The organism is Pseudomonas sp. SORGH_AS_0199 (assembly GCF_031453735.1).
GTDB lineage: Bacteria > Pseudomonadota > Gammaproteobacteria > Pseudomonadales > Pseudomonadaceae > Chryseomonas > Chryseomonas aestiva.
In genome coordinates, this window is sequence record NZ_JAVJAE010000001.1 from 2,378,272 (window position 1) to 2,433,745 (window position 55,474).

Below are 55,474 nucleotides of genomic sequence, written 5' to 3' on the forward strand. Positions count from 1 at the left end.
TGGTGATCCGCGCCCAGGGCGCCGAGGTGCTCTGGGCCGCCGAGCAATGCCTGCGTTCGGGTTGCTTTGGCGCGGTGCTCTGCTGGCCCGAGCGCGCCGATGATCGCCAGTTGCGCCGCTTGCAGGTCGCCGCGGAGAGCGGTCGTACCCTGGCCTTCGCCCTGCGTCCGGCCGCTGCCCTGGACAATCCCTCGCCAGCGGCCTTGCGTCTGGAACTCCGGGCCCCCCTGGAACGGCTGCACATCCGCAAATGCCGGGGCGGGCAACCCGGCGTGCTCGATCTGGCCGGCGGCGCTTGAGCTTGCCATGCGCTGGGCCTGCATCCTCTTTCCGCAGCTGGCGCTGGATGCCGTGCTGCGCCGTCATCCGCAGCCGGAGCAGCCGCTGGTGCTGCTCTCCGGACCACCGCACCGGCGGCTGCTGCAGGCGGTCAATCCGGCCGCCCGAGCGCTGGGACTGCGCCCGGGCCTGACCCTGGCCGCCGCCCAGGCGCTGACCCGCGACTTCGAGCAGCAGGAGCACGATCCGGCGCTCATCGAGACGGCCGAGACGCTGCTGGCGGCCTGGGGCTATGGCTTCAGTTCCCAGGTCAGCCGCCACTACCCCCGGGCGCTGCTGCTGGAGGTGCAGTCCAGTCTGCCGCTGCTGGGGCCGTGGCCGCGGCTGGAACGGCGCCTGCGCCAGGAGCTCCAGGGCCTGGGTTTTCGCCATCGGCTGGCCCTGGCGCCCAATCCGGTGGCGGCGCGGGTGCTGACCAATGTCGCCGATGGTCTGGCCGCCTCCACCGAGGAGCTGCCGCGTCTGCTCGATCGACTCCCGGTGGAGCGGGCCGGTTTCGCTCCCCAGCAGGCCCAGGCGCTGGCACGCATGGGCATCCGCCGCCTGGCGCAGCTCAAGGCCCTGCCCAGGGTCGCCCTGGCCCGCCGCTTCACTCCGGAGCTCCTGCAGCAGCTGGATCTGCTGGGTGGCAGCCGCAGCCTGGCGCTGGAATTCTATCGACCCCCCGACCGTTTCGTGACGCGGGTGGAGCTCAATTTCGAGGTGGAATCCCACCAGGCCCTGCTGTTCCCGCTGCGCCGCCTTACCGCCGACCTGGCCGCCTGGCTGGCCAGTCGCGACCGTGGCGTGCAGCGCTTCCTGCTCTGGCTGGAGCATCGCCAGGGTCCGGCCACCGCCCTCACCATCGGCCTGCTGGCGCCCGAGCGCGATGCCGCCCTGCTATTCGAATTCGCCCGAGGTCGTCTTGAACAGCTGCAGGTGGTGGCGCCGGTACTGGCGCTGCGCCTGGAAAGCGAGGAATTGCCGCTCTTCGTGCCGGAGCGCCATGGCCTGTTCGACGAACGCCCGGCCCAGGCCGTGGGCTGGGAAGTATTGCGCGAGCGCCTGCGTGCCCGGCTGGGCGAAGCAGCGGTACTCGGTCTTGGCATCCAGGCGGATCACCGTCCCGAGCGCGCCCTGGTCTGGCGCCCGGAACGACGCCTGGAGACCGCGCTGCCCGGTCTGCGTCCGGGTTGGCTGCTGAGCGAACCGCGTCCCCTCGACGGTCAGCCACGCCGCGTCCTCGCGGGCCCTGAACGCATCGAAAGTGGCTGGTGGGACGGGGGCGACCAGCGCCGCGACTACTATCGCATCGAGGTGGCCGACGGACGCCAGGCCTGGGCCTTTCGCCGCTATGGCGAGGAGACGCCCTGGTGGATCCAGGGCTGGTTCGCATGAGCGGCTATGCCGAGCTGCATTGCCTGTCGAATTTCAGTTTCCAGCGCGGTGCCTCCAGCGCCCTGGAGTTGTTCGAGCGCGCCAGGGCGCTGGGCTACGCGGCGCTGGCCATCACCGACGAAGGCACCCTGAGCGGCATCGTTCGTGCCTGGCAGGCGGCGCGCCAGGTCGGGCTGCCACTCATCGTCGGCAGCGAGCTGACCCTCGACGACGGCCTGCGCCTGGTGCTGCTGGTGGAGGATCTGCCGGGTTACGAGACCCTCTGCGCCCTGATCACCCGGGCGCGCCGTCGTGCGCCCAAGGGCCGCTACCAGCTTGCTCGCGCGGATCTGCAACCGCCACTGCCCGGGCTGCTGGCGATCTGGTTGCCGGGAGAAGGACCCGTGGCCGAGGAGGGCGCCTGGCTCAAGCAGGTATTCGCCGAGCGCCTCTGGCTTGGCGTCGAATTGCTGCGCGGCGCCGACGATACCGCCCGACTCCTGCAGTTGCAGGCACTGGGCACCCAACTGGGCGTGCCGGCAGTGGCCTGTGGCGACGTGCACATGCACACCCGCGGGCGCCGGGCCCTGCAGGATGTGCTCACCGGCATCCGCCATCACCTGCCGGTGGCCGAAGCCGGCTATCGCCTGCATCCCAACGGCGAGCGCCATCTGCGCCCGCTGGCGGTGCTCGAAAGCCTCTATCCCGCGGCGCTGCGCGCCGAGACCCTGAGGATCGCCGCCCGCTGCCGCTTCGATCTGGGCGAGTTGCGCTATCGCTATCCCCAGGAGGTGATACCCGCCGGCGCGACGGCCGGTGCCTGGCTGGCCGAGCTGACCCGCCGTGGCCTGGCCTGGCGCTGGCCGGAAGGCGCTCCGGAAAGGGTCACCGACCAGGTGGCCCGGGAGCTGGCGCTGATCGCCGAAAAGGGCTACGAGAACTACTTCCTCACCGTGCACGACATCGTCGACTACGCCCGCCGCCAGCACATCCTCTGCCAGGGCCGCGGCTCGGCGGCCAACTCGGTGGTTTGCTATGTGCTGGGCATCACCGAGCTGAATCCGCTCACCGGCAATCTGCTGTTCGAGCGCTTCATCTCCCGTGAGCGCGACGAGCCGCCCGACATCGACGTCGACTTCGAGCACGAGCGGCGCGAAGAGGTCATCCAGTACGTCTTTCGCCGCTATGGGCGCGAGCGGGCCGCGCTCACCGCGGTGGTCAGCACCTATCACGCCGCCGGCGCCTTGCGCGATGTCGGCAAGGCCCTGGGCCTGCCGGGCGACCAGCTCGACGCCCTGTCCGGGTGCGCCGGGCGCTGGACCGACAAGATCCCCGGTCCGCAGCGTCTGCGCGAAGCGGGTTTCGACCCGGACAGCCCGCTGCTGCAGCGAGTGCTCATCCTCGCCGGCCAGTTGATCGGCTTTCCCCGGCATCTCTCCCAGCATCCCGGTGGCTTCGTCATTTCCGCAGCGCCCCTGGCGACGCTGGTGCCGGTGGAAAACGCCGCCATGCCCGAACGCACCCTGATCCAGTGGGACAAGGACGACCTCGATGCCGTGGGCCTGCTCAAGGTCGATATCCTCGCCCTGGGCATGCTCAGCGCCCTGCGCCGCTGCTTCGACCTGGTCGCCGGCTGGCGTGGCCAGCGCTGGACCCTGGCCAGCCTGCCCCAGGAAGACCCGCCCACCTATGCCATGATCTCCCGCGCCGATACGGTGGGGGTGTTCCAGATCGAATCCCGCGCCCAGATGGCCATGCTGCCGCGCCTCAGGCCGCAAACCCTCTACGACCTGGTGATCGAGGTGGCCATCGTCCGTCCCGGCCCCATCCAGGGCGACATGGTGCATCCCTATCTGCGCCGCCGGAACGGGGAAGAGGAGGCCGACTATCCCCATGACGAATTGCGTCCAGCCCTGGAGCGCACCCTGGGAGTGCCGCTGTTCCAGGAACAGGTGATGCAGATCGCCATGGTCGCCGCCCAGTACACGCCCGGCGAAGCCGATCAGTTGCGCCGCTCCATGGCTGCCTGGAAGCGCCACGGCGGCCTCGAACCCCATCGCCAACGGCTGCACAGCCGCATGGTCGAGCGCGGCTATCGCCCGGAATTCGCCGCGCGCCTCTTCGAGCAGATCAAGGGCTTCGGCAGCTACGGCTTTCCCGAGTCCCATGCCGCCAGCTTCGCCCTGCTGACCTATGCCAGCTCCTGGCTCAAGTGCCACGAGCCGGCCGCCTTCGCCTGTGCCCTGGTCAACAGCTGGCCGATGGGTTTCTACAGTCCGGATCAGGTGTTGCAGGACGCCCGGCGCCACGGCATCGAGGTGCGCGCGGTGACCGTGCAGGCCAGCGACTGGGATTGCCGGCTGGAGGCGAGTGCCGGCCATCAGCCGGCGATCCGCCTGGGCCTGCGCCTGGTGCAGGGGCTGGCGGAAGCGGCTGGCCAGCGCCTGGTAGCGGCACGGGGTACGCAGCCCTTTCGCGACGTCGAGGACCTCTGTCGCCGGGCCGAGCTGGATGCCCGGGCGCGCGGACAGCTGGCCGAGGCCGGTGCCCTGGCGGAGCTGGCCGGGGATCGCCATCAGGCACGCTGGGCCATGGCCGGGGTGGAGCGCCAGCTGCCGCTGTTCGAATCGGCGGACAGCGCCCTGGAGGAACGCCCGGCCTTGCCCGCGCCCAGCGTCGCGGAGGACGTGCATGCCGACTACCGCATGCTGGGCACCACCCTGGGACCCCATCCGTTGAGCCTGTTGCGCGGCGAACTCCAGGCACGACGCTGCCGGGATTTCCGTGAGCTGGACGAGATCAGACCCGGTGCCCTGGTGCGGGTGGCCGGACTGGTGCGCGGACGACAGCGACCGGGCACGGCCAGCGGGGTGATCTTCGTGACCCTGGAAGACGAGCACGGCATGCTCAATGTGGTGGTCTGGCGCGCGGTGGGCGAACAGCAGCGGCGACCGTTGTTGCAGGCACGATTGCTACAGGTCGAGGGGCATCTGGAACGGGAAGCGGGGGTGCAGCACCTGATCGCCGGTCGCTTGACCGACCTGAGTCCTTTGCTCGACGAACTCATGGTGTCGAGTCGGGATTTCCACTAGGGCTTGAGGGAGAGGTGAGGCGGGGGAGAGGCTGGTGGAGCGGGGGACTGTCTTCCGAAGCGCTCTGAAGCGCCCGGAAGACAAGAATCGACCAACGCAGTCTTAGCTGACGGCGTCTTTGAGGCCTTTGCCGGGCTTGAAGCCGGGCAGCTTGGCAGCGGCGATCTTGATGGTGGCACCGGTCTGCGGGTTGCGGCCTTCGCGAGCAGCGCGCTCTTTTACTGCGAAAGTTCCGAAACCGACCAGGCTGACGCTGTCGCCTTGCTTCAGGGCGTCGGTCACCGCAGTGGTGAAGGCGTCCAGGGCTTTGGCAGCGGTGGCCTTGGGCAGGTCGGCAGACGCGGCAATGGCGTCGATCAGCTCAGCTTTATTCATGTAAAAACTCCATGTGTGAGTATTGGCCAGGCAGTATAGCGGCAGCTTTGCCTTGCGTAGAGCCTTTGTGAGCCTCTACGTGGCCGGTTGAAGCAGCCTTGTTGTTCGGCGCTACAGGATACGCATAGCGGGCGAAAGAACGATAGGGTATTCGATCTGGCAGGGGCGTGAAAACCTGATCCGCACTGCATTTTCCACGCTTCACAGCCCAACCGTCGCCTTTTTGGGCAGCGGCAATGGCCGTTTGGTTTCCTCTAGGCTACGCGGTCGGGCGAGATATGCGGTTGCAACGGTGGCGTCAGGGGCGGCAGGCCATAGGCCGCACGGGCGGCATCGCAGTGCGGATTGGCTTCGCCATGCTCCCAGGCGGCGGTGAACTCGCGGCAGGTGCTGGAACGGTTTTCATAGACGGTGCAGCGCGTGCCGCAGCCCACCTCGCCAAGCAGGGCCGCACAGCGTACCGGCTTCTGCTCGGTGCCCTGCATGGCCACCAGGTGCGGGCTGATCGCGACGGTCAGGTAGTCGGGCACCAGGCCGCCTGCCGACTGGCATTCGCCCCAATAGAAAGACACGCGAAAATGGGCGCAGCAGGCGCCACAGCTGAGGCAGGGATTCTCGGTCGACATGGACGACAGCCATCGCAGGAACCGGCAGGGCCGGCGGGACAGGCACGGATTCTAGGCAAGCCCCGTGAGGCTGCGAAGCCCCCTCCAACGACCGTTCGGCGGCGACCTACGGCAGTCTTTTCAGGTGCTCGGGTGTGACCAGATGTCGCTGCAGCCAGGCAATGAACAGCCGCACCTTGGCCGGCACCAGGCGCCGATGGGGATAGAGGGCGTGGATGGCGATGGCCTGGGTGTACCAGGGGGCGAACAGTCGCTCCAGGCGACCCGCCGCCAGGTCATCGCCCACCAGGAAATCCGGCTGGCGAATGATGCCGTGGCCGTCCAGCGCCGCCTGGTGGAGGACGTTGCCATTGTTGGCGCGCAGTGGCCCGCTGACCTTGACCTGCAGGCGCTCCCCCTCACGCTGGAATTCCCAGAGATCGCCATCGCTGGCGTAGCTGTAGAGCAGGCAACGATGCTCACGCAAGGCGGTGGGATGCTCGGGGCGACCATGGCGCTGCAAATAGGCGGGTGCGGCACAGATGAACAGCTCGACCGCTCCCAGGGGCTGCGCCACCAGACTGGAGTCGCTGAGGTCGCCGATGCGCACGGCCAGATCGAAGCCTTCCTCGACCAGGCGCACCTGGCGATCGCTCAGCTCCAGATCGATGGCGACCTCGGGATATTCATGCAGGAAGCTACTCACCAGCGGCGCCAGGTGACGTACGCCAAAGGTGAGGGGCGCACTGACCCTGAGCCGCCCCTGGGGCCGCTCGTGGCCTTCCTGCAGGCGCTGCTCGAGGGCCTCCAGATCACCGAGCAGCGGGACCAGTCCTTCATGCAGCGTACGCCCGGCCTCGGTCAGGCTCAGGGTGCGGGTGGTGCGTTGCAGCAGCCGAGTGCCGTAGTGGCGCTCCAGGGCCGCCAGGTGCTTGGTAAGCGCCGAGCGCGACAGCTCCAGCCGCTCCGCTGCGGCGGTCAGGCTGCCCAGTTCGACGATCTTGATGAAGGCCTGCAGGGCTCTCAGAGTGTCCAAGGATTGTTTCCATAGCGTGCACAGTTCATTCCCAGGGTGCGCCTTTATTCGCGTGCTGGAAACAGGACAATAGCGTCATCCTTCCTCCGTTCGAGAATCAGCATGACCGACCGTACTGCATCCTATGCCCCACTGTTGCTGCGCCTGGCCCTGGGCGCCATGTTCCTGGCCCACGGCCTGACCAAGCTGCTGGTGTTCACCCTGCCGGGCACGGCGGCTTTCTTCGCCTCGGTGGGCTTTCCCGGCTGGCTGGCCTATCCGGTCACCTTCTTCGAGCTGGGCGCGGGCGTACTCCTGATCCTCGGCGCCTGGGTGCGTCCGGTCGCGGCAGTCGCCGCCGTCCAACTGTTCGCGGCCGCGACGGTCCATTTCGGCAACGGCTGGTCCTTCTCCAATCCCCATGGCGGCTGGGAATATCCGGTCTTTCTCGCCGTGACCGCCGCCGCCCTGGCACTGCTGGGCGCTGGCCAGCTCTCCTGGGATGCCCGCAAGCGTTCCTGAACCCTGCTCAGAGGTCGCCACCATGTCGCTTCCCACCCTGTTCGTTTCTCACGGTTCGCCCATGGAGGCGCTCGACGCCGGCGCGGCGGGAACGGCCTGGCGCGACCTGGGACGGTCGCTGCCGACCCCGGCCGCCATCGTTGTGGTCTCGGCGCACTTCGATACCCGGGTTCCGCTGTTCGGCAGCGCCAAGCGGCCGGCTACCGTCCATGACTTCTATGGCTTTCCCGAGGCCCTCTACCAACTGGACTATCCCGCGCCTGGCGCTCCGGCCCTGGCCGAGCAGCTGGCGCGGGGGCTACGTGACCAGGGCTGGGAGGCCGAAACCGGCGAGCAGGGGCTGGATCATGGCGCCTGGGTGCCGCTGCGCTATCTCTATCCCGACGCTCGGATCCCCGTGGTGCCGCTGTCGATGAGCGCTGCCCGCGGACCGGACTACCACTATGCCCTGGGCCAGGCGCTGGCCAGGGTGCTACCGGCGGACACCCTGCTGATCGGCTCGGGCAGCCTGACCCACAACCTCGGTGATTTCCGCCGTGGCGGCGCCGACTCCCCCAGCTATGTGCGGGACTTCCAGCAATGGATGCAGACCCGCCTGCGCGAGCGGGACCTGGACGCCTTGCTCGATTACCGACGTCAGGCGCCGCAGGCCCGCCAGGCCCATCCCACCGACGAGCACCTGTTGCCGCTGTTCGTCGCCCTGGGCGCGGCCGACCCCGAGGGCACCTTCAGCGTCCATCACGACGGCATCGCCCATCGCATCCTGGCCATGGATCTCTACGGCTTTTCCCGTCACTAGCCGTTCGCCAACAAAAAGCCCGGAGCGGTAACGCATCCGGGCTTTTTGCTAACGGCAGTGTGACGTTCGATCAGCCGAACAGCTTGGGACCATAGCCCCACATCAGAACCGTGGTAGCCATCAGCACCTCCAGCACCAGCACCCCGATGGCCAGGGTGGAACCGGACATGATGAAGCCTTCCCGCTGGTCGATATTGAGGAAGGAGGGGATGCCCGTATAGAGCAGGTAGGCCGAATAGGCCAGGCCGACGATCCCGGCGATGGCGCACAGCCACACCAGCGGATAGAAGCCCACCAGACCGCTCAGCAGCATGGGCGTGGCCACGTAGCCGGCGAAGAGGATGCAGCGGTTGGCACTGGGTCGATCCGGATAGCGCCGCGCCAGCCAGTGGATCACATGTCCCATGGCCACGACGGCCGCCATGATCAGCGCATAGCTGATGACCGCCAGTACCACCGCCGTGGGTATGTCCAGCACATGGGCTTCACCGCCGCCGAAGCGCCAGCCGAAGGTGGTGGTCCCTACCAGGGAAGCGACGACGGGAATGGCCGCCAGGAAGGCGACATGATGGGCGAAGAAGTGTCCGACCGTTTCCCCTTCGCGACGGATCTGTTGCCACTCGCGATCGGGATGGGCCAGCAGGCCCCAGACATGATTGATCATGATCCTGCTCCTCAAACCCGCTGTGGTCGCCGCAAGCGGGCCTCTATGGATGGCGAACGCTGGGTACAACGCGACTGGCGACTACCTTAGGAGTATAGAAGAGGTCTGGAATGCGTCATGCGAGCCGACGAAGGGCAGCTTGCCTGCAGACGAAGCGACCAATGGTGCACAGAGCACCAGGCTGGTGCGTTTCCTGGCCTCTGCTGTCCGGCCAGCGCCCGGAAGGCAATACTTGACCACTTGGACAGGAAATTGCTTGTTCAGGGTATCTGTTACCGCCAAACGAGGCCTGTCATGCCATCTCTCGACATCATCATCGCCGGCGCCGGCATGGGCGGTCTAACCGCCGCCCTGGCGTTGCAGCAGGCCGGGCACCGGGTCCGCCTGTTCGAGCGCGCGCAGGATCTCGCCCCCATCGGTGCGGCCATTTCCATCTGGCCCAACGGCGTCAAGGTACTCGAACACCTGGGGCTCGGGTCCGCTATCGCCGCGGTCAGCGGTGACATGCAGACCATGAGCTACCGGGACCACGAGGGACGGTTGCTTACCCAGTTCAGCCTGCTGCCTCTTTATACGGCCGTGGGCCGGCCAGCACGTCCCATCGCCCGTGCCCACCTGCAGCGACTGCTGCTGGAAGCCGTGGGCGCCGAGCGGGTGACCCTGGGTGTCGGTTGCGACGGCTTCGAGCAGGATGCGACCGGGGTGACCGTGCTCCTTGGCGACGGTCGGCGCGAACGGGCCGATCTGCTGATCGCCGCCGATGGCACCCACTCGCGCCTGCGGGAGCGGGTGGTGGGCCAGGCCATCACCCGTGAGTATTGCGGCTACGTGAACTGGAACGGGCGGGTGAGGATCGCGCCGGAGCTGGCCGAGGCCCACGACTGGGCGCAATTCGTCGGGGCGCACCAGCGGGTTTCCCTGATGCCCATGGGCGGCGGCGAATTCTATTTCTTTTTCGACGTACCCCTGCCCAAGGGCACACCCAACGACCGCGGCCGTTACCGCGCGGAGCTGGCCGAGCACTTCGCCGGCTGGGCGCCGCCGGTGCAGCGCCTCATCGAACGACTGGATCCCCAGGGTGTGGCCCGCGTGGAGATCCACGATACCCGGCCATTGCCGACCCTGGTGCAGGGACGGGTGGCGCTCCTGGGCGATTCCGCCCATGCCATGGCCCCGGACCTGGGGCAGGGCGGTTGCCAGGCCATGGAGGATGCCTGGGTGCTGGCGCGCTGCCTGGACGCCGAGACCGATCCGCGCGCGGCCCTGCAGGCCTACGAGCAGGCCCGGCTGGAACGGGTCGCCGGCATCGTCGAGCGGGCGCGCAAGCGCTGCGAGATCACCCACGGCTACGATCCTCTGGCTACTCAGGCCTGGTACGCCGAGCTGGCCCGGGAAACCGGCGAGACGGTGATCGCCGGCCTGCGCAAGACCGCCGAGGGCGGTCCGCTGTGAAATAGCCCTGGCCCGCGGGGACGAATGGCAGTGCCGGGGGTCGAAAGGCCCACGTCCTCGTCGGAGAGTTAGCCCATGCGCCTGCGTCTCGCCCTGACCCTTGCCAGCCTTGCCATCACCCCGCTGGTCTTTGCCGCCGACGGCGGCTGTCCCTATCCGCAGACGGTGAAATTCGCCGGCCCCAACTGGGAGAGCGGCATGTTCACCACCGAGGTGCTGCGCCTGCTGGTGGAGAAGGGCTATGGCTGCCAGACCGACAGCGTGCCGGGCAATACCGTGACCCTGGAAAACGCCCTGGCGCAAAACGACATCCAGGTCACGGGCGAGCAGTGGGCCGGGCGCAGTCCGGCCTGGCGCGCGGCGGAAAAGGCCGGCAAGGTCTTTGCCGTCGGCGAGACGGTCAAGGGCGCTACCGAGGGCTGGTGGGTACCGGAATACCTGGTCAAGGGTGATCCCGCGCGGGGCATCCAGGCCAAGGCGCCGGACCTGAAGAGCGTCGCCGATCTGCCGCGCTACAAGGAGTTGTTCCGCGATCCGGAAGAGCCCGGCAAGGGTCGCTTCCTCAACTGCCCGACCGGCTGGACCTGCGAGATCGTCAACAGCCAGAAGCTCAAGGCCTACAAGCTGACCGACAGCTACACCAACTTCCGCACCGGTACCGGCCCCGCACTGGATGCGGCCATCGCTACCGCCATGCGTCGTGGCGAGCCGGTGCTCTTCTACTATTGGTCGCCGACCCCGCTGATGGGCCGCTACAAGCTGGTCCAGCTGGAAGAACCGCCGTTCAGCCAGAAGGCCTGGGATACCCTGTCGGATCCGAAGAATCCCGATCCGCTGCCGTCACGCTCCCTGCCGGCCAAGATCACCATCGGCGTCTCCCGCGACCTGCACGACAAGGCGCCGGCCCTGGTGGCGCTGTTCGAGAAGGTCGAATTCCCCCTCGACCAGTTCAACGGCATCCTCGCCGGCATGGCCGAGAAACGCGAAGACGCCCAGGTCGTGGCCAAGCGTTTCCTCAAGGAGCATCCGGAGGTCTGGACGTCCTGGCTGCCGGCGGAAAACGCCGAGCGGGTAAAGGCGGCGCTCTAGGCGCCTTGATTAGGGGATAATGGCGGTTTCCCGTGCTGGAGCCGCCCATGACCGTCGCCGCCCTCACCATGTACGTCGAGCCTGCCGAGGTGCGCGACGCCTATCGCCAGCTGGCCGAGGCCGTGGCGCTGCGCCTGGGCGAGACGCTCGACCCTGCGCCCGAGGAGCTGCCGGCGCTCTGGACGCATCCCGCGCTGCTGCTGGCCCAGACCTGCGGCTATCCCTGGGCGACCCGCCTGCGCGGCCAGGTGCGCCTGGTCGCGGCGCCGCGTTATCGCTTCGAGGGTTGCCAGGCGGCCGAGCACTGCGCCTTCATCCTGGTGCCCGAGACGCTGGAGGCGACCAGCCTGGCCGATCTGCGCGGCAAGCGTGTCGCCCTCAACGGCCTGGATTCCAATACCGGCATGAATCTGCTGCGCCACGCCGTGGCGCCCCTGGCCGAGCGTGCCCGCTTCTTCGGCGAGATGATCGTCAGCGAAAGCCACGCCAACAGCCTGGCGCTATTGCAGCAGGGGCACGCCGATGTGGCCGCGGTGGATGCCGTGACCTATGGCTATCTGCAACGCGCCCAGCCCGCGCGGGTCGCCGGTCTGCGCCTGCTGCAACGCACGCGTACCAGCCCGGCACTGCCCTTCATCACCGCCGCCAGTCGTTCGGACGCGGAAGTGCAGGCCTTACGCACGGCCCTGAACGACAGCCTGGCCGCCGATCCTGCGTTGGCCGACATCCTTGCCCTCGACGGTGTCACGGCCGTGGAAGAGGCGACTTATCTACCCCTGCTGGATTGGCGCCGGGAGGCGGTGGAGCAGGGTTACCCAGTGATTGCCTAGGTTGGGTTGAGACGGCTTTACCGTCGAAGCCCAACACGGGGGCTTGGCCCTGTTGGGCTTCGCTGCGCTACGGGTCCCGACCCTGGCGTAGGTTGGGTTGAGACAGCTTTATCGTCGAAGCCCAACATCGAGGAGCTCGGCCTAGGTCCTGTTGAGCTTCGCCGTGCTCAGCGCAGCCTACGCCCGCTCACCCTCCTGCAACCGCTTTAACTCCACTAGATCATGGCTGCAGAACAGCGTCAGCCCCAGGTCCTGGCGCAGGGAAAGTTCGCGCAGGCGCGCCTGGTTGTCCAGGCGGCTGGCGCGGTCGGCTTCCATCAGGCGCTGGTAGAACCTCAGGCCCGGTGTGCAGTGACGTTCGGGCTGGCGCATCTCGTCGCGATAGAAATAGGCGTCGCCGGCGTGCAGCAACCAGCCTCCGTCGTGCTGGATGGCAATACCGGCATGACCCGGGGTATGGCCGGGCAGCGGGATCATCAGAATCTCCGGCGGCAGCCCAGGCAGGTCACGCACGCTGGCGAAGCCATTCCACCACTCGCCCTGGGGTTCATGGAAATGCCAGTGGCGAATGCCTTGCCACTGTGCCGGACGGTAGCGGCGTCGACCGATGAAGCCATGGCGCTGCCGCTGCGCATCCCACTCGCGCTGCAGGACATGGACCTGGGCCTGGGGAAAATCGTCCAGGCCGCCGGCGTGGTCGAAATCCAGATGGGTCAGCACGATATGGCGGACGTCGCCCGGACGAAAACCCAGGCGGCGGAGCTGCGCCAGGGCGCTGAGTTCGGGATCGTACTGGATGCGATTCATCAGCCGGAAGAACGGACTCAGCCGCCGGCCGCGTTCCCTGAGATCGGCTTCGCCAAAGCCGGTATCCACCAGCACCAGGCCGTCCCGGTCGGTTTCCACCAGCAGGCAATGACAGGCGAGGTGGGCGGCAAGGCCATGGCTGAAACCGTCGTACAGTGCCCCGCCCAGGGGGCACATGCAGCCGCAGTTGAGGTGATGGATACGCATGATCGGCTCCGCGAGGGTGACCTCCGGTAGAAGAGGCGAGCGCGTGCAAAGTTCGAGCGCAGCGGTCGTCCGCGCGAGTGTCATTGCGGCGAGGGAGAGGTCGACGGGTCTGGGTGGCGCCGCTTGATCGACCAGAACACGACGCTGTGTTCAGCGCCCGCGAGCCTCACAGGGGCGGCCCCAGGGGCTCTGGCTGAACCCTGAGCCCGCGGCGCTGACCAAGGTAGGATCGCCAGCGGAACGGCTCTGCCGCCCTGGCCCTCCCAGTGCAGACGGAGTCACCCATGCCCACAGCCTTTCCCCGCCGTTCCCTCCTGGCCGCCGGCCTCTCCCTTGGCCTGCTCGCCGCCGGCACCGCCCAGGCCGACAGCTGGTGCGCCAGCAAGCCGGTGAAGTTCGCCGGGGTGAACTGGGAGAGCGGCATGCTGCTCTCCGAATTGATGGGCTTCGTCCTGCAGCACGGCTATGACTGCAAGGTGGACAGCATCCCCGGCAACTCCATCACCCTGGAGCAGGCCCTGGGCAACAACGACATCCAGGTGTTCGCCGAGGAGTGGATAGGCCGCAGCGAGGCCTGGAACAAGGCCGCCGCCGCTGGCAAGGTGGTCGGCGTGGGCGCTCCTATAGAAGGTGCCACCGAAGGCTGGTACGTGCCACGCTATCTGGTGGAAGGCGAGGGCGCCAAGGCCCCCAACCTGAAGAGCATCGCCGACCTGGGTCAGTACGCCGAGCTGTTCCGTGATCCGGAAGAACCGGGCAAGGGCCGCTTCTACAATTGCCCGGCCGGCTGGACCTGCGAACTGGAAAACACCCAGATGCTGCAGAGCTACGGCCTGAGCGACAAATACACCAACTTTCGCCCGGGTACTGGACCGGCGCTGGATGCGGCCATCGTCTCGGCCACCCGGCGCAAGCAGCCGATCCTGACCTACTACTGGTCGCCGACGCCGCTGCTGGGCCGAGTCGACATGGTGCAGCTCAAGCCCCGTGACGGCGAAGCCAAGCGCATCCAGGTGCAGGCCGGCCTCTCCAAGCCTTTCCACGACGGCGCCCCCGAGCTGGTGGCCGTGCTGAGTCGAGTCAACGTACCCATCGAACTGCTCAACCGCACCCTGGCCGAGCAGGCCGAAGCCAAGCAGGACGCCCCCGCCGCGGCCAAGGCGCTACTCAAGGCCCATCCCGAACTGTGGCAGGCCTGGGTGACCGACGCCGCGGCGCGCAGCAAGATCCAGGCGGCGCTCTAGGATGTTTCCCGAAGGCCTGACCTTTTCCTTCGCCGACGCCGTCAATCGCGGTGTCGACTGGCTGGTGACCCGCTACGGCGACGTCTTCCGGACCATCTCCGACACCCTGCTGCAGGCCATCGTCTGGCTTGAAGGCCTGCTGCGCGGCACCCCCTGGTGGGCGCTGCTGCTGATCGTCGCGGCCCTGGCCGCCCATGCCACCCGGCGAGTGTTGCCGACCCTGCTGATCACCGGACTGCTGTTCCTGGTCGGCGCCCTGGGGCTGTGGGACAAGCTGATGCAGACCCTGGCCTTGGTGCTGGTGGCCACCGCCATCGCGGTGATCATCGGCATCCCCCTGGGCATTCTCTGCGCTCGTAGCGCCCGTCTGCGTCTGGTGCTTATGCCACTACTGGACATCATGCAGACCATGCCCAGCTTCGTGTACCTGATCCCGGTGCTGATGCTGTTCGGCCTGGGCAAGGTGCCGGCGATCTTCGCCACGGTGATCTATGCCGCGCCGCCGCTGATCCGCCTCACCGACCTGGGCATCCGCCAGGTCGATCGCGAGGTCATGGAGGCTGTCAACGCCTTTGGCGCCAGTCGCTGGCAGCAGCTGTTCGGCGTGCAGCTGCCGCTGGCGCTGCCAAGCATCATGGCCGGCATCAACCAGACCACCATGATGGCGCTGTCCATGGTGGTGATCGCCTCCATGATCGGCGCCCGGGGTCTTGGTGAAGAGGTGCTGGTGGGCATCCAGACTCTGGACGTGGGCAAGGGCCTGCAGGCGGGACTGGCCATCGTCATTCTCGCCGTGGTCATCGACCGCATCACCCAGGCCTATGGCCGCCAGCGCCACGAGGTGGAGCGATGAAGATCGTCGTCGAGCGGGTCTCCAAGATCTTCGGCAAACGCGAGCAGGCTGCCCTGGCCCTGCTCCGCGAGGGGCACGACAAGGCCGACATCCTCGCCCGCACGGGTTGCGTGGTGGGGGTGGACGATCTGTCCCTGGAAATCGCCGAAGGCGAGATCTTCGTCATCATGGGCCTCTCCGGTTCCGGCAAGTCGACCCTGGTGCGCCACTTCAATCGGCTGATCGATCCGAGCAGCGGGCGCATCCTCATCGATGGCCAGGACATCCTCCAGCTGCCGCTGCCGGCGCTGCGCGAATTGCGCCGCCAGCGCATCAGCATGGTGTTCCAGAGCTTTGGCCTGCTGCCCCATCGGCGGGTGCTGGACAACGTCGCCTACGGCCTCAAGGTGCGGGGCGAGCCCAAGGCGGTCTGTCGCGAACGGGCGCTGCACTGGCTCGAGGTGGTGGGCCTGGCCGGCTACGAGCGCAAGTGGCCGCACCAGCTCTCCGGTGGCATGCGCCAGCGGGTCGGCCTGGCCCGTGCCCTGGCGGCGGATACCGAGATCATCCTGATGGACGAGGCCTTTTCCGCCCTCGATCCGTTGATCCGCGCCGAGATGCAGGAGCAACTGCTGGAGCTGCAACAGCGCCTGCACAAGACCATCGTCTTCATCACCCATGACCTGGACGAGGCACTGCGCCTGGGTAATCGCATCGCCATCCTGCGCGACGGTCGACTGGTGCAGGTGGGTACCCCCGCGGACATCCTCGGCCAGCCGGCCGACGACTACGTGGCGCGCTTCGTCCAGCGGCGTACCGCTGCGACAGTTTGAAACAATTGCGGCAGAGGCCTTCACGAGCATTTCACAGGCGCGAGGCTCTGATGGTGAGACCTGCGGCCTGACCCTGTCAGGCCTTTCTCTTCCCACTGGAACCGTGCCGCAATGGACTATCTGCTACAACTCGCCGCCGACCCGACCGTCTGGGCTGCCCTGGCCACCCTGATCGTGATGGAGGTGGTGCTGGGCATCGACAACCTCATCTTCATCTCCATCCTGACCAACAAGCTGCCCGCTCACCAGCAGCAGAAGGGCCGTCGCATCGGCATCAGCCTGGCGCTGATCCTGCGCCTGGGTCTGCTCGGCACCGTGGCCTGGATCGTCCAGCTTACCGAACCCATCATCGAGGTGTTCGGCAAGAGCTTTTCCTGGAAGGACCTGATCCTCATCGCCGGTGGCCTGTTCCTGCTGTGGAAGGCGACCAAGGAGATCCACCACAACGTCGATCCCGAGCCCGACAGCGCCCTGACCAAGGGCGGCGAGACGGCGACCCTGGCCTTCGGCTCGGCCATCGTGCAGATCCTCTTGCTGGACCTGGTGTTCTCGGTGGACAGCATCATCACCGCCGTCGGCATGACCGAGCACCTGCCGGTGATGGTGATCGCGGTGGTGGTGGCGGTGACCGTCATGTTGCTGGCGGCCGATCCCCTGGCCAAGTTCATCGACCGCAACCCGACCGTCGTGATGCTGGCGTTGGGGTTCCTGATCATGATCGGCATGACCCTGATCGCCGAGGGTTTCGGCGCCCATGTGCCCAAGGGCTACATCTACGCGGCCATGGCCTTCTCGGCGCTGATCGAGGGCCTGAACATGCTGTCGCGGCGAGCCAAGCGTCGCCAGCAGGCTGCCGGCAAGTGAGGGCAGGGCGTGTCGAAAAAGGCCTTGTTACATTCCGGCACGCCTATTGCTAACAATAACTGGAAAGTCTAGGCACTATCGGTCAAGACCTTTGTCATAGCAGCGTCACACGTGAGGTTTACAACTGAAGTCATGAACATACAAGCCCAAGCCCAGAACGCCATGCATGCCCTCAGCGCCGCTTTCGCGCCGATGAGCTGCGTCATCGACGCCCCCAGCAAGCGAGGTTTTTCCTTCATCGTCGTCAACGAGCATGGCGTGGCCAAGCACACCCGCCGGATCTACCGCGACGAATACAGCACCCCGAGCCGCCTGCAGGCCATCATCGACAGTACCCGTCTGGCCATCGCCGGCTGAGATTCAGCCGGCTCCCGCTTTACCCCTCCCGCCTTACTTTCTGCGCCCCACCCGAGCTACGGGTGTACCGGCGGCAGATATGCCAACGTTCCCCCCAACAGCCACAGCAGCACCAGCACCAAGGGTGCATGGACCAGCAGCTGCACGAAGGAAAAGCCGACCAGGTCGCGCGCCTTCAGCCCCAGCACGCCCAGTAGCGGCAGCATGTAGAAGGGATTGATCAGATTCGGCAGTGCCTCGGCGGCGTTGTAGATCTGCACGGCCCAACCCAGGTGATATTGCAGGTCGTTGGCCACCTGCATCACATAGGGCGCCTCGATGATCCACTTGCCTCCGCCCGAGGGGATGAAGAACCCCAGCAGCGCCGAGTAGACGCCCATCAATAGGGCGTAGGTGTCGTGGGTAGCGATCTGGGTGAAGAATGCCGCGATATGGTGCGCCAGGGTCTGGCCATCGGCGCCGTTGACCTTGGTCAGGATCGCGGCGATGGAGCCGTACAGCGGAAACTGGATCAGCACCCCGGTGGTGGCCGGCACGGCGCGGGCCACGGCGTCGAGGAAGTGCCGCGGCCGCCAGTGCAGCAAGGCCCCCACGCTGATGAACAGCAGGTTGTAGGTGTTCAGCCCGGAGATGGCCTCGATGGCCGGCTTGCTGGCGAATTCCTGTACCAGCCAGCCGGCGGCCAGCAAGACCAGCAGCACGATCAGGATCGGACTGTATTCGAGCCATTCGCCCGGACGGGTTGGCTTGTCTGCGGCCTTGGGCGCCGGGGTGACTTCGACACCGCAGGCGCGGGCATCGCGCGCGCTGTCCGGTCCTGGCGCGGTGACATAGGCGATCACCGCCGAGACCACCAGCAACACCAGCAGCAGGGCGCCGGATTGCCAGAGGAACAGTGTCTGGCTGAAGGGGATCACCCCGGTGATGGCCAGGATCGATGGCGGCAGACTGGCCGGATTGGCCTGCAGCTGGGCCGCCGACGACGACAGGCCCAGCGCCCAGACCGCGCCCAGGCCCAGGTAGGCCGCGGCGCCAGCGGCGCGATAGTCCATCTTGAGTTCTTCGCGGCGGGCCAGGGCACGCACCAGCAGGCCGCCGAACACCAGGCTCAGGCCCCAGTTGAGCAGGGAGGCGAGCATGGCCACCAGGGCGACCCAGCACACCGCGCCGCGGCCGGTCCGGGGCACCCGCGCCAGGCGCTCGATCAGGCGCGCGGCCGGACCGGAACTGGCCACCACATAGCCGCCGATGACCACGAAGGCCATCTGCATGGTGAAGGGAATCAGACTCCAGAAACCGTCGCCAAAGGCCTTGGCGGTCTTGGCCGCGGGGGCGCCCATGCCGAGGGCGGCCAGGGCCACCACGGCCACGGCGAGCACGGCGAACACCCAGGAATCGGGAAACCAGCGCTCGGCCCAATTGGAACAGGCCAGGGCGAACCGCGCGCTGCGCGAATCGCGGGAAGGGGTTGAGCTCATGGTGGATCCTTTTGTTGTTGTTTTTGTGGGAATGTAGTGCGGGACGGTGATGCATTGATCGCGGCCATGGGCCGCTCCTACGGTGGTCTCCGGACCTGTAGGAGCGGCCCATGGCCGCGATAGGCTTTAACGCCGCTCCACCGCCAGGGCCACACCCTGGCCACCGCCGATGCACAGGGTCGCGAGCCCCCGACGCCCGTCACGGCGGCGCAATTCGTGGAGCAGGGTCACCAGCACCCGGCAACCCGAGGCGCCGATGGGATGGCCCAGGGCGATGGCGCCGCCGTTGACGTTGACCTTCTCGTCATCCCAGCCCAGCTCCTGACCCACGGCCAGGGCCTGGGCGGCGAAGGCTTCGTTGGCCTCGATCAGGTCCAGGTCGGCCAATTGCCAGCCGGCTTTTTCCAGGGTCTTGCGGGTGGCCGAGACCGGGCCGATGCCCATGATCGCCGGGTCCACCCCGGCGCTGGCGTAGGCGGCGACATGCGCCAGCGGTGTCAGGCCCAGGGCGGCCGCCCTGGCCGCGCTCATCACCAGCACCGCGGCGGCGCCGTCGTTGAGGCTGGAGGCGTTGCCGGCGGTGACGTTGCCGTCCTTGGCGAAGGCTGGACGCAGGCGCGCCAGTCCCTCGGCGGTGGTGTCGGCGCGGATGCCCTCGTCGGTGTCGAACAGCAGCGGCTCGCCCTTGCGCTGGGGAATGGCCACCGGGGTGATCTCCTCGCGGAAGCGGCCGGATTCCACCGCTGCCGCGGCGCGCTGCTGGGAACGCGCGGCAAAGGCGTCCTGGGCCTCGCGGCTGAGCTGGTACTTCTGCACCAGGTTCTCCGCGGTCTGGCCCATGTGGTAGTCGTTGAAGGCATCCCACAGCCCATCGCTGAGCATGGAGTCGACCAGCTCGGCATGGCCCAGCCGCAGGCCGGTGCGCACCTTGGGCAGCACATAGGGCGCCAGGCTCATGTTCTCCATGCCGCCGGCGATGACGATCTCGGCGTCGCCGCAGCGGATCGCCTGGACGGCCAGCTGCACCGCCTTGAGGCCGGAGCCGCAGACCTTGTTCAGGGTCAGGGCCGGCACCTCGTGGGGCAGGCCGGCCGTGACCGCTGCCTGGCGCGCCGGATTCTGGCCGGCGCCGGCGGTGAGCACCTGGCCGAGGATGACTTCATCCACCTGCGCCGGGGCCACGCCGGTCTGCTCCAGCAGGGCGCGGATGACGGTGGCGCCGAGCTCCACGGCGGGCACATTGGCCAGGGAGCCCTGGAAACTGCCGACCGCGGTGCGGGTGGCAGCGACGATGACGACGTCTTGCATGGCTGGGATCTCCTCAGGCCTGGATGGGGGCACCGGTGGCGGCGCGCAGTTCATCGAGGCTGACGCCTTCGGCCAGCTCCACCAGCCGGAGACCGCCCTCGGTCACCTCCAGCACGGCCAGATCGGTGATGATCAGGTCGACCACGCCGACCCCGGTCAGCGGCAGGTCGCAGGCCGGCAGGATCTTGTGGGCGCCCTTGGCGGTATGTTCCATCAGCACCACCACGCGCTGCACCCCAGCCACCAGGTCCATGGCGCCGCCCATGCCCTTGACCATCTTGCCGGGGATCATCCAGTTGGCCAGGTCGCCCTGGGCCGACACCTGCATGGCGCCGAGGATGGCCAGGTTGACGTGGCCGCCGCGGATCATGCCGAAGCTGGCGGCGCTGTCGAAATAGCTGCTGCCGGGCAGGGCGGTGACGGTCTGCTTGCCGGCGTTGATCAGGTCCGGGTCGACCGTCTCGGCGGTGGGGAAGGGGCCGATGCCGAGCAGGCCGTTCTCCGACTGCAGCCAGACGTCCATGCCGGCGGGGATGTAGTTGGCGACGAGGGTCGGCAAGCCGATGCCGAGGTTGACGTAGAAGCCGTCCTGCAGCTCCCGGGCGGCGCGTTGCGCCATCTGTTCGCGGGTCCAGGCCATCTTACTTCTCCTCGCTCAGGGTGCGTTTCTCGATGCGTTTCTCGGGATTGGCGTTGACCACCAGGCGCTGCACGAAGATGCCGGGCAGGTGGATCTGGTCGGGGTCCAGCTCGCCGACTTCCACCAGCTCTTCCACCTCGGCGACGCAGACGCGACCGGCCATGGCGCACAGCGGATTGAAGTTGCGCGCGGTCTTGTTGAATACCAGGTTGCCGGCCTTGTCGGCGCGTTGCGCCTTGACCAGGGCCACGTCGGCGGTCAGCGCCAGTTCCATGATATGCGGCTGGCCATTGAAGTCGCGCACCTCCTTGCCCTCGGCCACCAGGGTGCCGTAGCCGGTGCGGGTGTAGAACGCCGGGATGCCCGCGCCACCGGCGCGCAGCTTCTCGGCCAGGGTGCCCTGGGGGGTGAATTCCAGCTCCAGTTCGCCGGCCAGATACTGACGCTCGAATTCCTTGTTCTCGCCCACGTAGGAGGAAATCATCTTGCGGATCTGCCGGGTCTCCAGCAGCTGGCCGAGGCCGAAGCCGTCCACCCCGGCGTTGTTGCTGATGGCGGTCAGTTCGCGGGCGCCGGTGTCGCGCAGGGCGGCGATCAGCGCCTCGGGAATGCCGCAGAGGCCGAAGCCGCCCACGGCCAGGGTGATGCCGTCGCCGACCAGCCCGTCGAGGGCGGCCGCGGCGTTGGGATAGAGCTTGTTCATGACGGAGATCCTCTTGTCGTTATTGAGCGGTCCAGCCGCCGTCCATGGTCCAGGCGGCGCCGCGCACCTGGGCGGCGGCGTCGCTGCACAGGAACAGCGCCAGCTCGCCCAGCTGGTCGGTGGTGACGAAATCCTGCGACGGCTGCTTTTCGCTGAGCAGGTCGCGACGTGCCTGATCCGGATCGCTGCCACGGCTGTCCAGTTGCTGCTGGATCAGCGGGGTGAGCACGAAACCTGGGCACAGTGCGTTGCAGGTGATGCCGGTGCGGGCGGTTTCCAGGGCGGTGACCTTGGTCAGACCCACCACGCCATGCTTGGCGGCGACATAGGCGGCCTTGCCGGTGGAGGCCACCAGGCCATGCACCGAGGAGATGTTGACGATGCGGCCCCAGTTGCCTTCGCGCATGCCCGGCAGCGCCAGACGGGTGGTGTGGAACACCGCCGAGAGATTGAGGGCGATCACCGCGTCCCAGCGCTCCACCGGAAAGTCCTCCACCGGCGCGACGTGCTGGATGCCGGCGTTGTTGACCAGGATGTCCACGCCGCCGAAGTCGCGTTTGGCGTAGGCGAAGAGGTCTTCGATCTCCTCCGGCCTGGACAGGTCGGCCCCGTGGAAACCCGAGCGACCGGCGAGGCTGGCCTGGGCCGCAGCGGGATCGCCGAAGCCGTTGAGGATGAGGGTGGCGCCAGCGGCGGCCAGGCGCTGGGCGATGCCCAGGCCGATGCCGCTGGTGGAGCCGGTGACCAGGGCGGTCTTGCCGGTGAGGTCCATGGTGGTCTCCTTAGACGAGGCCGGTCAGGTAGTAGAGGGCGATGACGAAGAACACCGCCACGGTCTTGATCAGGGTGATCTTGAACACGCCGCCATAGGCTTCGCGGTGGGTCAGGCCGGTCACCGCCAGCAGGGTGATCACCGCGCCGTTGTGCGGCAGGGTGTCCATGCCGCCACTGGCCATGGCCGCCACCCGGTGCAGGACTTCCAGGGGAATGCCCGCGCCATTGGCGGCGGCGATGAAGGTGTCGCTCATGGCCGCCAGGGCGATGCTCATGCCGCCCGAGGCGGAACCGGTGATGCCGGCCAGCAGGGTCACGCTCACCGCCTCGTTGATCAGCGGATCGGGGATGGCCTTGAGGCCCTGGGCGAACAGCACGAAGCCGGGCAGGGCGGCGATCACCGCGCCGAAGCCGTATTCCGACGCCGTGTTCATCCCGGCCAGCAGGGCGCCGGAGACGGCGGTCTTGCTGCCTTCCGCCAGGCGCCCGCGGATGGCGCCGAAGCCGGTCGCCAGCACCAGCAGGATGCCCGCCAGCAGCGCGCCTTCCACCGCCCAGATACCGGTCAGCTTGGCCACCTCCTGGGTCACCGGCTTGGCCATGCCGGGCAAGGCCAGGTTATGGGTGGCGCCATACCAGTCGGGAATCCAGCGGGTCAGCAGCAGGTTGAGCACGCCTACCAGCACCAGCGGCGCCAGGGCCAGCCAGGGGTTGGGCAGCGGCAGGTCGGCGGCGGTCTCGGGTTCGTTGCGCAGCGGCACGCTGGCATAGCCCTCGCCGCTGTTGCGGGCCTTGCGGCGGGCGCTGCCGAGGTAGGTCAGGCCAACGGCGATGACGAACAGCGAACCGGCCAGGCCCAGCCAGGGCGCGGCCCAGGCGGTGGTCTGGAAGAAGCTGGTGGGGATGATGTTCTGGATCTGCGGCGTGCCGGGCAGGGCATCCATGGTGAAGGAGAAGGCGCCCAGGGCGATGGTCGCCGGGATCAGCCGCTTGGGGATGTCGCTCTGGCGAAACATCTCGGCGGCGAAGGGATAGACCGCGAAGACCACCACGAACAGCGAGACGCCGCCATAGGTGAGCAGGGCGCAGACCGCGACGATCACCGGGATGGCTCGTTCGCGACCGAGCAGGTGGATGGCCGCGGCGACGATCGCGCGGGAAAAGCCCGACAGCTCGATCAGCTTGCCGAACAGGGCGCCCAGCATGAACACCGGGAAATAGAGTTTGAGGAAGCCCACCATCTTGTCCATGAACACCCCGGTGAAGGCGGGCGCCACGGCGGACGGATCGGTAAGCAGCACGGCGCCGAGGGCGGCGAGGGGGGCGAAGAGGATGACACTGAAACCCCGGTAGGCGGCGAACATCAGCAGCGCCAGGGCGGCGAGTGCAATCAGGACACTCATGGCTTCTCCTAGAGCTTCGCCTGGGGCGAAGCGGTTCTTGTTGTTATAAGAGCGATGCAGGAATCGCCCGAATGCAAGAGCCAGAACCGTGCCAGCTTTGTAAGTTGTTGTTTTGTATAATCTTTTATTTTGATCTCTGCCCGCTACCGATAGATTGTCTCAAAAGCTGGACCACGCAGGTTGGGCTGAGCGAAGCGAAGCCCAACATCAGTCCACGTGCGGCAATGTTGGCCTTCGACGATAAAGCGGTTTCAAACCAGTCTACGCCGTGACTCTGTAGGAGCAGCCCATGACCGCGATAAACGATCTATCGCGGCCATGGGCCGCTCTTACATACTGCGTCTCTATATATGGATAGGTCTCATGCTTGAGACATCAGCCCCAGCGCCACCAGCTTCTTGTACAGCGTTGACCGCCCCAGACCCAGGCGGCGCGCGGCTTCGTCCACCTTGCCGCCGCAGGCGGCCAGGGCGCCCTGCAGCAGTTCGCGATCAAAGCGCTGGCGCGCTTCGGCATAGGTTTCGCCGGTCCGGTAACTGACCGACTCGCCGGTCGTCGAGGGGGCGGGGGCGATGCCCAGGGCCGCCGTCAGCGCCGTGGCATCCAGCTGGCTGTCGTCACCCAGCAGCACGGCGCGCTCAAGCACGTTGCGCAACTCGCGCACGTTGCCGGGCCAGGGTTGGCGCTGCAGCAGCGCCAGGCCGTCGGTGGTGAATTCGGGCATTGGCTGTCCGTTCAGCTTGCGCAGGTCAGCGAGGATGGCCTCGGCCAGCACCCTCAGGTCGTCGAGGCGTTCTCGCAGCGGTGGAATGCGGATCGGCAGGACATTGAGCCGGTAATAGAGATCGGCGCGAAAGCGCCCCTCGGCCACGGCGACGTCCAGGTCACGCGAGGTGGCGGCGATCATGCGCACGTCACAGGCCAGCACCTCGTTGGAGCCCAGCGGCTCGTACTCCTTTTCCTGCAGCACCCGCAGCAGCTTGGCCTGCAAGGCCAGGGGCATGTCGCCGATCTCGTCGAGAAACAGGGTGCCGCCCTGGGCGATCTGCAGCTTGCCCGGGCGGGCCCGTCGCTCGGCGCCGGTGAAGGCGCCGGGCGCGGTACCGAAAAATTCCGCTTCCAGCAGGCTTTCCGGAATGGCCGCGGCGTTGATGCTGACAAAGGGCCGCCCGGCGCGTGGCGAGGCGCCGTGGATGGCGTGGGCCAGCAACTCCTTGCCGGTGCCGGTCTCGCCCAGCAGCAGCACCGCGGCCTCGCTGGCGGCGGCGCGCCGGGCGCGACGCTTGACCTCCAGGCTGGCCGGTCCGCTGCCGACGAAGTGGCCGAAACCATACTTGGCGGTGCGTGCATGCTGCAGCGAGCGCCGGGTGGTGGCCAGCTCTTCCTGGATGCGCAGGTAGCGGGTCACCAGCGGCGCCAGTTGCTGCAGCTGGTCGAACAGGGCGAAGCCGATGGCGCCGATCAACTCGCCTTCGTCGGTATGGATCGGCAGGCGCATCACCACCAGCGGTCCGTTGCGGGTCTCCAGCATGTCCAGCAGGATCGGCTGGCCATTGCGCGCCACCTCGCGCAGCAGGCTGTGGGGAATGATCTGTTCCACCGGCTGACCGATGGCGGCGGCGGCATCCGGCAGGCCGAAGTGCTGGGCGTATCTCTGGTTGATCCAGACGATGCGCGCCTCGCGGTCGACGATCACCGTGCCATTGCTGGTCTGCTCGATGATCTCGAACAGCGAGCGGATCGCCCGCTGGCGGATCTCGGCGTAGTCCTCCAGGTCCGGCAGGCCGGGCGAGGTGCGACTCATGGCTTCAGCGCATGGCGCAGCTGGTGCAGCCGGCGCTGGACGATACGCTCGCGCCGCGCCGCGTCCCACTCGTGAAAGCCCGCACCACTGCGCAGGCCGGTACGGCCGGCCGCCACCTGATCTTCCAGCAGCTGCAGCGGCGCCTCGTCCCGCGCCAGGGTTGGCCAGAGGTGGCTGGCGATGTCGCGAAAGGTGTCCAGGCCGCCCATGTCCGCCGCTTCCAGCGGACCGACCATGGCATAGCGCCGGCCCAGCGAGGCGCGCATCACCCGGTCCACCGTCTCGGCATCCGCCGCGCCGCTCTGCACGATGTGCAGGGCCTCGCGCAGCAGGGCGAATTGCAGGCGGTTGCCGACGAAGCCGGGAATGGCGTGCTGCAAGACCACGGCCTCCAGGTCGGCGGCCTCCAGCAGCTGGCGCACGGATTCCAGATGGGCGGGCAGGGTGGCCGTACCAGGCACCAGCTCCACCAGCGGGATGAAGTGCGGCGGATTCCAGAAGTGGGCGATCAGCAGGCGCTCGGGATGGTGCAGGTGCGCGGCCAGCTCGTCCGGTGGCAGGCCGCTGGTATTGCTGGCGATCAGGGCATCGGGGCGCAGCACGGCTTCAAGCTGGGCGTAGAGCCGGTGCTTGAGCTCCAGGCGCTCGGGCACGGCTTCGAACAGCAGGTCGCAGTCGGCGAGATCGGCCAGGTCGGTGGTGGTGGTCAGGCGGGCGATCACCGCCTCGGTGTCCACCGCGATGTCGGCTTCTTCCAGCTCGGCGAGCAGGGTGCGCGCGGTGGCTGCCACCTCGGCGAGGCGGACGGGGTCGACGTCCTGCAGCCGCACGGCATGGCCGTGGCGCGCCAGATGCACGGCGATGCCGATGCCCATGAGACCGGAACCCAGGACGGCGAGGCGTGGCGTGGTCATGATCTTTTCCTTGTGAGACGGCCGCGGCAACCGTCTCACACTTGACTGCCCCTGGCCAAGGCACGGAGCGCCGCCTTGCACCAAAGGCGGGCCCCGGTAATGGATTCGTTGCGGGCCCCTGGGCTCTGTCACGCCCCTTGGCAGGAGCTGGCATGGGCACTGCTACAGGACAGGCACGTCCATCCCGAGGAGTCCCTTATGAGCAACGCCGGCAACGACTATCCCCTGAGCGAAGTGCCGCCCCACGCCCGCAAGGGTCTGGCCTCCCTGGCCATGGTGCTGCTGGGCTTCACCTTCTTCACCGCCACCATGTTCGCCGGTGGCAAGCTGGGGGTGGCCTTCGGTTTCGCCGACCTGCTGCTGGTCATCGCCCTCGGCAATCTGCTGCTGGGTCTCTATGCCGCCGCCCTCGGCCATATCGCCTGTCGCAGCGGCCTCAACTCGGTGCTGATGGGGCGCTTCGCCTTTGGCGAACGCGGCAGCAAGCTGTGCGACCTCATCCTCGGCTTCACCCAGATCGGCTGGTACGCCTGGGGTACGGCCACCGCTGCGGTGGTGCTGGGCAAGTACTTCGGCCTGGAGCAGGGCGCGGTGCTGGCGCTGATGGCGGTGTTCGGCCTGGGCTTCTGCGCCACCGCCTACATCGGCTACCGGGGCCTGGAGATCCTCTCCTGGATCGCCGTGCCGGCCATGGCGCTGCTGCTGATCCTGTCCATGAGCGTGACCACCACCAAGGCCGGCGGCCTGGCCGGCCTGCTGGCGATCCAGCCCAGCAGCAGCCTGGACCTGTCCACCGCCATCACCCTGGTGTTCGGCACCTTTGTCAGTGGTGCCACCCAGGCCACCAACTGGACGCGCTTCGCCCGCTCCACGCGGGTGGCGGTACTTGCCAGCCTGATCGGCTTCTTCCTCGGCAACGGCCTGATGGTGCTGATCGGCGCCTATGGCGCCATCGTCTACCAGCAACCGGACGTAGTGGAGGTGCTGATGTTGCAGGGCTTCGCCACCGCCGCCCTGGCCATGTTGCTGCTCAACATCTGGAGCACCCAGGACAACACCATCTACAACTTCGCCGTGGCCGGCTGCAACCTGGTGCGCACCAGCCGCCGCAAGACGGTGACCCTGGCCGGCGCCCTGATCGGCACCGCCCTGGCGCTGCTAGGCATGTACGACCTGCTGGTGCCCTATCTGGTGCTGCTCGGCACGGTGATCCCGCCCATCGGCGGGGTGATCGTCGCCGACTTCTGGCTGCGCCACCGCGGCCGCTATCCGCTGCTCGCCGAGGCCCGCCTGCCGCACTACAACTGGCCGGGCCTGGCCGCCTATGGGCTGGGCACCCTGGCTGCCTTCAATTCACCCTGGGTCGCGCCCCTGGTGGGCATCGGGGTGGCGGCGCTCGGCTATGGCGTGTTCAATGGCCTGAGTCGCGGTCGTCGTACCGCCGCCCCCGCTTCGCTCTAGGAGATCGACCATGCGCATCCTCAACGCCCGCCTGCGTGACCGCGAAGGCCTCCATGACATCCGCCTGGAAGGCAGACGCATCGCCGCCATCGCCGAGCAACTGATGCCGCCCGCGGTAGGGCCGGACGACCTCGACGCCGCCGGCAACCTGGTGGTGCCGCCCTTCGTCGAGCCGCACATCCACCTCGATGCCACCCTGACCGCCGGCGAGCCGCGCTGGAACATGAGCGGCACCCTGTTCGAAGGCATCGAATGCTGGGGCGAGCGCAAGGCCACCATCACCCAGGAAGACACCAAGACCCGCGCCACGCGCACCATCCGCGCCCTGGCCGCCCATGGCATCCAGCACGTGCGCACCCATGTCGATGTCACCGATCCGTCGCTGGCCGCGCTCAAGGCCATGCTGGAGGTGCGCGAGGAAACCCGGCACCTGATCGATCTGCAGATCGTCGCCTTTCCCCAGGAGGGCATCGAGTCCTTCAAGAATGGGCGCGAGCTGATGGAGGAGTCGATCCGCCTGGGCGCCGATGTGGTCGGCGGCATCCCGCACTTCGAGTACACCCGCGACCAGGGGGTGAGCTCGGTGAAATTCCTCATGGACCTGGCCGAGCGCACCGGCTGCCTGGTGGACGTCCATTGCGACGAAACCGACGATCCCCACTCGCGCTTCCTGGAGGTGCTGGCCGAAGAGGCGCGCAGCCGCGGCATGGGTTCGCGGGTCACCGCCAGCCACACCACCGCCATGGGCTCCTACGACAACGCCTACTGCGCCAAGCTGTTCCGCCTGCTGACCCATGCCGGCATCAACTTCATCTCCTGCCCGACCGAGAGCATCCACCTGCAGGGCCGCTTCGACAGCTTTCCCAAGCGCCGCGGCGTGACCCGGGTCAACGAGCTGCTGGAGGCCGGCCTCAATGTCTGCTTCGCCCAGGATTCCATCGTCGATCCCTGGTATCCACTGGGGAACGGCAACATCCTGCGCGTGCTGGAAGCAGGGCTGCACATCTGCCACATGCTCGGCTATCGCAACCTGCAATCGGCACTGGACCTGGTCACGGTCAATAGCGCCAAGGCCCTATGCCTGGGCGATCGCTACGGCCTGGAGGAGGGGCGGCCAGCCAACCTGCTGGTGCTCTCCGCCGACAGCGACTACGAGATGGTCCGCAGCCAGGGCCTGCCGCTGTACTCCATCCGTAACGGCAAGGTGCTGATGCAGCGCCGCCCGGCGCAGGTGGAGTTGGCGGATCGGTAACGGGTGGCGGTCAGGGCGGTCCGCCGATGCGGACAGGCTCATGCCAGTCGCTGGCGATTTTTCAGGACTGGCAAAGACCTGATCCTCACTCGGACAACCCCCTCTCCCTCTGGGAGAGGGCTGGGGTGAGGGCGCGCCCCATGCCGAAGTCCCAGTGGAAAAGGCTGCGCCGTTTTCCACGCTACGACGCTGGTGCTTGCGCGGACAGCCCTCTCCCTCTGGGAGAGGGTTGGGGTGAGGGCGCCCCCCACGCCGAAGTCCCCAGTGGAAAAGGCTGCGCCGTTTTCCACGCTACGGCGCTGATCGCGGCCATGGGCCGCTCCTACAGGAGAATCAAGATCTGTAGGAGCGGCCCATGGCCGCGATTAGGGGCTCCTGGCAGCAGCGGATCGTCCTGACCGCAACTGCCATTACCCATGTCGCGTTCCATCGCGTCGGCCTTCGCTGGCGCTCGACCCAACCTGTGAATCCTAGCGCCCACTCTCGGCGAAATCCCGTAGCGCCGCGCCGTCCAGGCGATAGCGCACCCACTCGCGCTGCGCCTTGGCGCCCAGGCTTTCGTAGAAGTCGATGGCCGGGGTGTTCCAGTCCAGCACGCTCCATTCCAGGCGGCCGCAGTCGTTGGCCACCGCCTCCCGAGCCAGTTCGCGCAGCAGCCCCTTGCCCAGGCCGGTGCCGCGGGCGCTGGGGCTCACATAGAGGTCTTCCAGGTAAATGCCGTTGCGGCCCAGCCAGGTGGAATAGCTGTAGAAATACACGGCATAGCCCACTACCGCGCCGTCGTGCTCGGCAACCAGCGCCCGGGTCGGAGTATCGGCGGCGAACAGCGTGGCCTCGATCTGAGCGGGGCTGGCCAGTACCTCATGAACGGCCTTTTCATAGTCGGCCAGTTCGACGATCAGTTCGTGGATGCGGGTGGCGTCTTCGCGGCGGGCGGGGCGGATCTGGGTGGTCATGGGTGCCTTGGTCTGGTCGCGGGGCGGCGCCGACCTCAGGAGGGCACCACTGCCCGATTGGCGGACCCGGCCAGCATGGCGGCGACCTGCGCGGCCAGCTGGTCCAGGGTGAAGGGCTTGGTCATCAGCTCCATGTTACCACCCAGGAAGGCGTTCCTACTGAGCGCGCCCTCGGCGTAGCCGGTAAGGAACAGCACCGGCAGCCGCGGCCTGAGCTGCTGGATGACCTCCGCCAGCTGGCGACCGTTGAGGCCTGGTAGACCGACATCGGTCACCAGCAGGTCCAGCTGGGGAATCTGATCCAGCAGGCGCAACGCGGCCTTGCCTTCGGCCGCGCTCCACACCTGATAACCCAGGGCTTCCAGGGCCTCCTGATTGACCAGCCGGACCGCGACGTCGTCCTCCACCAGGAGAATGGTCTCGCCGGCACCCTGGGTGAGTTCCGCCGGGTCGCTCCGTTTCGGTTCGTGGCGTTGCTCGGCCGTCGGCAGGAAGACGCAGACCTGCGTCCCGCTGGCATCGCTGGCGAGGGTAAGACGGCCATTGCTCTGTCGGGCGAAGCCATAGACCATCGACAGCCCCAGGCCGGTGCCCTGGCCCTGGGGCTTGGTGGTGAAGAAGGGTTCGAGCACCTTGTCCAGCAGCCGCTCCGGGATACCGGTCCCGCTGTCCCGCACTTCGATGCAGACATAGTCGCCCGGGGCCAGGGCCTCGTCGTCCGTCCCCGGCTCGGTGACCGTCAGCAGCGAAGTCGCCAGGGTCACGACACCGCCATCCGGCATGGCATCGCGGGCGTTGATCACCAGGTTGAGCAGCGCATTCTCCAGCTGGTTGGCATCGGCCAGGATCCAGGGTAGATCCTCGCCCAGCGCCAGCTCCACCGAGATCTGTTCGCTCACGGTGCGCTGCAACAACTCCTGCAGCGCCAGGATCAGCTCGTTGGCGGACATCGGCCGGGACTCCAGCGACTGCCGGCGGGAAAAGGCCAGCAACCGCTGGGTAAGGGCGGCCGCCCGGTGCGCCGAATGCTGCGCGGCCTCCATGTACCGCTCCAGGCCGGCGAGCTGTCCCTTGTTCTTGATTTTCATCAAATCCAGGGCGCCCAGCACCCCGGTGAGCATGTTGTTGAAGTCATGGGCGATGCCGCCGGTGAGCTGGCCGACCGCTTCCATCTTCAGCGACTGGCGCAACTGCTCTTCGGCGCGATTGCGCTCGGCGGTTTCCCGCTGCAATTCGCTGAGGGTAAGCGCCAGGGTGCGGGTGCGCTCCGCGACCTGGAGTTCCAGTTCTTCATTGAAGCGACGCAGCGCCAGTTCGGCGCGCTTCTCGTCGCTGACATCGGCGATCACCGTGGTCGCCCCGATGATCTGCCGGCCGGCGTCGTGCAGCGGCACTGCGCTCACCCGCAGCCAGGATTCCTCGCCGGTTGCACTGGTGTGATAGAAATCCTGGCCCTTGACCCGCTCGCCAGCCAGCGCCCGAGCACCCGGAAAGCGCTCGGGTGGCAACAGTCGGCCACTGTCGTCGAGCGCGGTCCAGCGCGACACCTCCCCAGGCTGCCGGGAAGGAATGTGCTGACCCGGCACGTACTGCTCATAGAAGGGATTGCTGACCAGGGTCCGACCCTCGGCATCCATGAAGCACACCCCGACCGGCAGATTCTCCAGCAGCGTCTGCAGGCGCTCGCGTTCCTGGGCGAGTTCGGCGAGGCGGTCGCGCATCTCGAACTGACGCAGGCGCGACCGCCAGGCCGCCGCGACGCTGCTCAGCAGCGAGGCGCCACTCAGCGGCCGTTCGAGGATGACCAGGTTGGTGGTCGCCGCCGGCAGCTGTCGGCGCAGGAGATCGTTGCCACGCCCCGAGCGCTTGGCATCGGAAGCCAGCAATACCAGCGGGATATCCGACCAGGTGGGCTGCCGCTCCAGAGCCTCTGCCAGGGCGCTCAGGTCCTGGCGCAGGGCTTCCTCGGTAAAGACGATGATGCCGGTGTCGTCGCCCAGGGCCGCCGCGACCTCGTCGAGGCTGGCAACGTAGCGGGTGAGATAGCCCTGGGTAAAAAGCCGCTGCAGGTTGGCCGCGTCACCGCGAAGCGGGGCACAGATGATCAGTTCGCAGGCGGGCGTCTTGGACTCGGTCAATCGCGCTCTTCCATCAGGGGCTGCCTGGCACCGAAATACTCCGGGGTGCCGGTCAGCACGCCACGGAAGTCCACCAGCGGCTGACCCACCCGGATGCCCTGGGTATCGATGCGCAATTCCCGTATCGCATCCTCATGCCCGCCGCCGCGGTGCTTGAGGATGGAAATGGCCTTGCGCAGACGGCCGTGCGCTTCGAAGAAGCGCACCAGCACCACCGTATCGGCAATGTAGGAAATATCCAGATTGGAGGTCATGGAGCCGACCAGGCCATGCTGGGGATTGATAAGGAAGGTCACCACCCCGGACTGGCTCAGGTAGGAGAGCAATTCGTGCAACTGCAGAATCAGCTGCTGCTCCTGCGGCATGGCCGCCAGGTAGCCATTGAGGCTGTCCAGCACCAGCATCCGGCAGTTGTTTTCCTCGACGTCCTGCCGCACGCGCCAGGCGAATTCGCCGGGCGACAACTCGGCGGGATGAATCTGGTGAACCACCAGCAGACCTTCGTCGATATAGCGCAGCAGCGGCATCCCCATGCTTTCCGCACGCTTGAGCAGGGTGCCGATACGTTCGTCGAATTCGTATACGGCGCATCTTTCCCCGCGCGCGCAGGCCGCCATCACGAACTGCAGGGCGAGCGTCGTCTTGCCGGCCCCCGCCGGACCGGTGATCAGGGTGCTGGTACCGCGCAAGGGCCCGCCGTGCAGCAGCGCGTCCAGGTCCTGGATGTTGCTGGGGACGACGGCGCCAAGGAATTCTTCGTAGTGCCCCGCAGCGATGATCCGCGGATAGATCTCCAGCCCGCCCCGGCGGATGGTGAAGTCGTGATAGCCGGCGACGAAATCTCGGCCACGCAGCTTCTGGATCTGCAGGCGGCGGCGGGCAGCGCCGAAGTCCAGGGTCAGGCGCTCCAGGGTCAGCACCCCGTGGCAGAGGCTGTGCAGGTGGTTGTCCCGCCCGCCTGGACTGGTGGTCAGGTCGTCCACCAGCAGCACGGTGATGCCGCGCCCGGCGAAGAACTGTTTGAGCGCCAGCACCTGGCGCCGATAGCGCAGGGGATCCTGGGCCAGCAGACGCATCTCCGACAGGCTGTCGAACACTAGCCGACTCGGCTTGAGTTCATCCACCCGCGCCTGAATCAGCTCGATGGTATCGCCCATTTCGGATTCCCAGGGGTGCAGGATGGTCTGCTCCTGAGCACCGCCCAGCACCGCATCGGCGGCGGATAGCTCGAACAGCTCCACGCCCTCCAGGCTCCAGCCATGGGACTCGGCCACGCTCTGCAACTCTTCGCTGGTTTCCGATAGCGTGATGTAGAGCACCGACTCGCCCCGGCGTACCCCTTCAAAGAGAAACTGCAGGCCCAGGGTGGTCTTGCCCGACCCCGGTGTACCCTCCAGCAGATAGAGTCGATCGCGGGGTAAGCCGCCGCGCAACACCTGGTCCAGACCGGTATTGCCTGTCGCGATAATTGACGGGCTAGGGGAATTCATGGGTGACCGGACCTCAAGGTGGCGGAAGCGAAGGGGACAGCATGGCCGCGGCCCAGCCTGAGCTCCGGGCAGGCCCGAGAATCCGGCGGCAAGGTGCGGGCAGTGATGATGTCACGCCGGGAGTCGACGGCGGAGACCAGAGCCGCACTGAATTATAGTAAGTCTAATACCCTGGCCCGCCGCCGGCCACTCCGACACAGTGCAGCCTCGCCAAGCCGTTGCGATCAGGCGATCCCGTTCGGCCCATCCAGCACCCGGCGAATCTTGCGCGCCAGATCGTTGGGGATATAGGGCTTGGAGATCACCTCGAACTCCGAGCCGCCGATATCGGTGCGCTCCAGCGAGTTTTCGGCGTAGCCGGTGGTGAGCAGGATCTTCATCCCCGGGTGCAGGCGTTTCACCTCCCGCGCCAGCATCACGCCATTCATGCCGCCCGGCATGATCAGGTCGGTGAACAGGAGGTCGAACGGCTGCTCGCTTTCGCGCAGCACCCTGAGCGCCTCGCTGGCATTGAAGGTGATCTGCGCGGTGTAGCCATAGTCTTCCATTACCAGCTTGGCCAGTTCGGCGACATCCGGGCGGTCTTCCACCACCAGGATGCGCTCCGTACCACTGCGGCGGTCCGAACGCTGCTCCGCCTGCTGATGGGTGACGAGGCTGTCATCCACCGGGAAATACAGGCGCAGCGTGGTACCGACGTCTTCTTCCGAATAAATGCGTACCGTACCGCCGGATTGCTTGGCGAAGCCATAGACCATCGACAGACCCAGCCCCGAGCCCTTGCCTTCTTCCTTGGTGGTGAAGAAGGGGTCCATCACCCGATCGCGGATGCTGGCGGGCATGCCATGACCGTTGTCGGTGATCGCCAGGCTGACATAGCGACCGGGCATCAGGCCGTCGTAGGACATGTTCGCCAGTTCGCGCACCTCGACGTTGCGCGTCTCGATGCCCACGCTGGGTTGCGGGCGATCAGCCAGGGCATCCCGGGCATTGATCAGGATATTGAGCAGCGCCACTTCGGCCTGGGTCGGATCGATGCGGCAATTCCACAGTTCGGGTTCCAGCCGGGTGCGGATTTCCACGTCGCCCAGGGTCCGCTCCGCCAACTCGTGGGAGGTGCGGATCAGGTTGTTCAGATTGAGCACCCGGCCTTCGAGCTTCTGCTTGCGCGAAAAGGCCAGCAGCTGCTGGGTGAGGGTACTGGCGCGTTCCGCCGCCGACTTGGCATGGGTGGCGCTGCGGACGATGCGCTCCTGGTCGAAGCTGGGCTTTTCCGCGGTGCGCTGGATGATGTCGATATAGCCCATCATCACCTGCAGCAGGTTGTTGAAGTCGTGGGCGATACCACCGGTGAGCTGGCCGAGCGCCTCCATCTTCTGCGCCTGGCGCAGGGCATCCTCGGCGTCGCGCCGCCGGCTGACATCCAGCTGGGACGCGAAGTAATAGGTCAGCTCGCCCGCATCGTTGTACACCGGCGAGACGAACAACGCGTTCCAGAAGGTCGAGCCGTCCTTGCGATAGTTGATGATCTCCACCGAGATCTCGCGTTCCTGCTCCACCGCCTCGCGGATCTGGGCGACCACCGAGCGATCGGTCTCCGGCCCCTGCAGGAAACGGCAGTTGCGTCCCAGCAGTTCGTCCACCCCCGTAACCGGTCATGTCGGTAAAGGCATTGTTGGCGAACAGGATCGGGTTGTCCGGCTGATTGGGGTCGGTGATCAGCATCGGCATCCGCGTGGTTTCCACGGCGGCGAAGAAGATGTTCTTGCCCTCGTGCGAAACATCGCTCGTCGCGGAATTGTCGACCCGCGCCTTGCGGGGTGGGTGCTTCTGGCTCACGGAGGCGGAATCCTTGGCAGGCAAAATTGGGCGTCTTGGCCCTCAGACAGCCAAGCGGCGAGAAAACTTCATCCGCACCCCTCACGAGGCGGTCTGGCATCGCCCTTTTCGGAGCTGAAAGCCAAGCGTGGCGCGGCTTTGGCGGCCATTTGCCAGTGTACCGCTCACCTGCCTCAGGTGACCGTTAGGTAGGTTTCGGGAGAACCTCTTCAGCCTTCGCTGTCTGACCTGCCATGAAGCCGAGAAGCCTTGAAATACAAAGACAAATTCTTGTTCTGGAAGATGATGCGGGCCAGCGCGAGCTGCTGACCGAAATTCTCACCGAACAGGGCTTGGATGTCGTGGCGGTCGCTTCCAGTGACGAGGCCTTGGCTCACATGGACACCCGCGGCAGCGATACCAAGATGGTCATCGCCGATGTCAACGTACCGGGCATGCTGGATGGCCTGGCCTTCGCCCAGCTTGCCGCTGTGAGCTGGCCGACGATCCCCTTCATCATCATCTCCGGCTACATCGACCAGGATCTCGCCATCCTGCCGCGCCGGGCGGCCTTCCTGCCCAAGCCCTGGAGCGTGGCCGACCTCAGCCAACTGGTCGAGAGCCTGCTGCCGCGTCGCTAGGGGCCTGCTTCATGGGTGGCGCAACCTGCCCGAGCCGGCCTGCCGCCCTGACCTGGTCACGCCTCCTTTCGTCCCCCGAATAGACGCGCTCGTCGGCAGTACCCCGTTTCGACTGGCCAAATGATATGACGTCCGTCGGCATGCCCGTTTTGCAGGGAACCAAAAGCCTTGAACGCTATCAATGTGCCATCTATTCCCGACTGGCAAGGAGCGCTTCATGGACGCAGTCATCACCCAGATTTCTCAGATCACCGATTGGGAATTTCTCATTGCGCTGGAGCGCAGCCTGGAAAGCCGCGGTCGCCTCGACCTGGCCGCGCGCGAAGCCCTCGAACGCCAGGGCAGGCTGCTCTCGCGCCGCTACCTGATGCAGAAGGGCAAGCTCGGCAACGGCCCCTTCACCCCGGTGGAAAACGAGATCCTCGACGTCCTGGCCACGGCCACGGCCGCCCTGCGCCGCAGTCGGCGCCTGCCCCATAACATCGTCAAGACCCTGCGTGCCGGTGGCCTGATCGAGGCGGTCGAGCGCAACGTCTGCCACGCCGGCGCCCTGCAGTGCCGCACCGACTTCGAAGCCGACGGCATCCCTCGCGGGACCCTGGAGCGCATCGTCGATCGCAATCCCCAGGCCTTCGGACTGGAAGCCCGCCGCGCCGCCGCGCGCTACATCGCCGAGCAGGAACCGGCCTTCCGCGCCGCCGGCTGAGCCTCGCCATGGCCGCCTGCGGGCGGCCATGGCGGTTCGAGAGCAGGCTGATCGCCGGCCTGTCCCGTGCTACCGTTTCCAAGCCCCCAGCCGAAACGAGCCCTGTCATGGCCCTCGCCGATAACCTGCTGGCCTTCACCCTGGCCGCGTCCCTGCTTACCGTCACACCAGGCCTCGATACCGCGCTGATCCTGCGCACCGCCGCCGTCGAAGGACGCGCCCAGGCCTGGCGTGCGGCCCTGGGGATCAACGCGGGCTGCCTGCTCTGGGGCGCCGCCGTGGCCTTCGGCCTGGGCGCGCTGCTGGCGGTCTCGGAACTGGCCTATACGCTGCTGAAGTATTGTGGCGCCGCCTACCTCTGCTGGCTCGGCCTCAACCTGCTGCTGCGCCCTCGTACGACCCTCACGCCAACGGCAGGCGAGGGCGGCACAGACTCGAATTGGTTCCTCAAGGGGATGCTGGGCAATATCCTCAATCCCAAGGTCGGCATCTTCTACGTGTCCTTCCTGCCCCAGTTCATTCCCCAGGGCCAACCCCTGATCGCCTGGACCTTCGGCCTGGTCGCCATCCATGTGGCGCTGGGCCTGCTCTGGTCCCTGACACTGATCGGTGCCACTCGCACCTTGGGCGAGGCCCTGCGCAAGGCCGCGGTGGTCCGCTGGCTGGATCGGATAACGGGGGTAGTCTTCCTGCTGTTCGCCGCCAAGCTGGCGCTAAGTCGGCGGTAGAGAGGGGGAGAGGCGCTTCTGAGCGGGCGCCAAAGCCAGACGCCGGAAACGACAAAGCTCGCACTTGGCGGGCCTTGGGGTGCAAGCTCGCAGGTGGATGCGCCTTCTAGCCAAGGTCCCGCCCACCTCCAGGCATCGGCGTACCAGCCAACGACTCGATGATCCTGCATTCCGCTATGGTCCCGCCGTGGCAGCACGCCAACAGCCGCTGCAATTCGCTCTCCAGGGCTTGCAGATCGGCAAGCCGCTGCCGCACCTGCCGCAGGTGTTCTGCCACGAGGCTATCCACGGCAGCGCAAGGCGCCTGCTGCCGATCCGCCAGGCCGAGTAGCTCCCGGACTTCATCCAGGCTGAAGCCCAGCATGCGGGCACGTCTGACGAAGAGCAGCCGATCCCGTTCGGTCGGGCCGTACAGCCGGTAGCCGGCCGCAGAGCGCGTCGAGGACGGCAGCAAGCCTTCCTTTTCGTAGTAGCGGATGGTGACGGTCTTGGTATCCGTGGCCTTGGCCAGCTGACCGATGGTGTACGTAGGAGCGTTCATGGCCTTGACCTTATAGCGACTATAACCTTCAGCCTAGGGCAAATCCTGAGTGTTGCCGAGAGAGTGCCGTGGACAGTTGCTGCGAAGACAAGGCCAGCGAGCTGGCTCAGCTGCGAGGTCGCCAGAGTCGCGTGCTCTACAGTGTGCTGGCGATCAATGCGGTGATGTTTTTGGTGGAGTTCGCGGCCGGTTGGCTGGCCGGCTCGACGGCGCTGCTCGGGGATTCCCTGGACATGTTCGGCGATGCCTCGGTCTATGCGCTGACGCTGTTCGTGCTGCATCGAAGTGATAGAGCCCGCGCTGGTGCTGCCCTGGTGAAAGGCGGCTTCATGCTGCTGTTCGGCGTGCTGGTGATCACGGACGCGGTGCGCAAGGTGATCCTGCAGGAGGTGCCCCAGGCCGACTGGATGGGCACGGTCGGACTCGTCGCGCTTCTCGCCAATACCTACTGCTTCTACCTGCTGCACAGCCATCGCGCGGACGATCTGAACATGAGGTCCACCTGGATCTGTTCACGGAACGATCTGGTCGCCAATACCAGCGTGGTGCTGGCTGCCATCCTGGTGGCTGTCACTGGCAGCCTCTGGCCAGACGTCCTGGTCGGTCTGGCCATCGCCGCGCTGTTCCTGCACTCGGCCTGGCAGGTCAGTCGTGAAGCCTACCGCGCGTGGCGTATTGCTTCGGAAGGACAGGGAGTGCCAGTGCAGGAGCTGCAAGCCGCTCCGATGCAAGCGCCGCCGGTGCCTTCCTGCTGCGGCGGTAAGACGCCAGCGGTCATCGTTGAGCCTGGCCAGCGCGCTCCGGCTGCTTCGTGTTGCGCCGCTGACAGCAAGGGGACTCTTGAAGCCGTGGAAAAGCCAGGCCGCCCGTAGGCGGTCTGTCGCTGTGCAGGCAGGGGCGGACAAGGCGATCTCGTCGCCCCCTTGGGGCGCGGACAATCCACCGCCGAGACGTCCGCTTCTCGGTTTGGCATGCCGGAGACCACGACGACGCCTGTGGGAGCGGTCGTACAGGAGGAAAGGGGGTGAGCGCGGAGAGGGCAGATTGCCAGACGCCAGAAACAACAAAGCCCGCACTGGGCGGGCTTTGGGGTGATCCTTGCGGATCAGATTGGTCGAGCGACTACGTCAATATTCAGCGCTAGAAGCCGCATGGGATATGGGTTGCTTCAGCTTCATCAAGCTCCGGCATACATGGCGGCATACACAGCGACTCGTTGAGCTTAGAAGCTGTACATGCTGGATTCGTTGTCACCCTCATAAGCACTGCCGATGGCTGTGATCTGGAGTTGAAGGGTTGATCGTCTGGTCAGACTAGCTCCATCTCCCTAAGGAATCGCGATGGGCGCTGAAGCTTCGTATCTCCCCACGGCATCTTCCGTTTCAAAGGCCATGTAAGTGCGATCCATCGTCTAGCACGCGTGAGAGCTACGAAAGCGTTATTTCTCTCTTCTTCTATTTCTATGTCGTTCTTCGCACGATAATCAGGAAAGACCCCTTCGCACATGCCCATCAAAAAGACGATATCTTTTTCGAGCCCTTTCATTGTGTGAACTGTGCTTATTGCTATGCCATTTGGCTCAGGAGGCTCATGCAATTGTCCAAGAGACATTGCGTTTCTAAATGAGGATAAACGCTCGCCTAATCCCTTTTTTCTAAAGATGAGCCAGCAGTTTCTAATTTCTTCAAGCTCGGCAAAGGCGCGTTCTAGTTCGGAAGATAAATGATCGGTGCCTGAACTGGCTAGCTGATTTAGGGATGCCTCGGTCTGAGCTATGAGCTTGGGAATGTTCGGTTTTTCGAGATCTAAGCTATGCACACCTATGAGTGCCTGAGAAGCAAGTATGCTAAGAGGGTCGCCACGCCGTGCAACCTCCGTAGCTATCTGGAAAAGTGTGTCAGCGTCGTTCCAGTTTTCTCGCGCTGATACGTCCAGGGCGGTGCATAACTTCTGGCCATCAATCCAGTCCTTAGGATTTAATTTTAAGCGTATCGCTAAGTCTATAGTTTTGCAGAGCATGGAAGTAGGCGCACGTCCTGTGTCGCCTTTAGCGCGATAAAATGGAATTTTTCTTCCTGAAAGCTCATTTTCTAGTGCTGAAAAAACAAACTTATTTCGTCCGATCACAACCATTTTATTTAGGGATATCTCGCCTTCTATTTCGGGGTCGTGCCGTAAGTTCAAAGTGCTTTCGATGAGGTCGCATATATATGTTGCTTCTACTTTTTCATCTTCGCACGCTTTATATAGCCTCTTCCCTTGCAAAGGCGTTGCGTTCAATCTTTGAGAGCCAGGATAGATTTTATTGGCAAGAGCTACAATTTCCGCTGTGCTCCTATAATTCGCATCCAACGTATAGTGCTTTGCCTTAAAATCCACTGGGAAATGTTCGCAAAGAAATTTGTTAGATGACCCGTTAAATCCAAAAATCATTTGGTTTGGATCGCCGACCATTAATATGCTTTTAGTCGAATCGCCCGCAAATGCTTTAATAAATTCGTATTGTGCTCTATTGAGGTCCTGGGCTTCATCAACACAGATATGCTTGTATTTTGCTCTATAGATGTCACCGCACCATTTTTGTTCTACTAGTATTTTGTGCGCGTAAACCAAGATATCGTCGAAGTCCATTCCTCCACTTCGTAAAAGTGTCTCTTGGTATTTTCTAAGGCTTAAAATCAGCTTTGGTTGAGAGTGAAATTTATCGAATATTTCCGCCTCGGTCATTAGAGATCGTTTGATTGTGGAGAAACTATCCATAAAAAAGCGAATCTTTTTGGAGCGATCTTTTTCATCAGCAGTTCCTAAATATTCATCTACGCTGATCCCTTCCTCAAGAATAGACTGAATAAATAGCGCTTTTTTGTCTTCTTCGCGTTCGTATATGTGAAGTTCTGAAGGGAGGCCAATAGCATGGCCGTATTGATCCACAATCCTTTGCGCTATGGAATGTATTGTTCCAATCCAGCATCTGTTGTCTAGATCGCTGAATTCTTCCAGACGGCTCCGCATCTCACTTGCGGCTAAGTTTGTAAAGGTCAGAGCGATCACGCCATCCTTTTTGGATGCGCCTAAAAGTGTCCTGATTCTTTCGGTTAGGACCCTTGTTTTGCCTGAGCCAGCCGTAGCTAAGACTTGCAGATTCAGGTTTAACGGTGCATTTACTATGGATTTTTGAGCTTCAGATAAATAAATCATTCTTGGAACCACTCTTTGATCACAGTAAATGCTTCGAGTACCGCTTTGGGTAGCAAGCGATTGACTTCATGCTGATTCGGATTTTTTATTAATATCTCGCCAAGATAACCAGCGTATGAGGCTTTGTTTGTTCTCATGAGTTGAATAATTTCTTCATCAGGCTTCGCAGATATTTCTCTGAGCTTTGATGATTTATAACGTTCGTTATCTGAGCCTTTCGTTTCGCACATTACAAGCGAATCGACAATTTCGGGTCTGAGTCTATTTATTTCTAAAAGTTCTGCTTCAAAGTCATTGTTTTCGTTGAGATAGAAAATCTCAAAGCAATCGTTTTCCAGTAAAAGCTTAGTGTCTTTTTTTATTCTTCTGAGTTGAGCGGATATTTCTGTTTTTGTACTTCCATCATTGTCGCTTATGACTACCGTTGGTATTCCGAGGCTACAAGCTAGCTTGATGTAAGGGGAGTAATTTTTACCTCCTACACTTACACATGATATTCCTAGCTCGTGAAGATTTTCCTTACAGAAAATTTCAAACATAGCAGGCAATATCTGTTCCTCGGTAATGCCTTCGCACAAAATTACTGCTCTTGCGAAAAGTAACTCTGCTCGCTTGTTTATTACCTCGCGAGCTAGAATATTTCTCTCTTCAATAGTTATTTGGTATAGGAGCTGGCTGGCCACACACCCGTCTGAAGTTCTTCGTAGTGATCGAACACTCATGATGTCTGCCATCCCCGCAAGATAGGGGGAGTGGGTGCTAATTATCTTTTGTCCGAGCGTTTCGGATAACTGCTTAAAAAGCGTTCGTTGAGCGTTTGGATGGAGGTGTGCCTCGGGTTCCTCAGCAGCAATTATTGGAAAGAAAGGTTCCTCCTCTTCGCTATGTCTAAGGCTTGTCATTTCAGTAAATGCCTTCACGGTGAGCATTGATGCCCAGCTGCGGGTCCCCATTCCATGATACTCCATGGAAAAAGTTTGCCTGCTCTCGCCAAAATGGACTGTGAAGTTCTTTGATAAGTCTCTAATCTTTTTAGGGAATGGTGTTAGTTCAGTAGTTCCGTTGCCGTTGAAGGATTTGGAAAGTGTGTTTAAGTGTTTTTTTAAAGAGCTAAGCTCAGCGCTTTGCTCTATAGCTAAATCGTTGGTTTGCCTTATAAGTGTTTCAAGGCTCGCTATGTGTTCTTGTTTGTACTTTATCGAAGACAGTACTTTTCCTACAAAGGATGTTTTTTCTTTGAGTTCATAGTGTATGTCTCGCTGCGCTTCGATGGGTATAAGTGGTATCGATTGAAATCTACTGGAAAGCTTTGTTTCTTTTATTCTTTGCGCTGGCCAAGAATCAAATTCAACCCAGGATTCCAGTGTATGTCGATTGACTTCAAATCCTCCTTTTGTATCGTCTGGAACGACTTTTGTTCTTAAGGCTAGGAACTGATCTCCGTTTGCCTCTTGTTTTATGTGATCGCTGAATTCCAGAGTCCAAGAGTTGGAGAAATTGCCGCTTGTCGAATTTCCGCTGAGCGGCTTTATTCTGAGATCAATTAGTATCTCGCTGGTACGAATGTCGGCAGGGTCAATAAAGAAATCTTCCTCCGACAAGTACCGTCCGTAATCGCCAAGCGCGAGCTGCAATGCTTTGAGAATTGAGGATTTCCCCGCATTGTTGGTCCCTATAAGGATCGTTGTCGGGGCGAGGGTGATTTCCAATCTCTTGATGCCTCGAAACCCGCTAATCCTTACCGTATCGATGGTTATCATGCTTTCCCTGCCGCAGTGCTCTCACAAAATGATGAGTCATATTGCGCGGGGGGAAGGGTGACAAGCAAGCGGCCGGCAGTCCATGGTGCTGCAGGGAATCGCAGGGATTTGTCTAGTCCTTTGCTATCGCTCAAAGCCAGTTGGCGCGCTGTGTTCAATCCACCGCAGGGGTGCGGAAAAACCGACACATTTAGCCCGCAGGTGTGGCGGGGGGACAACGGCGCGCGCTAGGTGCGGAGCGATGGCGCGCGGTCGCAGGCGCGCGTTGAACGGGACAGGGCGACTGAACGTCGATGAATGGTCTTGTAGCGCCTGGAAGGCCCGCAAATCCTGATCTAGGGTCAGTTGGTCGGAAGCCGAGGCGTTTCACTTGGAAACGTCATGCGTCCTTCGCTGAGGAGTTGTTGCTGATGAGAACTGCTGTCCGTTTGCTTAGTCTTTCTGCCCTCACTTTGGCTTTGAGTACCGCCTTCGCGGCAACACAGCCTGACCCTGCGTTGGAAAGGACCACGCAGGGATTCGTAGACACCCTGAATTCTAGTGGCGGTAAGCCAATCGAAACCTTGGAGCCCAAGGATGCGCGGGCGGTGCTTTCCGGCGCCCAGTCCGGCGTCAAGGTCGACCTCTCCGGCGTTAAAACCACCGAGAAAACCATCCAGGTCGACGGTAAGCCGCTGCAGCTGAGCATCGTCCGACCGGCCAACGCCAAGGGCCAGACCCCTGCCTTCATGTTCTTCCACGGCGGCGGCTGGGTACTGGGTGATTTCCCTACCCACCAGCGCCTGGTGCGTGACCTGGTGGTCGCCTCGGGCGCCACGGCGGTGTTCGTCAACTACACGCCGAGCCCGGAAGCCCACTTCCCGGTGGCGATCAACCAGGCCTATGCCGCCACCCAGTGGGTCGCCACACATGGCAAGGACATCAACGTCGATGGCAGTCGCCTGGCCGTGGCCGGTAACAGTGTCGGTGGCAACATGGCCGCGGTGGTCAGCCTGATGGCCAAGGACAAGGGCACGCCCAAGCTGCGCTATCAGGTGCTGTTCTGGCCGGTGACCGATGCCAGCTTCGACAACGCGTCCTATCAGGCCTATGCCGAGGGCCGCTTCCTCACACGCAACATGATGAAGTGGTTCTGGGACAACTACACCACCAGCGAGACCGAGCGCGCCAATGTCTACGCCTCGCCGCTACGCGCCACCGAAGAGCAGCTCAAGGGGCTACCGCCGGCGCTGGTGCAGACCGCCGAGAACGACGTGCTGCGTGATGAGGGCGAAGCCTATGCGCGTAAGCTCAACGCCGCCGGGGTGGACGTGGTCCAGGTGCGCTACAACGGCATGATCCACGACTACGGCCTGCTCAACGCCTTGGCCAAGGTCCCCGAGGTCCAGGCTGCCCTGACCCAGGCCGGTCAGTTGCTCAAGCAACATCTGCAGTGAGCCGGTCGGTTTAGTTGGTAGGTAAAAAGGCCGCCCGTAGGCGGCCTGTCGCTGGCCAGGAAGAGCTAGGCGCTGTGCTGCTGGCCCTGCTGCTCGAGCAGCGCTTGTGCCTCGGCACGCTGGCGGTTCAGCGCGATCGCGTTCGTTGCGCGTTGGCCGGCCAGCTCGTAGGCCGTGAGTTCGAGTGCGAGCAAGGTCTGCTCGAGCGGATCCGCTTCAGCCGGCTCGACGACTATGGCAGCCGTGGCCATCAGCGTCACCAGGCCCCTCGCAAAGCGCTCTTCTGCTACCTGCCTACGCTCTCGCTGACCTTTGGCGGTTTGGCCGTCGCCGATGATGCCCTCGCTGATTACGGCCCGTAGATGCTTGGCCTCCTGGCCCCTTACCAGCCTGAGCCAGTTGCGACCTTCGTCCGTGGCGAACAGCGCCGCCGAGGCGATGGTGAGTCGGTAGTCGCCATAGAGCGCCATGGCCTTCTTCTGGGCACTGTCCTGGGCCCGACGGGCATAGGCCGTTTCCACTTGGGCGAGTAGATAGCTGGGCTCCAGTTCGCTTGCCAGTTCCTCTTAGCGCTCGGCCAGCTCGGCGTGCTTCACCTTCAGGAAATCCAACTTCGGCTCGCCATCGGCAGCGTTGAAGGCCGCTCACCATTCGGTGCCGGCTGTCTCAGATTCCGTGGCGGGCTGTACTGGCAGCGGGGCGGTGTTTCTCCACCCGCTTGCCGAGGGCTATCAACGTATCGCTCTGCGCCTGGTAGTCGGCTTTGCGCTGATCATGATTGACCGGTGCGGTGGCGACGTCATGGAACCACCAGAAACGACAAAGCCCGCACTGGGCGGGCTTTGGGGTGATCCTTGCGGATCAGATTGGTCGGAGCGACTGGATTCGAACCAGCGACCTTCTCGTCCCGAACGAGACGCGCTACCAAGCTGCGCTACGCTCCGTAATGGATGGCGCGCATTCTACCTAAAACTCATGCAAGCACAAGGGGTTAGGTAAAAAAATCGCGCCGGGCAGGAATCAGAGCTCTTTGATGGTGCGAACCTGGTCCTTGTTGATGCGGGTCGGCTTGCCGTCGAGCTGCTTGAACGTATAGAAACCCGAGTCGTCATCATACTTCGGCGTGTCGGTGGCCTGGATCTCGCGGCCATCGTTCAGGGTGATGACGCTGGGGGTGGAGCAGCCGGCGAGCAGGGCGCTGGCGACGACCAGCAGGGCGGCGGGGAGCAGGTGCTTGTTCATGTGACGGTCTCCTTTCTTGGCAACCAAGCGGGCTTAGGACCGCGGGTGCGGGGCCGAGTTCGTCCCGGAACCGCTGGGTCACGCCCTCTGGCCTAATTGTTCGCCAGGTTCAAACCCCGTTTTCCAGGGCCGCGGGATCGTTGAAGTTGGCCAGACGGACATCGTCTTCGGCGAAGTCCACGGCAGTCAGGCCCAGTGGCAGCAGGGCGCCTCGCGGACTGCGTTCGCCGTCCGCCCAAGCCTGGCGCAAGGCGGGCAACAGGCGCCGGGGCAGGGCGCTGAACAGCGGTTGCCAGTAGCCACCCTGACGCGCCATCACCGGGCCCGCGCTCGCCTGGGCCGCAGCGAGCAGCTGCAGGGCGAGGGCGGCATCTATTCGCGGTGCATCGCAGGGCAGCAGCAGCACCCAGTCATGCCGCGCCACGGCGAGTCCGGCGAGGATGCCGGCCAGGGGACCGGGAAAGTCCGGTTGCTCATCGGCCACCAGCTGGTCGGCCCAGAGGGCATAACGCGGCGCATTGCGGTTGCAGGAGATGACCAGATCATCGGTCAGTGCCCGCACCGCAGCCTGCACCTGGGCCACCAGCGGCTGGCCCTGCCATTCCACCAGGCCCTTGTCGCGCCCACCCATGCGCTGACCGCGACCGCCGGCCAGAATGAGGATGGAGGAGGGGAGCAGTGGCATGCAGGAGGCCTCGGGCTTGCGGACGCGGGAAACGGGTGGCCATCCTAGCCCGGTTTCACCGCTGGCGGCTGACCAGAGCGGGCTTTATCCGGGCGGGACGGCTGGGCTAGACTCGAGCGCGTCCCGTGCAAAGGGGCGTGCTAGACACCTTTGATCCCTGCCGCGCGGTGGCGGGGAGTCCCTGCCCAGAAGGAGTTTGCAAACGATGAAGACGATGCTGCTTTCCGCTTTGGCCCTGGCTGCCTTGCCCGCCTTTGGCACCGGCGGTGGTGAACCCCCTGCGATCAAGGTCACCTTTGGCCAGCCGACCGTCCGGCAGAAGCTGTTCTACGAGAAGCTCTACGAGAAGAAGCCCTATCCCGACGCCACCCTCTATTACTACAGCAATGGCGTCTACAAGATCATCTCGCCCGGCGAAGAGCACTATGGCGTCTACGTGGTGCACGGCAAGCTGACCGACGACAAGTACCAGGTGGATTTCATCTCCCTGCCCTCCGCGGACTGGGGCGGCAAGACGGCCCGGCATTTCCTCACGTTCGATCGCAAGGCCGGCACCTTCACCCAGCAGGCGACCTGGGAGGAAGACCCGAACATCGCCCCGCAATACGGTCGCTTCAGTCAGGATGCCAACGACATCGCCGACCCGCGTCCCATCAAGTGGGAGACTCACGCCGAAGGCGAGCAACGCCAGCGCTAGGTCACGCCAGCGGCGCCCGCTCGGTTGAAGGGGCGTCGGCTTTTCCTCTAGGCTGTGATGATGCAGCCTTTTCGGATCTTCACGTCGATCGGGGTCGACAGCCGCCCTCACTGTCGGAGCGGCCACCTTCCGGTCGCTGCCAGTCCAATGCTCACCCCCTTCGGGAAACCCGCTGCCCGTCCAGCGGTCTTCCCGCTGCACCCTTTCCTTCGCACTCTTCGGAAGTCCAACCAGATGAGCCACAAAGCCGAGGCGGTTTTCGTACCGCTGAACATCGCTGTCCTGACGGTCAGCGACACCCGCACCTTCGAGACCGATACCTCGGGTCAGCTGTTCGTCGACCGCCTGGAGGCCGCCGGCCATTTCCTCGCCGACCGCGTGCTGCTCAAGGATGACCTCTACAAGATCCGCGCCCAGGTCGCCCACTGGATCGCCGAAGACCAGGTGCAGGTGGTGCTGATCACCGGCGGGACCGGCTTCACCGGGCGCGATAGCACCCCGGAGGCCGTCGCCTGCCTGCTGGACAAGCAGGTGGATGGCTTCGGCGAACTGTTCCGCCAGATCTCCGTGGCCGACATCGGCACCTCCACCGTGCAGTCCCGGGCGCTGGCCGGCCTCGCCAATGGCACCCTGGTCTGCTGCCTGCCGGGTTCGACCAACGCCTGCCGTACCGCCTGGGACGGCATCCTCGGCGAACAGCTGGACAACCGTCATCGCCCCTGCAACTTCGTGCCGCATCTCAAGCAGGCCGAGCCCTGCGGGCCACGCGGATGAGCCTGCTGGCGCTGGAAGAGGCCCTGGCCCGGCTGCTGGCCCTGGCGGCCGAAGACGGTCCCTTGCCCCATGAGCAGGTGGCCCTGGAAAACGCCGACGGGCGTATCCTGGCCGCGCCCCTGGTAGCCGACCTGGATCTCCCGCCGTGGGACAACAGTGCCATGGACGGCTATGCCCTGCGCCTGGACGACTGGCAGGGCGAGCCGCTGCGGGTCTCCCAGCGCATCTTCGCTGGCCAGGCACCGGCGCCCCTGGAGCCGGGCACCTGTGCACGCATCTTCACCGGCGCGCCCGTCCCGGCGGGTGCCGACTGCGTGGAGATGCAGGAGAACACCGAGGTGCTGGACGACCGTCGGGTACGCTTCGTCGAGCAGCTGCGGCCAGGGCGCAACATCCGTCGCCGTGGCAACGAAGTCCGGGGTGGGTGACGAGGTGCTATCGGCCGGCACTGCCCTGGGTCCGGCGGAGCTGGGGGTCGCCGCGTCCCTCGGGCGTGCCCAGCTGAACGTCTTTCGCCGCCTCAAGGTCGCGGTGCTGTCCACCGGCGATGAACTCGTGGCGCCCGGACAGCCGCTCGGTCCGGGGCAGATCTACAACAGCAATCGCGTCCTGCTCATCAGCTGGCTGCGGCGGCTGGGTTGCGAGGTGTCGGACCAGGGCATCCTGCCGGATGATCTCGCCGAGACGCGCAGGCGGCTGGGCGCGCTGCAGGCCGATCTGATCCTTTCCACGGGCGGTGTCTCCGTGGGTGAGGCCGACTATCTGGGCCAGGCCCTGCGCGAAGAAGGCGAGCTGACCCTGTGGAAGCTGGCGCTCAAGCCGGGCAAGCCGCTCACCTGCGGACGCTTTCGTGGCATTCCGCTGATCGGCCTGCCGGGCAATCCGGCGTCCACCCTGGTGACCTTCGGCCTGCTGGCACGGCCCTATCTGCTGCGCCGGGCCGGCAAGATCGACGTGGCACCGCTGAGCGTCGAGGTGCCGGCGGGGTTCGACTGGCCGCGTGCCGGTGCGCGCCGCGAATACCAGCGGGCGCGGCTGGAAGATGGCCGGGCGGTACCCCATCGCAACCAGGGCTCCAATGTGCTGCAGACGGCGGCCTGGGCCCATGGCCTGGTGGAGATCCGTGAGGATCGTACCTTCGCCGCCGGTGATCCGGTGCGCTTCATCCCGTTGGCCGAATTGCTCAAGGCCTAGCCAACCGGCAGTCAGGACTGAACGTGGCCGTTGGGCCACAGTCCTAGTCTCCAGATTCGCTCGCCGGGCGCTGCCCGGTACCTGACGCGGCATCTCGCCGCGCAGAGCCAACCTTGGACGACAGACATGACGACGACAGGCACCCTGGCTGACGCAGCCCTGGTCATTCTCAATGGCAAGGAAACCGGTAACGAGGACGTTCGGGAGGCCATTCTCGAACGGCGTGCCGCCGGTCATCGCATCGATGTGCGGGTGACCTGGGAAGAAGACGATGCCGCGCGCTTCGTCGAGCAGGCGACCCGCGAAGGCTATGGCACCCTGGTGGCGGCCGGTGGCGACGGCACCCTGCGCGCCGTGGCCGAAGCCATGGCGCAGAATAACAGCCAGGCCCGCCTCGGCCTGCTGCCCTTGGGCACCGCCAACGACTTCGCCCGGGCGGCGGGTGTGCCGGTGGAGCCTGCGGCGGCCCTGGCGCTGCTGGATGGGCCGACCAGTGCCATCGACCTGATCGAGGCGGAAGGCCAGCTGTTCCTCAATATGGCCACCGGCGGCTTCGGCTCCCAGGTCACGGCCAATACCCCCGGCGAACTCAAGCGCCTGCTGGGTGGCGCGGCCTACTTCCTCACCGGCCTGACCCGCTTCGCCGAGGTGCATTCGGCCCATGGCCGCTTCCGTGGTCCCGGCTTCGAGTGGGAGGGTGAATTCCTCGCCCTGGGCATCGGCAACGGTCGCCAGGCCGGCGGTGGCCATGTGCTCTGTCCCACCGCCGTGGTCAACGATGGCCTGCTCGACGTGGGCATCCTGCCGGCGTCCCAGGACGTGCTCGGCACCCTGGGCGAATTCCTCAGCAAGGGCTTCAGCACCGAAGAGATGTTTATCCGCGCGCGGCTGCCCTGGGTGGAGCTGGAAGCCGCCGAAGGTCTGGACATGAACCTCGACGGTGAACCGGTCAAGCGAGACCGGGTGAGATTTGAGGTGCGTCCGGGTATCCTGCAGGTCTGTCTACCGGTGGATTCGCCCCTGCTGGGCGCGACCGCCGGCTCCCTGGCCGAACCGGCGGCGACGTCCTAAGAAGGTGTTCACGATCTCGCGAGCTAGAGTCAAACAAGGCGAAAAGGCCTGAGGAAACGGAGTTTACGAGTTGTAAATGAGCATTCCGACGGGGCTGGCCCTCCAGGGCCTTTTCAACGCAGTTTGGCCGACGCGCAGCAGATCGTGAGCAGCTTCTGATCAGGTGGCTGCGGAGGTTACGTTGGAAATACTGATCGATGCGGGCATCGTGCTGGCCACCGTGGCGGGCATGGAAGCCTTCGCCTGGTGGTCGCACAAGTACATCATGCACGGCTGGGGATGGGGCTGGCATGAGTCCCACCACCGCGCCCGGACGGGCTGGTTCGAGAAGAACGATCTCTATGCCGTCGTCTTCGCCGGCCTGGCCATCCTGCTGATCGCCCTGGGCAATGCCGGCTACTGGCGTCTGCAGTGGATAGGGGCCGGCATGACCCTCTACGGTCTGCTGTACTTCATCGCCCACGATGGCCTGGTGCATCAGCGCTGGCCCTTCCGCTACATCCCGCGCACCGGCTATCTGAAACGGCTCTATCAGGCGCATCGCATGCACCATGCGGTGGACGGCAAGGACGGCTGCGTGTCCTTCGGTTTCCTGTTGGCACCGACCACCCAGCAGCTCAAGCAGCAGTTGCGCGAGATACACGGCGGCGCCCTGGATTCCTCACGCGAACGCAAGGCCCGGGATCAGGCGCAGGAAGAAGTGGACTAGGCGGGAGCGGAAGCGCCTCCAAGGAGGCGCTAGACGGGATCAGGCGATAGCGGGAGTGTCGTCGTAGGCAGCGAACAGTGAATGAGCGTACTGGCTGCGCTCGCTCTCGTTGCGCAGCAGATCGATGAACTCCTTGGCCGGCGGGTTCAGGGTGCCCGCTTCGGCGGCGGTGACCACCTGGGCCTGTTCACCAGCCGCCAGTTCGGCGAAACCGGCACCCAGCCGCTCGGTGCAGTAGCTGTTCACCACGGCCAGGCCGTCACGCAGCAGATCGCGCAGATTAGCACCCTGCTGGACCTGGGCCTGCTCGTCGAAGGGATCGACGATGTTGGAACGGTCGCCGTGGGCGTAGGGGGTCAGCATGTGGCGATCGATGAATTCGGGCAGGCGGGTATCGGCCTGTTCGCTATCGGCCTGCAGGTGCGCGCAGAGGGCGACCAGGGTACGCCACTGGATGGCGTTGAAGAATTCGGGCTTGTAACCGGACTGCGCGTTAGCGGAAAGGCCAAGGGCAAGTAGTGACGAGGAGGCAGCGAAGCGATCGTGTGAAACAGCCGTTTCCGTCTTGTGCATGTGCAAATCCCATACTCGTAGGCTGACTACCGGATGCAGCGCTCTGGCTCAGGCATCCATCCATCCGCGGCCCGCGAGGGGTCGCTTTAATCCGACCCGTTTATCGCATAAAAGTTTGCTGTTGGGCATCCCCGAGATGCACGCAAATGTGACCGGGGCGCGATCACTGGCGTCAGCGCCGCGGTCGGGTCCAGAGCTCGGTCGGGCGTGGCTCGTCGCGCTGGTGACGGGAGAGCATGGCGCGCGCGGCGCCGCGGCAGACCAGGCGCAGCTTGTCGGCGGTGCTGGTGCTGACGCGCTGGTCCCAGGCATGGCTGCCCAGTTGCAGCACCTGGACGCCGATCTCGCGGTAGACGCCACGGGCGGTGGCGATGGCCCAGGCCGAGCGCAGGGGCAGGGCGGCGATGCCCTGGCGTGCCGAGTCATAGTAGGGCTCGGCCAGGCGCACCAGCCGCTCGGCCAGTTGGGCGACCGCTTCGCGATGGCGCGGTTCCGCTAGTTCACCCGCCGGCACGCCGACTTCGTCGAGCCACAGGCGTGGCAGGTAGATGCGCCCGATACGGGCGTCCTCGACGATGTCGCGGGCGATGTTGGTGAGCTGGAAGGCCATGCCCAGGTCGCAGGCGCGATCCAGGGTTTCCTCGTCTTCGGCGCCCATGATGCGCGCCATCATCACCCCGACCACCCCGGCGACGTGGTAGCAGTACTCCAGGGTGTCTTCGAGTTCCACATAGATGCGTTCCTCGACATCCATGCGAAAGCCGGCGAGGTGATCCAGCGGCAGCGCCAGGGGAATGCCATGGCGCCTGACCACCCGCTGGAAGGCGGCGAAGGCCGGATCCTGCAGCGGCTCATCGCCGTAGGCGGCGCGGGTCAGGCGTTCCAGTTCGGCCAGGCGTTCGCGCCCGGCGCGGCGATCGCCCTCGACCTGGCCATGGCCCAGTTCCTGGCCATCGATGACGTCGTCGCAATGGCGGCACCAGGCATAGAGCAGCACGGCGCTCTCGCGGGTCTCGGGAGCGAACAGCTTGGCAGCTGCGGCAAAGCTCTTGGAACCGACGGCGATGCTCTGCTCGGCGTGGTCGACGACGTCATGGGTGGCTGGCATGGCTAACCGTGCTCCTCGAGGATGACGCTGGCGGTGGCCTTGGCCGAGCCGACCACGCCCGGGACGCCGGCCCCGGGATGGGTGCCCGCGCCGACCAGATAGAGGTTGGGGATGACACTATCGCGATTGTGCGGCCGGAACCAGGCGCTCTGGGTGAGGATGGGCTCCAGGGAGAAGGCCGAGCCAAGGTGGGCATTGAGCTCCTGGCGGAAATCGGCCGGGGTGAAGATGCGCGAGGTGACCAGATGCTCGCGCAGGCCGGGCATGTAGCGCTCTTCCAGGTAGGCGAGGATCTTGTCGCGCAGGCGCGGACCTTCCACGCTCCAGTCGACGTCGGCATTGCCCAGGTGCGGCACCGGCGCCAGCACGTAGTGAGAACTGTGCCCGGGCGGTGCCAGCGACGGATCGGTGACGCAGGGCGAGTGCAGGTAGAGCGAGAAGTCGTCCGGTACGCCCGGGCCCTTGAACAGTTCGTCGATCAGGCCGCGATAGCGCTGGCCGAAGCAGACCATGTGGTGTTCGAGCCCCACCGGCGGCTGGCTCAGGCCGAAGTGGATGACGAACAGCGACATGCTGTGTCGCTTGCGCTTGAGGCGGTTGCTCTCGACCACGCCATGGGTGTGATGACCGAGCAGCTTGCGATAGGTATGCACCACGTCGGCGTTGGAGGCCACCAGGTCCGCCTCGAGCTGGCTGCCATCGGCCAGGCAGACGCCGGTGGCCCTATTGCCTTCGGTGAGGATGCGCTCCACCGGCGTGTTCAGGCGCACTTCGCCGCCGAGGTCGGTAAAGAGCTTCAGTAGGCCCAGGACCAGCTGATGGGTGCCACCCTTGGCGAACCAGACGCCCCACTTGCGTTCCAGCGCATGGATCAGCGCATAGATCGAGGAGGTGGCGAAGGGATTGCCGCCCACCAGCAGGGTGTGGAAGGACAGCGTCTGGCGCAGCTTCTCGCTCTTCACGAAGCGCGACACCTGGGTGTAGACGCTGCGCCAGGCCGTGAGCTTGGCCAGCTTGGGACCCGCGGCGAGCATGTCGCCGACCTTGAGGAAGGGCTTGGCGCCGAGACGGATGTAGCCTTCTTCGAACACCGCCTGGGAATAGGCCAGGAAGCGCTGGTAGCCGGCCACGTCGTCTGGCTCCAGGGCACGGATCTGCTCGTCCAGCCGGGCCTGGTCGTTGACGTAGTCGAAGCGGGTGCCGTCTTCCCAGCACAGCTGGTAGAAGGGGCTGACCGGCAAGAGCTCCACATAGTCGCTCATCTGCCGGCCGCTCAGGGCGAACAGCTCTTCCAGCGCCGAGGGATCGGTGAGGACGGTGGGGCCGGCGTCGAAGGTGAAGCCCGCCTCCTCATAGACGTAGGCACGGCCGCCGGGCTTGTCGCGGCCCTCGATGAGGGTGGTGGCGATGCCGGCCGACTGCAGGCGGATCGCCAGGGCGATACCGCCGAAGCCGGCGCCGATGACGATGGCCCGCTTGGGCCCGTTACCTTGGGTCATGGTGCTTCCTTGGACTGAGGGGGACGAGCCAGCGCGGCATCCAGGGCTGGTTTCAGCGGCACCGGCGGTTTGCCGGAGAGGATGCGCAGCCGATCGAAGGCGGTGAGGCGGCCGGCGTAGAAACGCTGGATTAGCGGTTCGCCGAGGCCGTAGAACCTTTGCATGACGCGCACCCGGTGCTCGGGACGGCCAGCGAGAAACAGCATGCGATTGAGCAGGCGAAAGAAGCCCTGTTGCTGCCAGCGCCCCTGGGCGTACTGCCGCAGGGAGTCGCGCAGCCTGGCGCTGGAGGTCAAGGGTTGCGCGGCCAGGTGCTCCGCCAGGCGCACCGCCTCCGGCAGCGAGTAACCGGTGGTGGGGTGGAACAGCCCCGCGGCCAGGCCAATGGGCGCGCCGGCGGTGACGTTGTCCCAATAGCGGTCGAGATCGCCGCCCAGGATGATGGGCAGCACGCCCTGTTCTTCGCGCAGTACCTCGGCGATTTCCCAGCCCTGCTGTCGGGCATAGTCGGCCAGGTGCTGGCGCAGGCGTTCCGCGGGGAGGCTTTCGCCGTCCGCATAGTAGGTGTCTTCGATTAGCAGCCGGTCGGGCGCCAGCGGCAGGCTGTAGACGAAGCGATAGCCGTCCAGCTGATCGACGGTGGCGTCCATCACGATGGGTTCGGCCAGGCCATGGGGGCGAACCAGGCGCACCTCCTGGCCGAGGAATTTCTGATAGCCGAGCCAGAGCGCCGGATCGGGTCGCGGCCCCCGCGCGTCGATCACGGCGCCGGCGGCCAGGGTGTAGCCATCGGCGAACACCACGCCATCGTCCTGCAGGCGCAGCACCTCGCGGCCCAGCAGTAGGCGCTCGGCCGGCAGCCGGGCGCTCAATACCTCATGGAAGCGTTCGGCGCTGATGCTGGCATAGCCGCTGCCGAGGTGCCGCTGGCGCTTGGGGAAGCGCACCTCGTAGCCCGGCCAACGGTGGGCGATCAGGGGCTCGATCCAGGCATGCTGCGGCGCGGTGAGGTCCGGCTCGTGAAAGGACCAGGTGTGGTTGCCGCCCAGCCGCGGACCGGCTTCCACCAGGCGCCAGTCCAGCTCCGGACGGGTTTCCGCCAGGCGCAGGGCGAGCAGGCCGCCGGCCAGGCCGCCGCCGACGATCAGCAGGTCAGGACGCACGTTCGAGTCCTCGCCGGGCCAGGCCATCCACCAGGCGGGCGGCAGCCGCGACACCGCCGGCCGCCTGGGTAATGGGCACGAAGCGTTCGGCCGCCCGGCGATAGGCCGGGTCGGCCAGCACGGCGCCCAGGGCCTGGGTCAGGCGGGGCTTGCTGGCCAGGCGCGGTGCCAGGCAGATGCCGGCGCCGACCCGTTCCAGGCGGCGGGCGATGCCGGGCTGGTCGAACACCATGGGCAGGGCGAGCATGGGTTTGCCAGCCGCCAGGGCGTCCAGCACGGTATTGAAGCCACCATGGGTGATGACTGCATCGGCGCGGGCGATGGCCGC

At 65.2% G+C, this 55,474-nt stretch carries 52 protein-coding genes, 1 tRNA gene and 2 pseudogenes (2 of these 55 running past the window's edge); 25 read left to right on the forward strand and 30 right to left on the reverse strand.

What is annotated here, in order from left to right; genetic code table 11:
• The 3 genes in view from imuA to QE444_RS11125 are tightly spaced (at most 7 nt apart) and all read left to right on the forward strand, a layout consistent with a single transcriptional unit that may run on beyond the window.
• Positions 1-299, forward strand: partial view of a translesion DNA synthesis-associated protein ImuA gene (gene imuA, locus QE444_RS11115; protein WP_309738509.1) — the 3' end only. 319 nt of this gene lie to the left of the window's left edge; the window shows 299 of its 618 coding nt (coding positions 320-618); the start codon falls outside the window, past its left edge; the stop codon is at positions 297-299.
• 7 nt (positions 300-306) lie between these two features.
• On the forward strand, positions 307-1,716 hold the full coding sequence (locus QE444_RS11120) for a DNA polymerase Y family protein (protein ID WP_273861140.1): 1,410 nt from the start codon (positions 307-309) through the stop codon (positions 1,714-1,716).
• The gene (locus tag QE444_RS11125) at positions 1,713-4,787 is read left to right on the forward strand and encodes an error-prone DNA polymerase (RefSeq protein ID WP_309741978.1); all 3,075 of its coding nucleotides are present in this window, start codon (positions 1,713-1,715) and stop codon (positions 4,785-4,787) included. The genes QE444_RS11120 and QE444_RS11125 overlap by 4 nt, the downstream gene beginning before the upstream one ends.
• Before the next feature lie 102 nt (positions 4,788-4,889).
• Here the strand turns inward: QE444_RS11125 and QE444_RS11130 are convergent, their stop codons facing one another.
• From QE444_RS11130 to QE444_RS11140, 3 genes are all read right to left on the reverse strand, one after another.
• A complete protein-coding gene (locus QE444_RS11130; protein ID WP_007159052.1) occupies positions 4,890-5,162 on the reverse strand; it encodes an HU family DNA-binding protein in 273 nt (90 codons plus the stop codon).
• Between the two features lie 254 nt (positions 5,163-5,416).
• On the reverse strand, positions 5,417-5,788 hold the full coding sequence (locus tag QE444_RS11135) for a YkgJ family cysteine cluster protein (RefSeq protein ID WP_187978917.1): 372 nt from the start codon (positions 5,786-5,788) through the stop codon (positions 5,417-5,419).
• Between the two features lie 106 nt (positions 5,789-5,894).
• Positions 5,895-6,803, reverse strand: coding sequence for a LysR family transcriptional regulator (locus tag QE444_RS11140; RefSeq protein ID WP_309738518.1), 909 nt, complete (start codon positions 6,801-6,803; stop codon positions 5,895-5,897).
• Positions 6,804-6,905: 102 nt separating this feature from the next.
• Between QE444_RS11140 and QE444_RS11145 the strand changes: the two genes are divergently transcribed.
• Both QE444_RS11145 and QE444_RS11150 read left to right on the forward strand, forming a co-directional pair.
• Positions 6,906-7,304: a DoxX family protein gene (locus QE444_RS11145; protein WP_273861138.1), complete on the forward strand. Its 399-nt coding sequence runs from the start codon at positions 6,906-6,908 to the stop codon at positions 7,302-7,304.
• 22 nt (positions 7,305-7,326) lie between these two features.
• Complete coding sequence (locus QE444_RS11150) at positions 7,327-8,103, forward strand: class III extradiol ring-cleavage dioxygenase (RefSeq protein WP_273861137.1); 777 nt, start codon at positions 7,327-7,329, stop codon at positions 8,101-8,103.
• Positions 8,104-8,173: 70 nt separating this feature from the next.
• Here QE444_RS11150 and QE444_RS11155 read toward each other — a convergent pair whose 3' ends face one another.
• A complete protein-coding gene (locus QE444_RS11155; RefSeq protein ID WP_187978921.1) occupies positions 8,174-8,767 on the reverse strand; it encodes a Yip1 family protein in 594 nt (197 codons plus the stop codon).
• 294 nt (positions 8,768-9,061) lie between these two features.
• Here QE444_RS11155 and hpxO point away from each other — a divergent pair, with 294 nt between their 5' ends.
• From hpxO to QE444_RS11170, 3 genes are all read left to right on the forward strand, one after another.
• Positions 9,062-10,219: an FAD-dependent urate hydroxylase HpxO gene (gene hpxO, locus QE444_RS11160; protein ID WP_309738522.1), complete on the forward strand. Its 1,158-nt coding sequence runs from the start codon at positions 9,062-9,064 to the stop codon at positions 10,217-10,219.
• A 75-nt stretch (positions 10,220-10,294) separates the two neighbouring features.
• Positions 10,295-11,308 (forward strand): ABC transporter substrate-binding protein, encoded by a 1,014-nt coding sequence (locus tag QE444_RS11165; RefSeq protein WP_309738523.1) that lies wholly within the window; start codon positions 10,295-10,297, stop codon positions 11,306-11,308.
• A 47-nt stretch (positions 11,309-11,355) separates the two neighbouring features.
• Complete coding sequence (locus QE444_RS11170) at positions 11,356-12,138, forward strand: phosphate/phosphite/phosphonate ABC transporter substrate-binding protein (RefSeq protein WP_280306982.1); 783 nt, start codon at positions 11,356-11,358, stop codon at positions 12,136-12,138.
• 177 nt (positions 12,139-12,315) lie between these two features.
• On the opposite strand, the gene QE444_RS11175 is transcribed toward QE444_RS11170, so the two are convergent.
• A complete protein-coding gene (locus tag QE444_RS11175; RefSeq protein ID WP_309738525.1) occupies positions 12,316-13,152 on the reverse strand; it encodes an MBL fold metallo-hydrolase in 837 nt (278 codons plus the stop codon).
• Between the two features lie 284 nt (positions 13,153-13,436).
• Between QE444_RS11175 and QE444_RS11180 the strand changes: the two genes are divergently transcribed.
• The 5 genes from QE444_RS11180 to QE444_RS11200 all read left to right on the forward strand — a co-directional run bounded on the left by QE444_RS11180 (position 13,437) and on the right by QE444_RS11200 (position 17,282).
• On the forward strand, positions 13,437-14,396 hold the full coding sequence (locus QE444_RS11180) for an ABC transporter substrate-binding protein (protein WP_187978924.1): 960 nt from the start codon (positions 13,437-13,439) through the stop codon (positions 14,394-14,396).
• Position 14,397: 1 nt separating this feature from the next.
• Entirely contained in the window at positions 14,398-15,249 is an 852-nt protein-coding gene (locus tag QE444_RS11185) for a proline/glycine betaine ABC transporter permease (RefSeq protein ID WP_133859486.1), read from the forward strand.
• Positions 15,246-16,061 (forward strand): glycine betaine/L-proline ABC transporter ATP-binding protein, encoded by an 816-nt coding sequence (locus tag QE444_RS11190; protein WP_133859485.1) that lies wholly within the window; start codon positions 15,246-15,248, stop codon positions 16,059-16,061. The genes QE444_RS11185 and QE444_RS11190 overlap by 4 nt, the downstream gene beginning before the upstream one ends.
• Positions 16,062-16,172: 111 nt before the next feature.
• The gene (locus QE444_RS11195; RefSeq protein ID WP_158896822.1) at positions 16,173-16,925 is read left to right on the forward strand and encodes a TerC family protein; all 753 of its coding nucleotides are present in this window, start codon (positions 16,173-16,175) and stop codon (positions 16,923-16,925) included.
• A gap of 132 nt (positions 16,926-17,057) precedes the next feature.
• On the forward strand, positions 17,058-17,282 hold the full coding sequence (locus QE444_RS11200; RefSeq protein WP_059314350.1) for a hypothetical protein: 225 nt from the start codon (positions 17,058-17,060) through the stop codon (positions 17,280-17,282).
• Positions 17,283-17,338: 56 nt separating this feature from the next.
• Here QE444_RS11200 and QE444_RS11205 read toward each other — a convergent pair whose 3' ends face one another.
• The 8 genes from QE444_RS11205 to QE444_RS11240 form a co-directional block, all read right to left on the reverse strand.
• Positions 17,339-18,760, reverse strand: coding sequence for a short-chain fatty acid transporter (locus QE444_RS11205; RefSeq protein ID WP_187978925.1), 1,422 nt, complete (start codon positions 18,758-18,760; stop codon positions 17,339-17,341).
• A 126-nt stretch (positions 18,761-18,886) separates the two neighbouring features.
• Positions 18,887-20,068: an acetyl-CoA C-acetyltransferase gene (locus QE444_RS11210; protein ID WP_309738529.1), complete on the reverse strand. Its 1,182-nt coding sequence runs from the start codon at positions 20,066-20,068 to the stop codon at positions 18,887-18,889.
• 13 nt (positions 20,069-20,081) lie between these two features.
• A complete protein-coding gene (locus QE444_RS11215; protein ID WP_133859481.1) occupies positions 20,082-20,708 on the reverse strand; it encodes a CoA transferase subunit B in 627 nt (208 codons plus the stop codon).
• A 1-nt stretch (position 20,709) separates the two neighbouring features.
• Complete coding sequence (locus QE444_RS11220; protein ID WP_309738532.1) at positions 20,710-21,411, reverse strand: CoA transferase subunit A; 702 nt, start codon at positions 21,409-21,411, stop codon at positions 20,710-20,712.
• Positions 21,412-21,430: 19 nt separating this feature from the next.
• The gene (locus tag QE444_RS11225) at positions 21,431-22,183 is read right to left on the reverse strand and encodes a 3-hydroxybutyrate dehydrogenase (protein ID WP_309738533.1); all 753 of its coding nucleotides are present in this window, start codon (positions 22,181-22,183) and stop codon (positions 21,431-21,433) included.
• Between the two features lie 10 nt (positions 22,184-22,193).
• Positions 22,194-23,588, reverse strand: a complete 1,395-nt coding sequence (locus tag QE444_RS11230) for a GntP family permease (RefSeq protein ID WP_133859478.1) — start codon at positions 23,586-23,588, stop codon at positions 22,194-22,196.
• A gap of 361 nt (positions 23,589-23,949) precedes the next feature.
• Positions 23,950-25,392 carry a sigma 54-interacting transcriptional regulator gene (locus QE444_RS11235; protein WP_309738536.1) on the reverse strand — a complete coding sequence of 481 codons (1,443 nt, stop codon included), beginning with the start codon at positions 25,390-25,392 and terminating at the stop codon, positions 23,950-23,952.
• Positions 25,389-26,306, reverse strand: a complete 918-nt coding sequence (locus QE444_RS11240; RefSeq protein ID WP_309738538.1) for a 3-hydroxyacyl-CoA dehydrogenase family protein — start codon at positions 26,304-26,306, stop codon at positions 25,389-25,391. The genes QE444_RS11235 and QE444_RS11240 overlap by 4 nt, the downstream gene beginning before the upstream one ends.
• A 198-nt stretch (positions 26,307-26,504) precedes the next feature.
• On the opposite strand from QE444_RS11240, the gene codB reads away from it, so the two are divergent.
• Together codB and codA are read left to right on the forward strand one after the other, a co-directional pair.
• The gene (gene codB / locus QE444_RS11245) at positions 26,505-27,767 is read left to right on the forward strand and encodes a cytosine permease (RefSeq protein WP_187978931.1); all 1,263 of its coding nucleotides are present in this window, start codon (positions 26,505-26,507) and stop codon (positions 27,765-27,767) included.
• Positions 27,768-27,777: 10 nt separating this feature from the next.
• Positions 27,778-29,019, forward strand: coding sequence for a cytosine deaminase (gene codA, locus QE444_RS11250; protein ID WP_309738542.1), 1,242 nt, complete (start codon positions 27,778-27,780; stop codon positions 29,017-29,019).
• 470 nt (positions 29,020-29,489) lie between these two features.
• Here the strand turns inward: codA and QE444_RS11255 are convergent, their stop codons facing one another.
• The 5 genes and pseudogenes from QE444_RS11255 to QE444_RS11275 all read right to left on the reverse strand — a co-directional run bounded on the left by QE444_RS11255 (position 29,490) and on the right by QE444_RS11275 (position 35,819).
• The gene (locus tag QE444_RS11255; protein ID WP_187978933.1) at positions 29,490-29,975 is read right to left on the reverse strand and encodes a GNAT family N-acetyltransferase; all 486 of its coding nucleotides are present in this window, start codon (positions 29,973-29,975) and stop codon (positions 29,490-29,492) included.
• A gap of 35 nt (positions 29,976-30,010) precedes the next feature.
• The gene (locus QE444_RS11260; protein ID WP_309738544.1) at positions 30,011-32,113 is read right to left on the reverse strand and encodes a response regulator; all 2,103 of its coding nucleotides are present in this window, start codon (positions 32,111-32,113) and stop codon (positions 30,011-30,013) included.
• Positions 32,110-33,603: an ATPase domain-containing protein gene (locus QE444_RS11265; RefSeq protein ID WP_309738546.1), complete on the reverse strand. Its 1,494-nt coding sequence runs from the start codon at positions 33,601-33,603 to the stop codon at positions 32,110-32,112. Before QE444_RS11265 ends, QE444_RS11260 begins: the two co-directional genes overlap by 4 nt.
• Before the next feature lie 224 nt (positions 33,604-33,827).
• Positions 33,828-35,334, reverse strand: a pseudogene (locus tag QE444_RS11270) (histidine kinase famiy protein).
• Positions 35,335-35,651: 317 nt separating this feature from the next.
• Positions 35,652-35,819, reverse strand: coding sequence for a hypothetical protein (locus tag QE444_RS11275; protein ID WP_252977327.1), 168 nt, complete (start codon positions 35,817-35,819; stop codon positions 35,652-35,654).
• Here QE444_RS11275 and QE444_RS11280 point away from each other — a divergent pair.
• From QE444_RS11280 to QE444_RS11290, 3 genes are all read left to right on the forward strand, one after another.
• Entirely contained in the window at positions 35,757-36,062 is a 306-nt protein-coding gene (locus QE444_RS11280; RefSeq protein ID WP_252977303.1) for a response regulator, read from the forward strand. The genes QE444_RS11275 and QE444_RS11280 overlap by 63 nt on opposite strands.
• 217 nt (positions 36,063-36,279) lie before the next feature.
• Positions 36,280-36,768, forward strand: coding sequence for a hypothetical protein (locus QE444_RS11285; protein ID WP_133859468.1), 489 nt, complete (start codon positions 36,280-36,282; stop codon positions 36,766-36,768).
• A 107-nt stretch (positions 36,769-36,875) separates the two neighbouring features.
• Entirely contained in the window at positions 36,876-37,496 is a 621-nt protein-coding gene (locus tag QE444_RS11290) for a LysE family translocator (protein WP_273861122.1), read from the forward strand.
• A gap of 106 nt (positions 37,497-37,602) precedes the next feature.
• Here the strand turns inward: QE444_RS11290 and QE444_RS11295 are convergent, their stop codons facing one another.
• Positions 37,603-38,037 carry a helix-turn-helix domain-containing protein gene (locus QE444_RS11295; protein ID WP_309738549.1) on the reverse strand — a complete coding sequence of 145 codons (435 nt, stop codon included), beginning with the start codon at positions 38,035-38,037 and terminating at the stop codon, positions 37,603-37,605.
• Between the two features lie 68 nt (positions 38,038-38,105).
• Here QE444_RS11295 and QE444_RS11300 point away from each other — a divergent pair, with 68 nt between their 5' ends.
• Entirely contained in the window at positions 38,106-38,909 is an 804-nt protein-coding gene (locus QE444_RS11300) for a cation diffusion facilitator family transporter (RefSeq protein ID WP_309738551.1), read from the forward strand.
• Positions 38,910-39,345: 436 nt separating this feature from the next.
• On the opposite strand, the gene QE444_RS11305 is transcribed toward QE444_RS11300, so the two are convergent.
• Together QE444_RS11305 and QE444_RS11310 are read right to left on the reverse strand one after the other, a co-directional pair.
• Positions 39,346-41,235 carry an ATP-dependent helicase gene (locus QE444_RS11305; RefSeq protein WP_309738553.1) on the reverse strand — a complete coding sequence of 630 codons (1,890 nt, stop codon included), beginning with the start codon at positions 41,233-41,235 and terminating at the stop codon, positions 39,346-39,348.
• Entirely contained in the window at positions 41,232-42,995 is a 1,764-nt protein-coding gene (locus tag QE444_RS11310; RefSeq protein ID WP_309738555.1) for an AAA family ATPase, read from the reverse strand. The genes QE444_RS11305 and QE444_RS11310 overlap by 4 nt, the downstream gene beginning before the upstream one ends.
• 410 nt (positions 42,996-43,405) lie before the next feature.
• Between QE444_RS11310 and QE444_RS11315 the strand changes: the two genes are divergently transcribed.
• Positions 43,406-44,431 (forward strand): alpha/beta hydrolase, encoded by a 1,026-nt coding sequence (locus QE444_RS11315; protein ID WP_184291056.1) that lies wholly within the window; start codon positions 43,406-43,408, stop codon positions 44,429-44,431.
• A 65-nt stretch (positions 44,432-44,496) separates the two neighbouring features.
• On the opposite strand, the gene QE444_RS11320 is transcribed toward QE444_RS11315, so the two are convergent.
• The 4 genes from QE444_RS11320 to mobA all read right to left on the reverse strand — a co-directional run bounded on the left by QE444_RS11320 (position 44,497) and on the right by mobA (position 46,358).
• Positions 44,497-44,901 carry a hypothetical protein gene (locus QE444_RS11320; RefSeq protein WP_309738558.1) on the reverse strand — a complete coding sequence of 135 codons (405 nt, stop codon included), beginning with the start codon at positions 44,899-44,901 and terminating at the stop codon, positions 44,497-44,499.
• Positions 44,902-45,298: 397 nt separating this feature from the next.
• Positions 45,299-45,375: transfer RNA gene (locus QE444_RS11325), tRNA-Pro, on the reverse strand.
• Positions 45,376-45,451: 76 nt separating this feature from the next.
• Positions 45,452-45,673, reverse strand: coding sequence for a YgdI/YgdR family lipoprotein (locus tag QE444_RS11330; RefSeq protein ID WP_059314378.1), 222 nt, complete (start codon positions 45,671-45,673; stop codon positions 45,452-45,454).
• A 109-nt stretch (positions 45,674-45,782) separates the two neighbouring features.
• The gene (gene mobA / locus QE444_RS11335) at positions 45,783-46,358 is read right to left on the reverse strand and encodes a molybdenum cofactor guanylyltransferase MobA (RefSeq protein ID WP_273861119.1); all 576 of its coding nucleotides are present in this window, start codon (positions 46,356-46,358) and stop codon (positions 45,783-45,785) included.
• Between the two features lie 205 nt (positions 46,359-46,563).
• On the opposite strand from mobA, the gene QE444_RS11340 reads away from it, so the two are divergent.
• From QE444_RS11340 to QE444_RS11360, 5 genes and pseudogenes are all read left to right on the forward strand, one after another.
• Positions 46,564-47,055, forward strand: coding sequence for a hypothetical protein (locus QE444_RS11340; RefSeq protein ID WP_187978942.1), 492 nt, complete (start codon positions 46,564-46,566; stop codon positions 47,053-47,055).
• Between the two features lie 234 nt (positions 47,056-47,289).
• Positions 47,290-47,829 (forward strand): molybdenum cofactor biosynthesis protein B, encoded by a 540-nt coding sequence (gene moaB / locus QE444_RS11345; RefSeq protein WP_273861118.1) that lies wholly within the window; start codon positions 47,290-47,292, stop codon positions 47,827-47,829.
• Positions 47,826-49,023: pseudogene (glp, locus tag QE444_RS11350) on the forward strand (gephyrin-like molybdotransferase Glp). Before moaB ends, glp begins: the two are co-directional and overlap by 4 nt.
• A 126-nt stretch (positions 49,024-49,149) precedes the next feature.
• Positions 49,150-50,094: a lipid kinase YegS gene (yegS, locus tag QE444_RS11355; RefSeq protein ID WP_273861116.1), complete on the forward strand. Its 945-nt coding sequence runs from the start codon at positions 49,150-49,152 to the stop codon at positions 50,092-50,094.
• A gap of 229 nt (positions 50,095-50,323) precedes the next feature.
• Complete coding sequence (locus tag QE444_RS11360; RefSeq protein ID WP_405046467.1) at positions 50,324-50,803, forward strand: sterol desaturase family protein; 480 nt, start codon at positions 50,324-50,326, stop codon at positions 50,801-50,803.
• A 39-nt stretch (positions 50,804-50,842) separates the two neighbouring features.
• On the opposite strand, the gene QE444_RS11365 is transcribed toward QE444_RS11360, so the two are convergent.
• The 5 genes from QE444_RS11365 to QE444_RS11385 all read right to left on the reverse strand — a co-directional run.
• Positions 50,843-51,376 carry a gluconate 2-dehydrogenase subunit 3 family protein gene (locus tag QE444_RS11365; protein WP_187978946.1) on the reverse strand — a complete coding sequence of 178 codons (534 nt, stop codon included), beginning with the start codon at positions 51,374-51,376 and terminating at the stop codon, positions 50,843-50,845.
• 172 nt (positions 51,377-51,548) lie between these two features.
• Positions 51,549-52,484: a phytoene/squalene synthase family protein gene (locus QE444_RS11370; protein ID WP_273861113.1), complete on the reverse strand. Its 936-nt coding sequence runs from the start codon at positions 52,482-52,484 to the stop codon at positions 51,549-51,551.
• A 2-nt stretch (positions 52,485-52,486) separates the two neighbouring features.
• The gene (locus QE444_RS11375) at positions 52,487-53,983 is read right to left on the reverse strand and encodes a phytoene desaturase (RefSeq protein ID WP_263258701.1); all 1,497 of its coding nucleotides are present in this window, start codon (positions 53,981-53,983) and stop codon (positions 52,487-52,489) included.
• Positions 53,980-55,173 carry a lycopene beta-cyclase CrtY gene (gene crtY, locus QE444_RS11380; protein WP_280307265.1) on the reverse strand — a complete coding sequence of 398 codons (1,194 nt, stop codon included), beginning with the start codon at positions 55,171-55,173 and terminating at the stop codon, positions 53,980-53,982. The genes QE444_RS11375 and crtY overlap by 4 nt, the downstream gene beginning before the upstream one ends.
• Positions 55,136-55,474, reverse strand: the end of a protein-coding gene (locus tag QE444_RS11385) for a glycosyltransferase (protein WP_309738567.1). Its footprint extends 957 nt past the window's final position; only the last 339 of its 1,296 coding nucleotides appear in the window; its start codon lies beyond the right edge, outside the window — the gene reads right to left on this strand; its stop codon occupies positions 55,136-55,138. Before QE444_RS11385 ends, crtY begins: the two co-directional genes overlap by 38 nt.

Excerpts from the sequence above, each read along its gene's own strand:
- QE444_RS11120 (WP_273861140.1), top strand. The coding sequence starts at position 307 with ATGCGCTGGGCCTGCATCCTCTTTCCGCAGCTGGCGCTGGATGCCGTG.
- QE444_RS11125 (WP_309741978.1), top strand. The coding sequence starts at position 1,713 with ATGAGCGGCTATGCCGAGCTGCATTGCCTGTCGAATTTCAGTTTCCAG.
- QE444_RS11130 (WP_007159052.1), bottom strand. The coding sequence starts at position 5,162 with ATGAATAAAGCTGAGCTGATCGACGCCATTGCCGCGTCTGCCGACCTG.
- QE444_RS11135 (WP_187978917.1), bottom strand. The coding sequence starts at position 5,788 with ATGTCGACCGAGAATCCCTGCCTCAGCTGTGGCGCCTGCTGCGCCCAT.
- QE444_RS11145 (WP_273861138.1), top strand. The coding sequence starts at position 6,906 with ATGACCGACCGTACTGCATCCTATGCCCCACTGTTGCTGCGCCTGGCC.
- QE444_RS11150 (WP_273861137.1), top strand. The coding sequence starts at position 7,327 with ATGTCGCTTCCCACCCTGTTCGTTTCTCACGGTTCGCCCATGGAGGCG.
- QE444_RS11155 (WP_187978921.1), bottom strand. The coding sequence starts at position 8,767 with ATGATCAATCATGTCTGGGGCCTGCTGGCCCATCCCGATCGCGAGTGG.
- hpxO (WP_309738522.1), top strand. The coding sequence starts at position 9,062 with ATGCCATCTCTCGACATCATCATCGCCGGCGCCGGCATGGGCGGTCTA.
- QE444_RS11165 (WP_309738523.1), top strand. The coding sequence starts at position 10,295 with ATGCGCCTGCGTCTCGCCCTGACCCTTGCCAGCCTTGCCATCACCCCG.
- QE444_RS11170 (WP_280306982.1), top strand. The coding sequence starts at position 11,356 with ATGACCGTCGCCGCCCTCACCATGTACGTCGAGCCTGCCGAGGTGCGC.
- QE444_RS11175 (WP_309738525.1), bottom strand. The coding sequence starts at position 13,152 with ATGCGTATCCATCACCTCAACTGCGGCTGCATGTGCCCCCTGGGCGGG.
- QE444_RS11180 (WP_187978924.1), top strand. The coding sequence starts at position 13,437 with ATGCCCACAGCCTTTCCCCGCCGTTCCCTCCTGGCCGCCGGCCTCTCC.
- QE444_RS11185 (WP_133859486.1), top strand. The coding sequence starts at position 14,398 with ATGTTTCCCGAAGGCCTGACCTTTTCCTTCGCCGACGCCGTCAATCGC.
- QE444_RS11190 (WP_133859485.1), top strand. The coding sequence starts at position 15,246 with ATGAAGATCGTCGTCGAGCGGGTCTCCAAGATCTTCGGCAAACGCGAG.
- QE444_RS11195 (WP_158896822.1), top strand. The coding sequence starts at position 16,173 with ATGGACTATCTGCTACAACTCGCCGCCGACCCGACCGTCTGGGCTGCC.
- QE444_RS11200 (WP_059314350.1), top strand. The coding sequence starts at position 17,058 with ATGAACATACAAGCCCAAGCCCAGAACGCCATGCATGCCCTCAGCGCC.
- QE444_RS11205 (WP_187978925.1), bottom strand. The coding sequence starts at position 18,760 with ATGAGCTCAACCCCTTCCCGCGATTCGCGCAGCGCGCGGTTCGCCCTG.
- QE444_RS11210 (WP_309738529.1), bottom strand. The coding sequence starts at position 20,068 with ATGCAAGACGTCGTCATCGTCGCTGCCACCCGCACCGCGGTCGGCAGT.
- QE444_RS11215 (WP_133859481.1), bottom strand. The coding sequence starts at position 20,708 with ATGGCCTGGACCCGCGAACAGATGGCGCAACGCGCCGCCCGGGAGCTG.
- QE444_RS11220 (WP_309738532.1), bottom strand. The coding sequence starts at position 21,411 with ATGAACAAGCTCTATCCCAACGCCGCGGCCGCCCTCGACGGGCTGGTC.
- QE444_RS11225 (WP_309738533.1), bottom strand. The coding sequence starts at position 22,183 with ATGGACCTCACCGGCAAGACCGCCCTGGTCACCGGCTCCACCAGCGGC.
- QE444_RS11230 (WP_133859478.1), bottom strand. The coding sequence starts at position 23,588 with ATGAGTGTCCTGATTGCACTCGCCGCCCTGGCGCTGCTGATGTTCGCC.
- QE444_RS11235 (WP_309738536.1), bottom strand. The coding sequence starts at position 25,392 with ATGAGTCGCACCTCGCCCGGCCTGCCGGACCTGGAGGACTACGCCGAG.
- QE444_RS11240 (WP_309738538.1), bottom strand. The coding sequence starts at position 26,306 with ATGACCACGCCACGCCTCGCCGTCCTGGGTTCCGGTCTCATGGGCATC.
- codB (WP_187978931.1), top strand. The coding sequence starts at position 26,505 with ATGAGCAACGCCGGCAACGACTATCCCCTGAGCGAAGTGCCGCCCCAC.
- codA (WP_309738542.1), top strand. The coding sequence starts at position 27,778 with ATGCGCATCCTCAACGCCCGCCTGCGTGACCGCGAAGGCCTCCATGAC.
- QE444_RS11255 (WP_187978933.1), bottom strand. The coding sequence starts at position 29,975 with ATGACCACCCAGATCCGCCCCGCCCGCCGCGAAGACGCCACCCGCATC.
- QE444_RS11265 (WP_309738546.1), bottom strand. The coding sequence starts at position 33,603 with ATGAATTCCCCTAGCCCGTCAATTATCGCGACAGGCAATACCGGTCTG.
- QE444_RS11285 (WP_133859468.1), top strand. The coding sequence starts at position 36,280 with ATGGACGCAGTCATCACCCAGATTTCTCAGATCACCGATTGGGAATTT.
- QE444_RS11290 (WP_273861122.1), top strand. The coding sequence starts at position 36,876 with ATGGCCCTCGCCGATAACCTGCTGGCCTTCACCCTGGCCGCGTCCCTG.
- QE444_RS11295 (WP_309738549.1), bottom strand. The coding sequence starts at position 38,037 with ATGAACGCTCCTACGTACACCATCGGTCAGCTGGCCAAGGCCACGGAT.
- QE444_RS11305 (WP_309738553.1), bottom strand. The coding sequence starts at position 41,235 with ATGATTTATTTATCTGAAGCTCAAAAATCCATAGTAAATGCACCGTTA.
- QE444_RS11310 (WP_309738555.1), bottom strand. The coding sequence starts at position 42,995 with ATGATAACCATCGATACGGTAAGGATTAGCGGGTTTCGAGGCATCAAG.
- QE444_RS11315 (WP_184291056.1), top strand. The coding sequence starts at position 43,406 with ATGAGAACTGCTGTCCGTTTGCTTAGTCTTTCTGCCCTCACTTTGGCT.
- QE444_RS11320 (WP_309738558.1), bottom strand. The coding sequence starts at position 44,901 with ATGGCGCTCTATGGCGACTACCGACTCACCATCGCCTCGGCGGCGCTG.
- QE444_RS11330 (WP_059314378.1), bottom strand. The coding sequence starts at position 45,673 with ATGAACAAGCACCTGCTCCCCGCCGCCCTGCTGGTCGTCGCCAGCGCC.
- mobA (WP_273861119.1), bottom strand. The coding sequence starts at position 46,358 with ATGCCACTGCTCCCCTCCTCCATCCTCATTCTGGCCGGCGGTCGCGGT.
- QE444_RS11340 (WP_187978942.1), top strand. The coding sequence starts at position 46,564 with ATGAAGACGATGCTGCTTTCCGCTTTGGCCCTGGCTGCCTTGCCCGCC.
- moaB (WP_273861118.1), top strand. The coding sequence starts at position 47,290 with ATGAGCCACAAAGCCGAGGCGGTTTTCGTACCGCTGAACATCGCTGTC.
- yegS (WP_273861116.1), top strand. The coding sequence starts at position 49,150 with ATGACGACGACAGGCACCCTGGCTGACGCAGCCCTGGTCATTCTCAAT.
- QE444_RS11360 (WP_405046467.1), top strand. The coding sequence starts at position 50,324 with ATGGAAGCCTTCGCCTGGTGGTCGCACAAGTACATCATGCACGGCTGG.
- QE444_RS11365 (WP_187978946.1), bottom strand. The coding sequence starts at position 51,376 with ATGCACAAGACGGAAACGGCTGTTTCACACGATCGCTTCGCTGCCTCC.
- QE444_RS11370 (WP_273861113.1), bottom strand. The coding sequence starts at position 52,484 with ATGCCAGCCACCCATGACGTCGTCGACCACGCCGAGCAGAGCATCGCC.
- QE444_RS11375 (WP_263258701.1), bottom strand. The coding sequence starts at position 53,983 with ATGACCCAAGGTAACGGGCCCAAGCGGGCCATCGTCATCGGCGCCGGC.
- crtY (WP_280307265.1), bottom strand. The coding sequence starts at position 55,173 with ATGGCCTGGCCCGGCGAGGACTCGAACGTGCGTCCTGACCTGCTGATC.